General features: G+C 64.8%; 60 protein-coding genes. 31 read left to right on the top strand and 29 right to left on the bottom strand.

The window, feature by feature from the left end; genetic code table 11:
- Window positions 1-4 precede the first annotated feature (4 nt).
- The 3 genes from BSG08_RS03515 to ade all read left to right on the top strand — a co-directional run bounded on the left by BSG08_RS03515 (window position 5) and on the right by ade (window position 4,801).
- On the top strand, window positions 5-697 hold the full coding sequence (locus tag BSG08_RS03515) for a hypothetical protein (protein ID WP_093032174.1): 693 nt from the start codon (window positions 5-7) through the stop codon (window positions 695-697).
- Window positions 698-811: 114 nt separating this feature from the next.
- On the top strand, window positions 812-2,857 hold the full coding sequence (locus BSG08_RS03510; RefSeq protein WP_093032171.1) for an ASKHA domain-containing protein: 2,046 nt from the start codon (window positions 812-814) through the stop codon (window positions 2,855-2,857).
- A gap of 249 nt (window positions 2,858-3,106) precedes the next feature.
- The gene (gene ade, locus BSG08_RS03505; RefSeq protein ID WP_093032168.1) at window positions 3,107-4,801 is read left to right on the top strand and encodes an adenine deaminase; all 1,695 of its coding nucleotides are present in this window, start codon (window positions 3,107-3,109) and stop codon (window positions 4,799-4,801) included.
- Between the two features lie 266 nt (window positions 4,802-5,067).
- Here ade and BSG08_RS03500 read toward each other — a convergent pair whose 3' ends face one another.
- On the bottom strand, window positions 5,068-5,304 hold the full coding sequence (locus tag BSG08_RS03500) for an Lrp/AsnC ligand binding domain-containing protein (protein ID WP_093032165.1): 237 nt from the start codon (window positions 5,302-5,304) through the stop codon (window positions 5,068-5,070).
- A 39-nt stretch (window positions 5,305-5,343) separates the two neighbouring features.
- Window positions 5,344-5,781: a tellurite resistance TerB family protein gene (locus BSG08_RS03495; RefSeq protein WP_093033256.1), complete on the bottom strand. Its 438-nt coding sequence runs from the start codon at window positions 5,779-5,781 to the stop codon at window positions 5,344-5,346.
- Window positions 5,782-5,901: 120 nt separating this feature from the next.
- Here BSG08_RS03495 and BSG08_RS03490 point away from each other — a divergent pair, with 120 nt between their 5' ends.
- Window positions 5,902-7,476 carry a lysine--tRNA ligase gene (locus BSG08_RS03490; RefSeq protein WP_093032162.1) on the top strand — a complete coding sequence of 525 codons (1,575 nt, stop codon included), beginning with the start codon at window positions 5,902-5,904 and terminating at the stop codon, window positions 7,474-7,476.
- A 9-nt stretch (window positions 7,477-7,485) separates the two neighbouring features.
- On the opposite strand, the gene BSG08_RS03485 is transcribed toward BSG08_RS03490, so the two are convergent.
- Window positions 7,486-8,148, bottom strand: coding sequence for a DNA-3-methyladenine glycosylase I (locus BSG08_RS03485; RefSeq protein WP_093032159.1), 663 nt, complete (start codon window positions 8,146-8,148; stop codon window positions 7,486-7,488).
- A gap of 123 nt (window positions 8,149-8,271) precedes the next feature.
- On the opposite strand from BSG08_RS03485, the gene BSG08_RS03480 reads away from it, so the two are divergent.
- Window positions 8,272-8,673, top strand: coding sequence for a c-type cytochrome (locus BSG08_RS03480; protein ID WP_093033253.1), 402 nt, complete (start codon window positions 8,272-8,274; stop codon window positions 8,671-8,673).
- A 5-nt stretch (window positions 8,674-8,678) separates the two neighbouring features.
- Here the strand turns inward: BSG08_RS03480 and BSG08_RS03475 are convergent, their stop codons facing one another.
- The 6 genes from BSG08_RS03475 to parE all read right to left on the bottom strand — a co-directional run bounded on the left by BSG08_RS03475 (window position 8,679) and on the right by parE (window position 15,674).
- The gene (locus BSG08_RS03475) at window positions 8,679-9,527 is read right to left on the bottom strand and encodes an ABC transporter permease (protein ID WP_093032156.1); all 849 of its coding nucleotides are present in this window, start codon (window positions 9,525-9,527) and stop codon (window positions 8,679-8,681) included.
- Between the two features lie 13 nt (window positions 9,528-9,540).
- Window positions 9,541-10,398: an ABC transporter permease gene (locus tag BSG08_RS03470; protein ID WP_093032153.1), complete on the bottom strand. Its 858-nt coding sequence runs from the start codon at window positions 10,396-10,398 to the stop codon at window positions 9,541-9,543.
- Entirely contained in the window at window positions 10,398-11,501 is a 1,104-nt protein-coding gene (locus tag BSG08_RS03465; RefSeq protein ID WP_093032150.1) for an ABC transporter ATP-binding protein, read from the bottom strand. Before BSG08_RS03465 ends, BSG08_RS03470 begins: the two co-directional genes overlap by 1 nt.
- Window positions 11,502-11,573: 72 nt before the next feature.
- On the bottom strand, window positions 11,574-12,647 hold the full coding sequence (locus BSG08_RS03460; RefSeq protein ID WP_093033250.1) for an extracellular solute-binding protein: 1,074 nt from the start codon (window positions 12,645-12,647) through the stop codon (window positions 11,574-11,576).
- A gap of 521 nt (window positions 12,648-13,168) precedes the next feature.
- The gene (locus BSG08_RS03455; RefSeq protein ID WP_093032147.1) at window positions 13,169-13,726 is read right to left on the bottom strand and encodes a hypothetical protein; all 558 of its coding nucleotides are present in this window, start codon (window positions 13,724-13,726) and stop codon (window positions 13,169-13,171) included.
- Window positions 13,719-15,674, bottom strand: coding sequence for a DNA topoisomerase IV subunit B (gene parE, locus BSG08_RS03450; RefSeq protein WP_093032144.1), 1,956 nt, complete (start codon window positions 15,672-15,674; stop codon window positions 13,719-13,721). Before parE ends, BSG08_RS03455 begins: the two co-directional genes overlap by 8 nt.
- 178 nt (window positions 15,675-15,852) lie before the next feature.
- Between parE and BSG08_RS03445 the strand changes: the two genes are divergently transcribed.
- On the top strand, window positions 15,853-16,584 hold the full coding sequence (locus tag BSG08_RS03445) for a redoxin domain-containing protein (protein ID WP_093032140.1): 732 nt from the start codon (window positions 15,853-15,855) through the stop codon (window positions 16,582-16,584).
- A gap of 6 nt (window positions 16,585-16,590) precedes the next feature.
- Here the strand turns inward: BSG08_RS03445 and BSG08_RS03440 are convergent, their stop codons facing one another.
- From BSG08_RS03440 to BSG08_RS03425, 4 genes are read right to left on the bottom strand one after another with little or no spacing between them, the layout of a single operon-like run.
- Window positions 16,591-16,968 carry a type II toxin-antitoxin system death-on-curing family toxin gene (locus tag BSG08_RS03440; protein WP_093032138.1) on the bottom strand — a complete coding sequence of 126 codons (378 nt, stop codon included), beginning with the start codon at window positions 16,966-16,968 and terminating at the stop codon, window positions 16,591-16,593.
- Entirely contained in the window at window positions 16,965-17,213 is a 249-nt protein-coding gene (locus tag BSG08_RS03435; RefSeq protein WP_093032135.1) for a hypothetical protein, read from the bottom strand. The genes BSG08_RS03440 and BSG08_RS03435 overlap by 4 nt, the downstream gene beginning before the upstream one ends.
- A gap of 46 nt (window positions 17,214-17,259) precedes the next feature.
- Window positions 17,260-18,192, bottom strand: coding sequence for a glucokinase (locus tag BSG08_RS03430; RefSeq protein ID WP_093032132.1), 933 nt, complete (start codon window positions 18,190-18,192; stop codon window positions 17,260-17,262).
- Complete coding sequence (locus BSG08_RS03425; protein WP_093032129.1) at window positions 18,185-18,955, bottom strand: aldolase/citrate lyase family protein; 771 nt, start codon at window positions 18,953-18,955, stop codon at window positions 18,185-18,187. Before BSG08_RS03425 ends, BSG08_RS03430 begins: the two co-directional genes overlap by 8 nt.
- A 108-nt stretch (window positions 18,956-19,063) precedes the next feature.
- Here BSG08_RS03425 and BSG08_RS03420 point away from each other — a divergent pair, with 108 nt between their 5' ends.
- Window positions 19,064-19,963, top strand: a complete 900-nt coding sequence (locus BSG08_RS03420) for a DMT family transporter (RefSeq protein WP_093032126.1) — start codon at window positions 19,064-19,066, stop codon at window positions 19,961-19,963.
- Window positions 19,964-19,975: 12 nt separating this feature from the next.
- On the opposite strand, the gene BSG08_RS03415 is transcribed toward BSG08_RS03420, so the two are convergent.
- On the bottom strand, window positions 19,976-20,785 hold the full coding sequence (locus BSG08_RS03415; RefSeq protein ID WP_093032123.1) for a division plane positioning ATPase MipZ: 810 nt from the start codon (window positions 20,783-20,785) through the stop codon (window positions 19,976-19,978).
- A 189-nt stretch (window positions 20,786-20,974) separates the two neighbouring features.
- On the opposite strand from BSG08_RS03415, the gene BSG08_RS03410 reads away from it, so the two are divergent.
- Genes BSG08_RS03410 through BSG08_RS03400 form a run of 3 tightly spaced genes read left to right on the top strand, consistent with a single transcriptional unit; the run spans window position 20,975 to window position 23,895 of the window.
- On the top strand, window positions 20,975-21,601 hold the full coding sequence (locus BSG08_RS03410) for an acyl-homoserine-lactone synthase (RefSeq protein ID WP_093032120.1): 627 nt from the start codon (window positions 20,975-20,977) through the stop codon (window positions 21,599-21,601).
- A gap of 54 nt (window positions 21,602-21,655) precedes the next feature.
- Window positions 21,656-23,179 carry an AAA family ATPase gene (locus BSG08_RS03405; RefSeq protein WP_093032115.1) on the top strand — a complete coding sequence of 508 codons (1,524 nt, stop codon included), beginning with the start codon at window positions 21,656-21,658 and terminating at the stop codon, window positions 23,177-23,179.
- Complete coding sequence (locus tag BSG08_RS03400; RefSeq protein ID WP_093032112.1) at window positions 23,176-23,895, top strand: SDR family oxidoreductase; 720 nt, start codon at window positions 23,176-23,178, stop codon at window positions 23,893-23,895. The genes BSG08_RS03405 and BSG08_RS03400 overlap by 4 nt, the downstream gene beginning before the upstream one ends.
- 51 nt (window positions 23,896-23,946) lie before the next feature.
- Here the strand turns inward: BSG08_RS03400 and BSG08_RS03395 are convergent, their stop codons facing one another.
- From BSG08_RS03395 to greA, 8 genes are all read right to left on the bottom strand, one after another.
- Entirely contained in the window at window positions 23,947-24,702 is a 756-nt protein-coding gene (locus tag BSG08_RS03395; protein ID WP_175544678.1) for a TIGR02186 family protein, read from the bottom strand.
- A complete protein-coding gene (locus BSG08_RS03390) occupies window positions 24,702-25,616 on the bottom strand; it encodes a sulfite exporter TauE/SafE family protein (protein WP_093032106.1) in 915 nt (304 codons plus the stop codon). Before BSG08_RS03390 ends, BSG08_RS03395 begins: the two co-directional genes overlap by 1 nt.
- A 107-nt stretch (window positions 25,617-25,723) precedes the next feature.
- Window positions 25,724-26,140, bottom strand: a complete 417-nt coding sequence (locus BSG08_RS03385) for a GNAT family N-acetyltransferase (protein WP_093032103.1) — start codon at window positions 26,138-26,140, stop codon at window positions 25,724-25,726.
- The gene (gene tsaB, locus BSG08_RS03380) at window positions 26,130-26,711 is read right to left on the bottom strand and encodes a tRNA (adenosine(37)-N6)-threonylcarbamoyltransferase complex dimerization subunit type 1 TsaB (protein ID WP_093032100.1); all 582 of its coding nucleotides are present in this window, start codon (window positions 26,709-26,711) and stop codon (window positions 26,130-26,132) included. Before tsaB ends, BSG08_RS03385 begins: the two co-directional genes overlap by 11 nt.
- Entirely contained in the window at window positions 26,701-27,264 is a 564-nt protein-coding gene (locus BSG08_RS03375) for a NifU family protein (protein WP_093032096.1), read from the bottom strand. The genes tsaB and BSG08_RS03375 overlap by 11 nt, the downstream gene beginning before the upstream one ends.
- A gap of 90 nt (window positions 27,265-27,354) precedes the next feature.
- On the bottom strand, window positions 27,355-27,810 hold the full coding sequence (locus tag BSG08_RS03370) for a universal stress protein (RefSeq protein ID WP_093032093.1): 456 nt from the start codon (window positions 27,808-27,810) through the stop codon (window positions 27,355-27,357).
- Window positions 27,811-27,879: 69 nt separating this feature from the next.
- Window positions 27,880-28,884, bottom strand: coding sequence for a hypothetical protein (locus BSG08_RS03365; RefSeq protein ID WP_175544677.1), 1,005 nt, complete (start codon window positions 28,882-28,884; stop codon window positions 27,880-27,882).
- Window positions 28,885-28,897: 13 nt separating this feature from the next.
- Window positions 28,898-29,368, bottom strand: coding sequence for a transcription elongation factor GreA (gene greA / locus BSG08_RS03360; RefSeq protein ID WP_093032090.1), 471 nt, complete (start codon window positions 29,366-29,368; stop codon window positions 28,898-28,900).
- 276 nt (window positions 29,369-29,644) lie between these two features.
- Here greA and BSG08_RS03355 point away from each other — a divergent pair, with 276 nt between their 5' ends.
- The 3 genes from BSG08_RS03355 (at window position 29,645) to BSG08_RS03345 (ending at window position 33,932) form a co-directional block, all read left to right on the top strand.
- Window positions 29,645-31,294, top strand: coding sequence for an electron transfer flavoprotein-ubiquinone oxidoreductase (locus BSG08_RS03355; RefSeq protein ID WP_093033244.1), 1,650 nt, complete (start codon window positions 29,645-29,647; stop codon window positions 31,292-31,294).
- A 111-nt stretch (window positions 31,295-31,405) separates the two neighbouring features.
- Window positions 31,406-33,118, top strand: a complete 1,713-nt coding sequence (locus BSG08_RS03350; RefSeq protein ID WP_245770588.1) for a tetratricopeptide repeat protein — start codon at window positions 31,406-31,408, stop codon at window positions 33,116-33,118.
- The gene (locus BSG08_RS03345; RefSeq protein ID WP_175544700.1) at window positions 33,111-33,932 is read left to right on the top strand and encodes a 4-(cytidine 5'-diphospho)-2-C-methyl-D-erythritol kinase; all 822 of its coding nucleotides are present in this window, start codon (window positions 33,111-33,113) and stop codon (window positions 33,930-33,932) included. The genes BSG08_RS03350 and BSG08_RS03345 overlap by 8 nt, the downstream gene beginning before the upstream one ends.
- On the opposite strand, the gene BSG08_RS03340 is transcribed toward BSG08_RS03345, so the two are convergent.
- The gene (locus BSG08_RS03340) at window positions 33,925-34,926 is read right to left on the bottom strand and encodes a polyprenyl synthetase family protein (protein ID WP_093032084.1); all 1,002 of its coding nucleotides are present in this window, start codon (window positions 34,924-34,926) and stop codon (window positions 33,925-33,927) included. The two genes, BSG08_RS03345 and BSG08_RS03340, sit on opposite strands and share 8 nt — an antisense overlap.
- Before the next feature lie 55 nt (window positions 34,927-34,981).
- Between BSG08_RS03340 and BSG08_RS03335 the strand changes: the two genes are divergently transcribed.
- The 3 genes from BSG08_RS03335 (at window position 34,982) to BSG08_RS03325 (ending at window position 36,251) form a co-directional block, all read left to right on the top strand.
- A complete protein-coding gene (locus BSG08_RS03335; protein ID WP_093032082.1) occupies window positions 34,982-35,197 on the top strand; it encodes a putative signal transducing protein in 216 nt (71 codons plus the stop codon).
- Window positions 35,187-35,960: a tRNA1(Val) (adenine(37)-N6)-methyltransferase gene (locus BSG08_RS03330; RefSeq protein WP_245770587.1), complete on the top strand. Its 774-nt coding sequence runs from the start codon at window positions 35,187-35,189 to the stop codon at window positions 35,958-35,960. Before BSG08_RS03335 ends, BSG08_RS03330 begins: the two co-directional genes overlap by 11 nt.
- Window positions 35,961-36,080: 120 nt before the next feature.
- Window positions 36,081-36,251, top strand: a complete 171-nt coding sequence (locus tag BSG08_RS03325; RefSeq protein ID WP_093032076.1) for a YdcH family protein — start codon at window positions 36,081-36,083, stop codon at window positions 36,249-36,251.
- A 57-nt stretch (window positions 36,252-36,308) separates the two neighbouring features.
- Here the strand turns inward: BSG08_RS03325 and phbB are convergent, their stop codons facing one another.
- The 3 genes from phbB to BSG08_RS03310 form a co-directional block, all read right to left on the bottom strand.
- On the bottom strand, window positions 36,309-37,031 hold the full coding sequence (gene phbB / locus BSG08_RS03320) for an acetoacetyl-CoA reductase (protein WP_093032073.1): 723 nt from the start codon (window positions 37,029-37,031) through the stop codon (window positions 36,309-36,311).
- A gap of 175 nt (window positions 37,032-37,206) precedes the next feature.
- Entirely contained in the window at window positions 37,207-38,382 is a 1,176-nt protein-coding gene (locus BSG08_RS03315; protein ID WP_093032070.1) for an acetyl-CoA C-acetyltransferase, read from the bottom strand.
- Between the two features lie 138 nt (window positions 38,383-38,520).
- Window positions 38,521-39,357 (bottom strand): EAL domain-containing protein, encoded by an 837-nt coding sequence (locus BSG08_RS03310; protein ID WP_093032067.1) that lies wholly within the window; start codon window positions 39,355-39,357, stop codon window positions 38,521-38,523.
- A gap of 111 nt (window positions 39,358-39,468) precedes the next feature.
- On the opposite strand from BSG08_RS03310, the gene BSG08_RS03305 reads away from it, so the two are divergent.
- The 5 genes from BSG08_RS03305 (at window position 39,469) to BSG08_RS03285 (ending at window position 43,267) form a co-directional block, all read left to right on the top strand.
- Entirely contained in the window at window positions 39,469-40,056 is a 588-nt protein-coding gene (locus BSG08_RS03305; protein WP_093032064.1) for a DNA-3-methyladenine glycosylase I, read from the top strand.
- A gap of 66 nt (window positions 40,057-40,122) precedes the next feature.
- Entirely contained in the window at window positions 40,123-41,304 is a 1,182-nt protein-coding gene (rlmN, locus tag BSG08_RS03300; protein WP_093032061.1) for a dual-specificity RNA methyltransferase RlmN, read from the top strand.
- A 4-nt stretch (window positions 41,305-41,308) separates the two neighbouring features.
- Window positions 41,309-42,259, top strand: coding sequence for an amidoligase family protein (locus BSG08_RS03295; RefSeq protein ID WP_093032058.1), 951 nt, complete (start codon window positions 41,309-41,311; stop codon window positions 42,257-42,259).
- Entirely contained in the window at window positions 42,259-42,975 is a 717-nt protein-coding gene (locus BSG08_RS03290) for a gamma-glutamyl-gamma-aminobutyrate hydrolase family protein (RefSeq protein ID WP_093032056.1), read from the top strand. The genes BSG08_RS03295 and BSG08_RS03290 overlap by 1 nt, the downstream gene beginning before the upstream one ends.
- A gap of 103 nt (window positions 42,976-43,078) precedes the next feature.
- Window positions 43,079-43,267 (top strand): hypothetical protein, encoded by a 189-nt coding sequence (locus tag BSG08_RS03285; protein ID WP_093032053.1) that lies wholly within the window; start codon window positions 43,079-43,081, stop codon window positions 43,265-43,267.
- 1 nt (window position 43,268) lies between these two features.
- Here BSG08_RS03285 and BSG08_RS03280 read toward each other — a convergent pair whose 3' ends face one another.
- A complete protein-coding gene (locus BSG08_RS03280) occupies window positions 43,269-43,652 on the bottom strand; it encodes a winged helix-turn-helix transcriptional regulator (RefSeq protein WP_093032050.1) in 384 nt (127 codons plus the stop codon).
- Window positions 43,653-43,768: 116 nt separating this feature from the next.
- Between BSG08_RS03280 and BSG08_RS03275 the strand changes: the two genes are divergently transcribed.
- The 3 genes from BSG08_RS03275 to BSG08_RS03265 are packed head-to-tail and all read left to right on the top strand — an operon-like array spanning window position 43,769 to window position 44,970.
- The gene (locus BSG08_RS03275; RefSeq protein WP_093032047.1) at window positions 43,769-44,383 is read left to right on the top strand and encodes a glutathione binding-like protein; all 615 of its coding nucleotides are present in this window, start codon (window positions 43,769-43,771) and stop codon (window positions 44,381-44,383) included.
- Window positions 44,380-44,760, top strand: coding sequence for a nuclear transport factor 2 family protein (locus BSG08_RS03270; protein ID WP_093032045.1), 381 nt, complete (start codon window positions 44,380-44,382; stop codon window positions 44,758-44,760). The genes BSG08_RS03275 and BSG08_RS03270 overlap by 4 nt, the downstream gene beginning before the upstream one ends.
- A gap of 3 nt (window positions 44,761-44,763) precedes the next feature.
- Entirely contained in the window at window positions 44,764-44,970 is a 207-nt protein-coding gene (locus tag BSG08_RS03265) for a tautomerase family protein (protein ID WP_093032042.1), read from the top strand.
- Between the two features lie 402 nt (window positions 44,971-45,372).
- Here BSG08_RS03265 and BSG08_RS03260 read toward each other — a convergent pair whose 3' ends face one another.
- Together BSG08_RS03260 and rpsU are read right to left on the bottom strand one after the other, a co-directional pair.
- Window positions 45,373-46,002 carry a dioxygenase family protein gene (locus tag BSG08_RS03260; RefSeq protein ID WP_093032039.1) on the bottom strand — a complete coding sequence of 210 codons (630 nt, stop codon included), beginning with the start codon at window positions 46,000-46,002 and terminating at the stop codon, window positions 45,373-45,375.
- A 154-nt stretch (window positions 46,003-46,156) separates the two neighbouring features.
- A complete protein-coding gene (rpsU, locus tag BSG08_RS03255; RefSeq protein ID WP_008207378.1) occupies window positions 46,157-46,363 on the bottom strand; it encodes a 30S ribosomal protein S21 in 207 nt (68 codons plus the stop codon).
- A 107-nt stretch (window positions 46,364-46,470) separates the two neighbouring features.
- Here rpsU and BSG08_RS03250 point away from each other — a divergent pair, with 107 nt between their 5' ends.
- The 7 genes from BSG08_RS03250 (at window position 46,471) to BSG08_RS03220 (ending at window position 52,949) form a co-directional block, all read left to right on the top strand.
- On the top strand, window positions 46,471-47,163 hold the full coding sequence (locus tag BSG08_RS03250; RefSeq protein WP_093032036.1) for a COQ9 family protein: 693 nt from the start codon (window positions 46,471-46,473) through the stop codon (window positions 47,161-47,163).
- A gap of 13 nt (window positions 47,164-47,176) precedes the next feature.
- A complete protein-coding gene (locus BSG08_RS03245; protein WP_093032033.1) occupies window positions 47,177-48,160 on the top strand; it encodes an NAD(P)H-quinone oxidoreductase in 984 nt (327 codons plus the stop codon).
- A 10-nt stretch (window positions 48,161-48,170) separates the two neighbouring features.
- Window positions 48,171-49,283 (top strand): exo-alpha-sialidase, encoded by a 1,113-nt coding sequence (locus tag BSG08_RS03240; RefSeq protein ID WP_245770599.1) that lies wholly within the window; start codon window positions 48,171-48,173, stop codon window positions 49,281-49,283.
- On the top strand, window positions 49,280-49,828 hold the full coding sequence (locus tag BSG08_RS03235) for a hypothetical protein (RefSeq protein WP_139274529.1): 549 nt from the start codon (window positions 49,280-49,282) through the stop codon (window positions 49,826-49,828). The genes BSG08_RS03240 and BSG08_RS03235 overlap by 4 nt, the downstream gene beginning before the upstream one ends.
- Window positions 49,829-50,040: 212 nt before the next feature.
- On the top strand, window positions 50,041-50,799 hold the full coding sequence (locus BSG08_RS03230; protein WP_093032024.1) for a DUF1013 domain-containing protein: 759 nt from the start codon (window positions 50,041-50,043) through the stop codon (window positions 50,797-50,799).
- A gap of 265 nt (window positions 50,800-51,064) precedes the next feature.
- Window positions 51,065-52,237, top strand: a complete 1,173-nt coding sequence (locus BSG08_RS03225) for a type III PLP-dependent enzyme (RefSeq protein WP_093033241.1) — start codon at window positions 51,065-51,067, stop codon at window positions 52,235-52,237.
- 124 nt (window positions 52,238-52,361) lie between these two features.
- Window positions 52,362-52,949 (top strand): LysE family translocator, encoded by a 588-nt coding sequence (locus BSG08_RS03220; protein ID WP_093032021.1) that lies wholly within the window; start codon window positions 52,362-52,364, stop codon window positions 52,947-52,949.
- Window positions 52,950-53,041 lie beyond the last annotated feature (92 nt).

Below are 53,041 nucleotides of genomic sequence, written 5' to 3'. Positions count from 1 at the left end.
CGCCATGGATGAACGCACTCCCAGACATGCAACACTCACGCCCCCGCCCGTTCGGGTGGGCCTGTTGCGCACGCTCCTGCGTCTTGGGGCGGCCGTCGTTCTGGTGATTGCGTTGCATCATCTCTTTATCCGGGCCGAAGCCTGGATTGCCCAGAGCGCGTACAGCTGGGCGATGCCGGGGCTGATGCTGGCGGTGCTGGTGATCTATGCGCTGCTCATCGCCATTCCGTTCGTGCCGGGGGTCGAGATCGGTCTCGGCGTTCTGGCGGTGAGCGGGCCGGAAATGGCGCCGCTGGTCTGGCTGGCGACGGCCAGCGGTCTGACGCTGGCCTATATGGTTGGGTGCAAGGTGCCCTATCGCTGGCTGCACAGGTTTCTGCTGGATATGCACCTGACCGGGGCTTGCCGCTTGCTCGAACGGTTCGAGGGGATGCGCCCCGAAGAGCGGGCTGCGCTGATGCAGTCCCTGCTGCCCGCGCGGTATTTTGGCTGGGTCATCAGGTATCGCTACGTGAACATGGCGGTTCTGATCAACATTCCCGGCAACTCGCTGATTGGCGGGGGCGGGGGAATCGCGCTGCTCTCGGGTCTGTCTGGCATGTTCCGACCGGCCTGGACGATGCTGACCATCGCGGTTGCCACGGCACCCGTGCCGCTGGCGATCTGGCTGTTTGGCTGGGAAATTCCCTGGGGCTGAGGTCTGCGGCGCGCGCGATGCCGCGCGCGGGCGATTTTCTGACGGTTGCGGGCTGTCCCCTGTGCGCCTATGGCTTATGTTCCGCGCAGGCGCGTCAGAAGCAGGATACCCCGGATGTCGAACGATCCTCTTGTAGTTTTCACCCCTTCGGGCAAGCGCGGGCGCTTTCCCGTCGGCACGCCGGTCCTGACCGCCGCGCGGCAGCTGGGGGTCGATCTTGATTCGGTCTGCGGCGGACGCGGGATTTGCAGCAAGTGCCAGATCACGCCGGGCTATGGCGAGTTTTCCAAGCATGGCGTCACGGTGCGCGAGGATGCGCTGTCGGAATGGAACGCGGTCGAGGCGCGCTATGACGAGAAACGCGGGCTCAAGCCGGGCCGCCGTCTGGGCTGTCAGGCGCAGATCATGGGCGATGTGCTGATCGACGTGCCGCCCGAATCGCAGGTTCACAAGCAGGTGGTGCGTAAGGCGGCCTCGGCGCGGGTGATCGAGATGGACCCGGCGACGCGGCTGTATTTCGTCGAGGTGGACGAGCCCGACATGCACGAGCCGACGGGCGATTTCGAGCGGCTGGCGCGGGCGTTGCGCGAGCAGTGGGAAATCCCCGAGATCGCCGTCGATCTGAGCCTGCTGGCCAAGTTGCAGCCGGTGCTGCGCAAGGGCAAGTTTCAGGTCACGGTGGCGCTGCACAAGGGCCACCGCGACACCGTTGCGCGGGTGCTGGAGATATGGCCGGGGCTGCATGAGAGCGGGCTGTTCGGGCTGGCGATCGACCTTGGCAGCACGACCATTGCCGCGCATCTCACCGATCTGGAAACCGGCGAGGTCAAGGCATCATCGGGGATCATGAACCCGCAGATCCGCTTTGGCGAGGATCTGATGAGCCGGGTGAGCTATGCGATGATGAATCCCGGCGGCGACCGGGAAATGACCGCCGCCGTGCGCGATGCGATCAACACGCTGGCGGGCGAGATCGCCGGGGAGGCGGGGATCGACGCGGGCCTGATCGTCGAGACGGTGTTTGTCTGCAACCCGGTCATGCATCATCTGCTGTTGGGGATCGACCCGGTGGAACTGGGGCAGGCGCCGTTTGCGCTGGCCACGTCGGGCAGTCTGACGCTGGAGGCGCGGCAGCTGGATCTGGCCGCGATCAATCCGCGCGCGCGGGTCTATATCCTGCCGTGCATCGCGGGCCATGTGGGGGCGGATTGCGCCGCCGTCGCGCTGAGCGAGGAGCCGGGCAAATCCGAGGATCTGGCGCTGATCGTCGATGTGGGCACCAATGCCGAGATCCTGCTGGGTGACAAGACCCGCGTGCTGGCCTGTTCCTCGCCCACCGGCCCGGCCTTTGAGGGGGCGCAGATCAGTTCGGGGCAGCGTGCAGCGCCGGGTGCTATCGAGGCGATTCGCATCGATCCCGTGACCAAGGAGCCGCGATTCCGCGTGATCGGCTGTGACAAGTGGTCGGACGAGGACGGATTTGACGAAGAGGTTGGCGCGGGCGGCATCACCGGCATCTGCGGATCGGGGATCATCGAGGCGGTGGCGGAGCTGCGCATGGCGGGGCTGCTGGATGAGGGCGGGCTGATCGGATCGGCCGAGGCCACCGGCACCGCGCGGATGCAGGCCGAGGGGCGCACGCATGCCTATCTGGTCCATGACGGGACAGAGCATGGCGGCCCGCGCATCACCGTCACGCAGGGCGATATCCGGGCGATTCAGCTTGCCAAATCGGCGCTTTACGCGGGCGCGCGTCTGCTGATGGACGAGCGCGGGGTGGACAAGGTGGACCGGGTGGTTCTGGCGGGGGCGTTCGGCGCGCATATCTCGCCGCTGCATGCGATGGTGCTGGGGATGATCCCCGACGTGCCGCTGGACAAGGTCACATCGGCGGGCAATGCGGCGGGCACCGGCGCGCGCATCGCGCTGTGCAATGTCGCGGCGCGCGCCGAGATCGAGCGGGTGGTCGGGCAGATCACCAAGGTGGAAACCGCGATCGAGCCGAAATTCCAGGAGCATTTCGTCGCCGCCAACGCGATCCCGCACAAGACGGATCCGTTTCCGGAGTTGCGCAAGATCGTCAGCCTGCCAAGTCCGAGTTTCAACACCCACGGCGAGGGTGACGGCGAAGGCGGTCGGCGCAGGCGGCGGAGGGGGTGAGCGGGGCCTGACCGCGAGCGGTCCCTTGCGCGGAATCAGAGCGCGCCTTGGCGCGCTCCCGCGCAGCGCCCGTCCGCCCCCCGGGCGGGCGCTTCTGCAACGCTGCACACCCGTGCAATCGTTCAAATACTTGGCGCCATAAACTGCCACCCACAGCCGTTGCAGCGCCCACCCGCGGACGGGCACTGCGCGGGGCTTGCCCTTGCCCCGCCTGCGCGCGACACTCGGGGCGCAATCGGAGGGCGAGACATGGCGGATATGGAGCGGCGGATCGCGCAGGGGCGGGGCGATGTGCCGGCCGATCTGGTGTTGCGTGGCGGGCAGGTGTTCGACCTGATCACCGGGGCGATGATCGCGGGCGATGTGGCGATCTGTGGCGACACCATCGTCGGCATAGGCGCGGAGTATGAGGGGCGCGCGGTGAGTGATGTCGCGGGCCTGACTCTGGTGCCCGGATTCATCGATACGCATCTGCATATCGAAAGTTCACTGGTCACGCCGTTCGAGTTTGACCGTTGCGTGACGCCGCACGGCGTCACCACGGCGATCTGCGATCCGCATGAGATTGCCAATGTTCTGGGGCCGGAGGGCATCCGGTATTTTCAGGCCGCATCCGAGCATACGGTGATGGATATCAAGGTGCAGCTATCGTCTTGTGTGCCCTCGACGGACATGGAGACGTCGGGGGCCGAGATCGGGGCCGATGATCTGCGCGCGGTGATGGGGCACCCGTCCGGCATCGGGCTGGCCGAGGTGATGAACTATCCCGGTGTGATCCACCGCGATCCCGGCATGATGGCCAAGCTGGCGCTCTTTGAGGGCGGGCATATGGACGGGCATTGCCCGCAGCTTACGGGGCGTGACCTGAACGCCTATTGCGCGGCGGGCATCCGCACCGAGCATGAGGCGACCACGCCCGAGGAGGCGCTGGAAAAGCTGCAAAAGGGTATGCGGGTGCTGATCCGCGAGGGATCGGTCAGCAAGGATCTGCACGCGCTCGCGCCGCTGCTGACGGATGTGACCGCGCCCTATATGTGCCTGTGCACCGATGACCGCAACCCGCTGGATATCGCCGAAGAGGGGCATCTGGATCACATGATCCGGGAGTTGATCGCGATGGGCTGTCCGGTGCTGGCTGCCTATCGCGCGGCGTCGCTGTCGGGGGCCGAGGCGTTCGGGCTGAAGGATCGCGGGCTGATCGCGCCGGGGCGGCGGGCGGATATCGTGGCGGTGGGATCGCTGGCGGCCTGCGATGTGCGGCTGGTGTTCTGCGGCGGGGTGGTAGCGGATGACGCCGCCTTTGCCGCGCGGTGCGAGGTGGCGCCGGTGGGGCGGCATTCGGTCAGGGCGCCGAAGGTCACGCCGCAGGATTTCCGGCATGGCGGCAACCGGGCGGAGACCGATGTGATCGGGATCATCGAGGGCAAGATCCTGACCGAACATCTGCACGAGGATATCGTGCCGGTGGATGGCGACAAGCGGCCCGATGCGACCCGCGATCTGGCGCGCATCGCGGTGATCGAGCGGCACGGGCGAAACGGCAATATCGCCACCGGTTTCGTGCGCGGGTTCGGGATGCGGGCGGGGGCCATTGCCTCGACCGTGTGTCACGATCACCACAATATCGCCTGTGTCGGGGTGGATTACGCCGATATGGCGCTGGCCGCCAATCGGCTTGGTGAAATCGAGGGCGGTTTCGCGGTGGTGCGCGACGGCGCGGTGCTGGCCGAACTGCCGCTGCCGGTGGCGGGGCTGATGAGCCTTGAGCGGTTTGAGGTGGTGCGTGACCGGCTGGTCGATCTGCACGCGGCGGCGGTGTCGCTGGGCGTGGGGCTGCGCGAGCCGTTTTTGCAACTGGCGTTTCTGGCGCTGCCGGTCATTCCGGCGCTCAAGATCACCGACCGGGGGCTGGTCGATGTGACGCGGTTCGAGATCATCGGGTAGGGGGTGGGGTGATGCAAGCGGAGCGGGCTGGATTGATGCGGTCATTTGATCTGACACCCGCGCGAACAGCACCGAAGGTGCCGCGCGATCGCCAGACCGCCCCCCGGTCTGGCGATTTTGAGGTGTAGTGCAACGCTTGGGGGTTACACGGTCTTGGCCGACATAAAGCGGCAGTTCCCATCGTTGCGTCGCCAGCCCGCGGTCTGGCGATCGCGCGGCACTTCGACCAGAAGTCCGATGGCAGCATCATGCCCGGTTGGCCCGGTTCAGAACGCCTTGAAAGTCAGCGTCGTCTCGGTCCGCTCGATGCCGTCGATGTCGAGCAGGTTGTCGTTGATGTATTTGCCGATATCCTCGGTTTCGGGGATGTAGAGCTTGAGCAGCAGGTCGAAGGGGCCGGAGGTCGAATATAGCTCTGAATGGATCTCGCGCAGGGCGATGGCCTCGGCCACGCGATAGGAGTGGCCCGGCTTGCAGCGGATATTGATGAAGACGCAGCGCATGTGGGGCTCCTGTTGTCGTGGATCTTGGCAGAACGGGTGCTATTCCCCGTCCTGGATCGTCATGTGACGCGCGCGCGCGCCGCGTTCGATGGCGGCGGCGTGCAGGCGGTCGATATTCAGCTCATAGCGGATTTCCTCGAGCAGGCGCAATTCGCGGTCATTGAGTGAGCCGTCGGCGGCGGCCACGTCGCAGGCCATCGCATAGGCGGTCTCGTAGAGACGTTCGGGCAGGTTGGCGCGGATCAGGCCAAAGAGCGCATCGAGCCCGTCCTCGACGCTGAACAGATCAAAGACGGTCTCCGACATGACACGCAGTCGGTCGAGATCGTAATCGGCAAAGATCGGCAGGTTGTTGACCGTGCTCTCGATCTTGACCAGTTCGGCGGTGCGCATGTTCTCGTCCGACGCGGAGACGGCGATCATCACCGCCACAAGGCAATCCTGCGGGGTGAGCGGATGGGGGATCGGTTCGATCATCGGGGGCCTTTCGCGCCGGGCGGTGTTGCGGTGCAGAATATTGACTGTTCCGCCCCCCGGCAATAGGTAGCGGCGGTGCCTTGCCGGTGTTTCGGCATGGGAAAACCTGGAGACGGTGCGATGTCTGATCTGCGCGACGCTGCGATGCAGTCGAAAGCCTGGCCTTTTGAAGAGGCCCGGCGCGTGCTCAAGCGCTATGAAAAGGCACCACCCGCCAAGGGTCATGTGCTGTTCGAGACGGGTTACGGGCCGTCCGGCCTGCCGCATATCGGCACGTTCGGCGAGGTGGCGCGCACCACGATGATCAAGCGGGCGTTCGAGCTGATCAGCGATATCCCGACGCGGCTGATCTGTTTTTCGGACGATCTGGACGGGATGCGCAAGGTGCCGGGCAATGTGCCTAATCCCGACGCGCTGCGCGAGCATCTGCAAAAGCCGCTGACCTCGGTGCCCGACCCGTTCGGCAAGTTCGAGAGTTTCGGAGCGCATAACAACGCCATGCTGCGGCGTTTCCTCGATACCTTCGGGTTCGAGTATGAATTCATCAGCGCGACCGAGTTCTACCGCTCGGGGCAGTTCGACGAGGTGCTGCTGCGCGCCGCGCGCGAGTATGACAAGGTGATGGCGATCATGCTCAAGTCCCTGCGCGAGGAGCGGCAGCAGACCTATTCGATCTTTCTGCCGATCCATCCCGAAACGGGCCGGGTGCTTTACGTGCCGATGAAGGAGGTGAACGCCGAGGCGGGCACGATCACCTTTGACGACGAGGACGGGCGCGAATGGACCCTGCCGGTCACGGGTGGCAACGTCAAACTGCAATGGAAGCCCGATTTCGGCGCGCGCTGGGCGGCGCTGGGCGTGGATTTCGAGATGTATGGCAAGGATCACTCGACCAATACGCCGATTTATGACGGCATCTGCCGGGTGCTGGGAGCGCAGCCGCCAGAGCATTTCACCTATGAGCTGTTTCTTGATGAGAACGGGCAGAAGATTTCCAAAAGCTCCGGCAATGGTGTGTCGATCGACGAATGGCTGACCTATGCGGCGACCGAGAGCCTGTCCTATTTCATGTATCTCAAGCCCAAGACCGCCAAGCGGATGCATTTCGACGTGATCCCCAAGGCGGTGGACGAATATCACCAGCAGTTGCGCGCCTATCCCGGACAGACGCCGGAACAGCAGCTTGCCAATCCGGTCTGGCATATCCACGGCGGTGCGGTGCCCGAGAGCCGCATGGTGGTGCCGTTCTCGATGCTGCTCAATCTGGCGTCGGTCTCTGCGGCGCAGGACAAGGAGACGCTCTGGGGGTTCATCCGCCGCTACGCGCCCGAGGCCAGCGCCGGGACGCATCCCGATCTGGATGCGGCGGCGGGTTATGCGGTCCGGTATTACGAGGATTTCGTCGCCCCGGCCCGTGTTTACCGCGCGCCGACCGATCTGGAGCGTGAGGCGCTGACCGACCTGCGCGATCAACTGGCGGCTTATGACGGCCCGGTCGAGGACGAGGCGTTGCAGGCCATCGTCTATGCGGTGGGGCGTGACCGGTTCGATCCGCTGCGCGACTGGTTCAAGGCGCTTTACGAGGTGCTGCTGGGGGCCAGCCAGGGGCCGCGTTTCGGCGGGTTCATCGCGCTCTACGGTGTCACGGAAACCGTGGCGCTGATCGACAAGGGGCTTGCGGGCGAGCTGGGCTGAACCCCGCCGTCAGACCGACATCGCCAGAACCCGGCTGATCTCGGTCAGGGAGCGGCCGGATTGGGCGCGCCATGTGTTGAACGCGTCCTGCACGGCGCGCAGGGCGGATTTCGAGGTGGCGGGTTTGTCGATCACGCCCTCGACGATCAGCCGCGCGGTGACATCCCGCGACAGGATGAAACCGTCGCGCCGCATGAAGCGCATGGCGTAGGTGCCGGTATTGCCACCCAGGCGCGCGCCCTGCGTTTTCAGCAGGTCGAGCAGGCCGATGTAATCCGCGGAGGGCCAGCCGCCCAGCACCGCCCCCGCGCCGCCCCGGTCGCGCAGCGACAGCAGGAAGGCGGCATTGTCGCGCACGCTGGCGATCTTGGTCCCGTGGCGCACGATGCGGGTGTCGGTCAGCAGCGCATCGAATTTCGCATCGTCCATCATGGCGCAGCGTCCGACGTCGAACCCGTCAAAGGCCGCCTCGAAGCCGGGCCATTTGTTCTCGATGACCTTCCAGTTGAAGCCGGACTGGAAGATGCATTTCGCAATCGTGCTGAGCCACCTGTGATCGGGGATCCGCGCCAGATCGGTTGCGGGCAAGGGCGGTTCCAGCATCGCCTCCAATGCGGTCTCGCCGCCCTTGCGGTCGGCTGCGATCCGGAAGATTTCGTTGAAATGGCGCATGATTGTCTCCGTTCGGTCGGGCGGATTTTGACCGGACGTGAAGGGGATGGCAATGGCGAAACATTTGTGCCAGATCAAGGTCAGGGCAGCGGCGTGCCGTTAAGATCAGGGCAGGAGGACGTGATGAAATATCTGGGTGGAGTGATCCTGATGGCGGTCGTGGCGGCCTGTGTGCAGGCGGTGTCGATGCCCGATGCGGATGAGGGCGCGGCGATCTTTGCCGAAAACTGCGTGCAGTGTCATGGGGTTGGCGGGCGGGGCGACGGGCCCTGGGCCGCGGGACTGACGCCTGCGCCCAGCGATCTTGCGCAACTGTCGGTGGATGGCGCGTTTCCGCGGGCGCGGGTGTTGTCGGTGATCGACGGCTATGACCGCACCGGCCTGCCGGGGCACGAGATGCCGGAGTTTGGCGCGTTGCTCCGGGGTGAGACCGTGCCGATAGATGTGGGCGACGGGGTGCTGACGCCGACGCCGCGTCCGCTGGCGGCGCTGATGGCCTATCTGGAGAGTATCCAGGAAGGGTGAGGGCGCTATTTGCGCTGGAACGCGATCATCACCAGCGCCAGCAGCGACGAGCCCAGCATCAGGAGCAGCGAGACCGCGTTGAGCAGCGGGGTCGAGCCCTCTTTCAGCCGGTCGAACATGGCGATGGTCAGCGGCGCGTCCGAGCCGACCAGCATCAGCGTGGTGTTGAAATTCTCGAAGCTCATGAGAAACGCCACCACGAAGGCGCCGATCATCGCCGGCATGAGGTAGGGAATGGTGATCGTGCGGATCGCCGTCAGCCGGTCCGCCCCGAGATTCAGCGCCGCCTCTTCCAGCGTGCGGTCGAATTTCTGCAACCGGGCGGAAATCACCAGCGTGGCGATGGTGGTGATGAACGAGAACTGCCCGAGGATCACCAGCATCAGGCCGGGGCGCAGGGCGGTCACATCCCATTGCGCCGCGTCCCAGGCGATATTGGCCACGCGGCTGGAGAACACCAGGATCGAGATGCCCAGCACGATGCCCGGAATGACCAGCGGCAGCAGCATCAGCACATAGAGCAGGCCGCGCCCGCGAAACTGATAGCGGTTGAAGAGAAAGGCGTTGGTCGTGCCCACGGCAAGCGACAGCGCCGAAACCGCGATCCCGACAAAGGCAGAGGTGCCGATGGCGCGCAGGATGGGACGTTCGTGAAACACGCCGATCTGCGGGCGGGTATCGCCGAAAAACCAGTTCCAGGTGAAACCCTGCCACGGCAGCGAGGGAAACTGGCTGTCGTTGAAGGCAAAGACCGCCACCACCGTCAGCGGCAACGCCAGATAGACGAAGAAGGCGACGATATAGCCCGTGTAGATCAGGCGATAGGCGCGCGGCTGGGGCATCGAGGGGATCATTGGCGGCGCTCCCTCATCCCATGGTCTTTTCGAGCGTCTGGCCGGTGAGGCGCAGCATCGCCCAGACGATGACCGACGACAGGATCAGCAGCATGAAGCCGAAGGCCGCCCCCAGTTCCCAGTTGAAGCGCACGATGAACTGCGAATAGATCAGCTGGGTGAACCACAGGCTGTCCTTGCCTCCCAGCATGGTGGGGGTCAGGTAATTGCCGAGGCTCAGCATGAACACCACGATAGAGCCGGCGACGATGCCGGGCGTGGCGTGCGGGATGATGATCTCGCGCAGCACGCTCGGCCCTGATCCGCCCAGATCGTAGCCTGCCTCGATCACCGCGTCATCAAGGCTCTGCAATGTGGTCACAAGCGGCACCACCATGAACAGCATCGAGGTATAGACCAGCCCCACCATCATCGCCGCGTCGTTATACAGCATCTCGACCGGCCCCGAGGCGATGCCGAGATATTGCAGCAGCGACGAGATCACGCCGGTTTCGCGCAACAGGATCATCCAGCCGAATGTGCGCACCAGTTCCGACACCCAGAACGGCACGAGGCAGAGCAGAAAGAGTGCGGATTGCACGCGCCCGCGGGCGATCTTGGCGATGTAGAAGGACACCGGAAAGGCGATCAGCAGCGTGATCGCGGTGGCGAGGATCGACATGACGGCGGTGCGCATGAAGGTGCGCAAGTAAAGCGGTTCGCCAAAGAAGGTCAGGTAGTTGGCCGGGCTGGTTTCATACTGTGCCACGCCCACCCGCTCGCGTAGCGACAGCAGCGCCATGTCGATATGCGGGATGATGATCAGCAGGCTGAGCCACAGCAGGAGCGGCGTCAGCAGCAGGATGAAGCCGAGCCTTGCATGCGCCTGCATCACGCCGCCCCCGTCCGGGCAAAGCAGTTGCTTTGCGCGCCGGACCAGCCGATATGCACCGCGTCGCCGCGTCCCAGATCGGCGAATTCGCCGGATTGCGGCAGTGTGACCTCGATCTCCGGGCCGCCCTGATCCGATTGCACAAGGATGCGGCTGGCGGCACCGTTGAACAGCAGGCTGGTCACCCGCCCCGACAGCCGGTTGTCGAACTGCGCCAGATCGGCATCCTGCCGCGCCAGCCGGATCGCCTCGGGGCGGACATAGATTTCGGCGCGGTCGCCGGTGGCGAGCGGGCGGCCATGCGCGGTGGCCTGCATCAGAAGCCCCCCCTCGGTGCGCAGGCCCAGCGTGCCGCCCGATGCGGTCTCGACCCGGCCGGACCAGCGGTTGCTGTCGCCCACGAACCCGGCGACAAAGGCGGTTTCGGGCCGGTAATACAATTCCTGCGCGGTGCCCACCTGTTCGAAGCGCCCGGCGTTCATCACCGCGATCTGGTCGGACATCACCAGCGCCTCGGACTGGTCGTGGGTGATGTAGACAAAGGTCGTGTCGAACGCGGCCTGCAACGCCTTGAGCTCGATTTTCATATGTTCGCGCAGTTTCAGGTCGAGCGCGCCCAGCGGTTCGTCGAGCAGCAGCACATCGGGCTCCAGCACCATGCAGCGGGCGATCGCCACGCGCTGTTTCTGCCCACCGGACAGTTCCTCGACCTTGCGGGTGGCGATATCGGGCAGGCCGATGCGTTCCAGCACCTCGCCCACCTTGCGGGTGATCTCGGCCCTTGGCAGGCCCTTGCGGCGTAGGCCGTAGCCGATGTTGTCGGCGATGTTCATCATCGGGAAAAGCGCGAGATGCTGGAACACCATGTTCACCGGCCGCTTGTTGGGCGGCACGTCCAGCACCGAACGGCCCTTGATGCGGATATCGCCGCCCGAGGGGGCGAGAAAGCCCGCGATCATCCGCATGATCGTGGTCTTGCCACAGCCCGACGGTCCGAGGATCGAAAAGAACGACCCGGGCGGCACCGAAAATGACACATCGTCAACGGCCAGAGCCGCGCCGAACCGTTTGGTCAGGGCATCGCATTCCAGGTCGGGGGTCATGGGCTATCCGATTGATCCGTCAAAGAAAACGGCGCCCGCAGGGGGCGGGCGCCGGTTGGTGTCATTCAGGCTTCAATGCGCCTGAACGCGGTCGAGCACGCCGCCCTCGATGGCCTCAAGGCCAGCGGGCACGGGCGGATACCACTTGATGTTGTCAACCGCCTCTGGCGGGAAGCTGGCCTGATACTGCGCCTTGAGTTCGGCGGAGGCGTATTCATCCGCGCCCTTCGATGCGGTGAAGTTGCCGGCGGATTCCGTGATCTTGGCCGCGACGTCGGGGCGCATCACGTAGTTGATCCAGTCATAGGCGGCCTGATCGGCCTGTCCCTTGGCGGGCAGCACGAATGTGTCGATCCAGCCCAGCGCACCCGAGGCGGGCGCGACAAAGGTGATGTCGGGGTTGTCCGAGTTCAGTTTCCAGCCGCCGGTATCCCATGCCATCGAGGCCACCACCTCGCCCGAGCGGACGAGGTTCATCAGCTCGTCGCCGCCGCTCCAGTAGGTCTTGACGTTGGGTTTGCACTCTTTCAGCTTGGCCTCGACCTTGGCCATGATCTCGGAATAGGCGGCCTCGTCGCCATAGGCGGCGAAGGGGTCCATGCCCATGGCAAAGGCGAAACCGATCAGCGTCGGGCGTTTCAGGCGGTAGGATACCTTGCCCGCGACATCGGCGCTGCACAGATCGGTGTAATCCTTGACCGATCCGGCCTTGGCGGTATCGACCACAAGGCCGCTGGTGCCCCAGACATGCGGCACGCCGTAGACCTCGCCGCCGACGGTCGTGTTGGCCTTGGTCGCGGCCAGCATCGAGGCGATGAACTGGCTTTCGTCGATCTTGGACAGGTCCATCGGCTTGTAGATGCCGAATTCCTCTTGCGGGCCGGTGATGCGGTCCTGGCTGGGCTGGGCAAGGTCAAAGCCGCCGCCGCCGGTGGCGCGCAGCTTGGCGATCATTTCCTCGTTGTTGGAAAGCGTCACCTCGACCTTGTGGCCGGTTTCGGCCTCGAAGGCGGCGATCACATCTTCGGGGGCGTAACCGCCCCAGGTGAGCAGGCGCAGGGTCTCGGCGCTGGCCGACTGTGCAAGGCCCGCGACGCAGAGCGCGAGGGCCGAAGCGGTTAGTTTCAAGGTGTTGAGCGGTTTCATGGTCTTCCCTTCCGGACAGGTTGATTCTGGTGTTTTGCCGTTTTTTGCAGCAGCTTGCGGTTTTTTTCCCGTTTGGTCAATTTCAATGTTCGCGGGGCGCGCGCCGATGTTCGTTTCTGCGCGCATATGGGCGTATAGGGCAGGGATGTGAGGGTTTTGTGACGCGAGACGAAGCGTTTGGCGCAGGGGGGGGCCGGGCCGCGCGGTCGACGGGCCGCGGTCTGGCGATGGGGCGGTGGTAGTTGCCGCTTTATCCCGCCAAATCCGTAAGGCCCTGAAGCGTTGTGCTGCGCCTCAAAATCGCCAGGCCGGGGGGCGGCCCGGCGATCCGCGCGGCGGCGAAGCAAGCTGCGCCTTGGTTCCGCGCGGGGCAAAGTCCACACCGCGTCGTTAAGGCTCGTCATCCCCGCGAAGGCGGGGATCTCTTGCAACCTGTCGCGCGCTGTTATCCAGAGATTCCCGCCTTCGCGGGAATGACTTTGTTCATGGTGGGTTGGCATCCACCCTACGCTTGCTCAGTCCTACAGCCGGTCAAATTCAGATGGATCAGACAATGGCCATTTTGCAAAAAAGTCTTTTGGAAGAGCAGAGTTGCTGAGTCCAATATCTTTTCTCATAGCCCGATAAAGGCCTTCGACTGACCGCAACACATTTTTAGGGTCATTTTTTGTCTTTGAGATTGTTTGAAAATTTGAGACGGCCATAAGCACTTCTTCAGACCCCCAAAGCAAGCATTTTGATTTGAAGTCAATCATGCTTCTTGCCATGTCATCGTTGGCTGTCGCTTGATCCGCGAATTCTGGTTTTTGAGCCATCATTGCATTCTGAACAAGCTTGACGAAGTCGAAATAAATATCTGCTTTTGTTTGTCTATGGGCGTCTTCTATCGACACTAGTTTTAGCCTAGCTTGAGTAATAATAACGCCGGTTAAACCAATGAACGCCGATAAAACAGCGATCAGGAGCGGTATGTATTCACGCGGTTCAAGTTCAACGAAGGCGTGCCAGACCAAAGCAGTCACAAGCGAAAAAGCTAAAATCAAAAGAAACAAAATTCCACGCGTCATACCACTAAACATCCAACTCCTCCACGAACCGCGCGTTCTCGGAGATATACTGGAACCGCAGTTCCGGCTTTTTCCCCATCAGCCGCTCCACCAGGTCGCCGGTCTCGCCGGGTTCGTCCTCGTCGATGGTGACGCGGATGAGTTTGCGCGATGCCGGGTCCATCGTGGTTTCCTTGAGATCCTTGGCGTCCATCTCGCCCAGGCCCTTGAAGCGGCTGACGTCGATCTTGCCCTTGCCGCCGAGGCCCTTTTCCAGCCAGGCGTCACGTTCTGCCTCGTCCAGGCAGTAGACCCGTTTCGACCCCTGGGTCAGCCGGTAGAGCGGCGGGCAGGCCAGATAGAGGTGCCCCGCGTCGATCATCGGGCGCATCTGGGTGAAGAAGAACGTCATCAGCAGCGCCGCGATATGCGCGCCGTCCACGTCGGCGTCGGTCATGATGATGATCTTGTCATAGCGCAGGTCGTCGAGATTGAACCGCGACCCAAGGCTCACGCCAAGCGCCTGCGTGAGGTCATTGATTTCCTGATTGCTGCCCAGCTTGGACGAGGCGGCGCCCAGCACGTTGAGGATCTTGCCGCGCAGCGGCAAGAGCGCCTGCGTGCGCCGGTCGCGGCCCATCTTGGCGGAGCCGCCCGCGGAATCCCCCTCGACGATGAAGAGTTCCGTGCCCTCGCGGGTATTCGACGAACAATCCACCAGCTTGCCGGGCAGGCGCAGTTTCTTGGTGGCGGTCTTGCGCTGCGTCTCTTTTTCCTGCCGCCGCCGCAGCCGTTCCTCGGCCCGCAGCACCAGGAAATCGAGGATTGCGCCCGCCGATTTGGTATCCGCCGCCAGCCAGTTGTCGAAATGGTCGCGCACCGCCCCCTCGACCATGCGGGCGGCGTCGGTGGTGGCAAGGCGATCCTTGGTCTGGCCGACAAACTCGGGCTCGCGGATGAAACACGACACCAGCGCGCAGCCGCCTGCCAGCAGATCCTCGCGGGTGATCTGCGCGGCCTTGCGGTTGTTTGACAACTCGCCATAGGCCTTGATCCCCTTGAGGATCGCCGCCCAGAACCCGGCCTCATGGGTGCCGCCCTCGGGGGTGGGCACGGTGTTGCAATAGGACTGGATGAATCCGTCGCGCGCGGGCGTCCAGTTGATCGCCCATTCCACCTTGCCCGGCACGTTGTACTTGTCGCGAAAATCGACCGTGCCCGCAAAGGGGCGCTCGGCATAGGTGGTGGCGCCGCCCAGGGTCTCGCCCAGGTAATCCGCGAGGCCACCGGGGAATTTGAACGTGGCCTCCATCGGCGTGTCGCCCTCGGCGATCTCGGTCTTCCAGCGGATTTCGACGCCCGAGAACAGATAGGCCTTGGACCTTGCCATCCTGAACAACCGCGCGGGTTTCAGATGCAGCGAGCCGAATATCTCTGGGTCCGGGTGAAAGGTGACGGAGGTGCCACGGCGGTTGGGGGCGGCGCCGATCCTTTGCAGGGGACCGCGCGGCAGACCGCGCGAAAACTCCATCATGTAGAGTTCGCGGTTGCGCGCCACCTCGACCCGCAGGTGATCCGACAGCGCGTTGACCACCGAGGAGCCGACGCCGTGCAACCCGCCCGAGGTCTGGTAGCTGTCGCCAGAGAATTTCCCGCCCGCATTGAGCGTGCAGAAGATGATTTCAAGCGCGGTCTTGCTGGGGTTCTTGGGGTGCGGATCGACCGGGATGCCGCGCCCGTTGTCGCGGATGCTGACATGGCCGTTGGCGTGCAGTTCCACCTCGATCCATGTGGCGTGGCCCGCCACCGCCTCGTCCATCGAGTTGTCGATGATCTCGGCCACCATGTGATGCAGGGCGCGGTCGTCCTTGCCGCCGATATACATGCCGGGGCGCAGGCGGACATGTTCCATATCCTCGAGCACCTGAATGGACGAGGCGTCATAATCGGATTTCGGGGTGGGCGAGAGAAGATCGTTCATGCCGCTGCTCTTTGTTTTATGGGTTGGGCGGCAGTATGGCAGAGCGGGCCGGGCGGGGGAAGTGGCTGTGCGGTCGGGACGGGCGGGAAACCGGCGCGGCGCATGGGTTTCGTCATAATCCGGCCATTTTGCCGGGGAATAATAGCCTTTGGCTAAATCGAGAAACCGGAAACATCCAATGCAGGACATGATGAATACGGGCCGGGGCGACGACAACTGGATCGAGGTTCCCAAAGGTTACCGGACGGGCAAGGTCTGGTCGCCTCAGATCGGGGACATCTTTCCGAATTTCAGCGCCATGAGCACCAAGGGCGAGATGGCCTTTCACAATTGGGCGGAGGGGCGGTGGATCTATCTGTTCAGCCATCCGGCGGCCTTCACGCCGATCTGCACGACGGAACTGGCCTCGCTCGCGGAAATGCAGCCGGATTTCGAGCGCGCGGGCGTCGCGGTCGTGGGGCTGTCGGTCGGCATGCCGGACGATACCGCACGATGGGTCGAGGATGTGGAGCGAATCTTTGGGCTGAAGATCGTGTTTCCGGTCGTGTCCGACCCGGATGGGCGGCTGTCGCGCGCCATGGGGTTGATCCATCCCAAGAACGACAAGGACTGCACGATCCGCAAGAGTTTCATCATCGACCCGGCGCTGCGAGTGCGGATGATGCTGGATTATCCGGCCTTCGTCGGGCGGTCGAGCGAAGAGGTGCTGCGCGCGATCGAGGCGTTGCAGATGGCGGACCGGACCGGCCTTGCAGTGCCCGCGGACTGGCAGCCGGGGGATGATCTGCTGGCGCGACCGGGCGAGAATGACGATGCGGATCTGGATGCCCGCTATGGCGAGGGCTGGACGCGGTTGAGCCGTTATCTCAAGGTTGTTCACACCGATGCGGCGGAGCGATCCCGCGATTGATCGGGGTCAGCCCGCGCGGGCGCGCAGCCACTCGGCCACATCGCCCGCGTCGATCAGCCCTTGCGCAAGACGGATGATCTGCTGGCCGATTTCCTCGGTGCCATGAGAGACAGACACGCCATTCAGCTTCAGGCAGACAATCATTGCCCGATAGGCCGTGCGCTTGTTGGCATCGTTGAAACAATGGCCCTGTGCGATCGCCTCGGCATAGGCGGCGGCAAGGTCGAACACATCCTCGATCATCCCGTAGACCAGCCGGTTATCGACCCGCGCCAAGGCACCATCAAGAGACTTGTCACGCGCCTTGCCCGACAATTCCCCGGGGTTCAGGACAAGATCGTGAAGGGTCTCGACCTGTTCGGAATCCAGAAGCAGAAAGCTCATTTGTCTTTGAGATACTCAAGCACGGGCTGTGTCTGTGCGCGCGTCGCCTCGAATGCGGCCATCACCTCTTCCATCGTTGCATAGCGCGGCTCTTGCTGCAGCGTGGCCTCTTCGGGCACCAGGTAGCCGATACATTTCGAATTTTTCATGATCGCCACCGGCTTGCCGCCCGCCGCGTCGAGCACCTTTTGCGGTTCGCGCAGTTCGGTCATGGTGCAGATCTGGTTGGTGAGGAGGCGTTTCATGGGGTCTCTCCTTGAATGTGATTTTTAATATGCACTCTGATGCGTATTATTTCAAGTGCTGCCGCAGATAGCGCGCACAGCCCGAGAGGGCGGCGTGATCGTCTGTGATCAGGGTGAGCGGCATGGCCCGAAGGATCGGGGTGTAGGGGCCTTTTGCGGTGAAATGCTCTGCAAATCCAAGGGACAGAAGGTGTGAGGCGACCATGCGCGCCGCGCCGCCGATCAGAAAGACGCCGCCGGTGGTCATATGGGTGAGCGCCATATTGCCCGTTACAGTGCCCATTATTTTCGCGAACACCTCAAGCGTCGCGGTCGCATCGGCGTCGCCCGCCGCGTGGGCGGCGACGATCTGTGGCGGCGGCAGGCTGTGGCCGGTCCGCAGGCGGTACAGGCGGCTGAGACCGGGGCCGGAGAGCAGCGCCTCGTAGGGTTTGTGGGGGATTTCGGCGGCCAGCGCCGTAATGAGGGCGTTGGTGGTCTCGTCCAGATGCGGCAGGCTCGAATGCCCGGCCTCGGCGGGCGGCACGAAAAGGCGGGCGCCCATGCGATGCGCCACCGCGATGTTGCTGCCGGTGCCCAGTCCCATGACCATGCGCGGGCCGTCCGGTGCCGGGATGCCGGGAATGAGCGGGGTGAGGGTCTCCGCCGCGAGATCGTCGAGCGCCCAGGCCTGCGCCTGAAGGTCGTTGATCAGGTGGACCTCTGACGCGCCGGTGGCGCGGGCCAGCGTGGCGCTGTCGATGAACCAGTCGAGATTGGTCAGTTGCGCGGTGCCGTTCCTGACGGGTCCGGCGACCCCGGCGCAGAGGGCAGTGGGCCGCGCGCCCCACGTGTCGAGATAGGCGGCAAGCAGCGGGGCAAGGTCCGCAAAGCCGTCGTTGCGGAGGGTCTGCGCCGTTTCACGCAGCACACCGGCGGGTGTGGCAAGGGCAACCCGCGTGTTGGAGGCCCCGACATCGGCCAGAAGCCACTCAGCCATCGCGCCAGCGGGCGATGGTGGCGCGGGCGGTCTGGGCCAGCATCACCACGTCGATGCCGACCGCCAGAAACTGCGCGCCCCAGTCGCGGTAGGTCTGCGCGGTGTCGGGATCGAGCGCGAGGATGCCCGCCGCCTTGTCCGAGGCGGCGATGCGGTTGAGGGCAGACTTGATCGCCGCCTGCACAGGGGCGGCGCTGCTGTCGCCGAGATACCCCATGTCCGCCGCGAGGTCCGAGGGGCCGATGAATACCCCGTCTACGCCCTCGACCGTCAGGATATCGTCCAGCGCGTCAAGGCCGGCCCGCGTTTCGACCTGCACCAGCAGGCACATCTGCGCATTGGCGGTGGGGATGTAATCGGCAATGCCCGAGAACCGCGAGGCACGGGCCAGAGCCGCGCCCGAACCGCGCACGCCCTGGGGCGGATAGCGCATGGCGCGCACCAGATCGCGGGCCTGCCCGGCGCTCTCGACCATCGGGATGAGCAGCGTCTGCGCGCCCGCGTCGAGCACCTGCTTGATCGCCCAGACCTCGCCCATCGGCAGGCGCACCACGGGCTGGCTGTGTTTGCCGGTCAGCACCGCCAGTTGCGCCGAGATCGTGCGCAGATCGTTGGGCGCGTGTTCGGCGTCAATCACCAGCCAGTCGAAACCGGCGCTGGCCAGAACCTCTGTGGCGTAGGCGTCGGCAAAGCCCGCCCAGCAGCCATATTGCATGTCACCGCGCGCGAGGGCGGATTTGAACAGGTTTTCGGGGGCGGGCATGGCAGGTGTCCTTTGCTTGATCCGGGCGCAGCATAACCCGCGCCGGGGGCGGTTGGCGAGAGGCGGATGGGGTTTACTTCCCGGTGCTTTACCCGCAGAGATCGGGCCATGAGCGAGCATCTCAAAGGTCTGATCATAACCGCGCTTGGCGTGCTGTTCGTGGTGCCGGATTCGCTGTTTGTGCGGCTGATCGAGGGCGATCCGGCGTCGATCAGTTTCTGGCGCGGGATCACGGCAGGCAGCGTGATCCTGCTGGGCGTGCTGGCCATGCAGGGGCCGCGCGGGTTTTCAGAGGTGGTGCGCACGGGCAGGCCGGGGCTGATCTACACCGTCCTGATCGCGGCCACCGCCCCCGGCTTCGTGCTGGCGGTCAGTTGGACAAGCGTGGCGAACGTGGTCTTTATCCTGGCGTCGATGCCGGTCTTTGCCGCGATCTTCAGCCGGGTGTTTCTGGGCGAGGCGATCAGCCGGCGGATGGTGTGGACCATGCTGGGGGTGTTCGCGGGTCTGGGCATCATCGCCTGGGGGTCGGGCGAGACGCAGGGTGCGCACTGGAGCGGTGATCTGGTTGCCCTGGGCGTATCGGCCAGCTTTGCGGCCGCGATGACGGCGGCGCGGCAGTTGCGCGCGGTGTCGATGATCCCGGCGATTCCGGTGGCGTTCCTGGGGGCGTCGCTGGTGATCTGGCCGCTGGCGCAGCCGATGGCGGTCTGGGCGCAGAACTGGCCGCTCATCCTGGCGCATGGGGCGTTCATCAGCGTCTCGACTTGTCTGTTGACGCTGGGGCCGCGCTATATCTCTTCGGCGGAGGTGGCGCTGCTGATCCTGCTGGAATCGGTGCTGGCGCCGATTCTGGTCTGGGCCGTGATCGGCGAAGATCCCGGGTCATGGACGATTGTGGGCGGCGCCGTGGTGCTGGGTGCGCTCTTTGTGTCGAACATGGTGCTGATCCTGCGCCGCCGCGCCCCGCGCAACCCGCCGCAGCCGCGTGTGGGGCCGGCTGCGTAGGTTCGGCGGCGGTCAGAAACTGACCGTCACGCCGGGCAGGTTCAGGGATTTCATCAGGTCGCGCAGTTCCTGGCGGGCGGCGATGTTGGAGATGTTGAGCCCCTTGACCCCGATATCCTTGAGATCCAGCAGCGTCAGGCCGCGTGGAAACAGCTCGCGAAAGATCACCCGCTCGTTGAAGCCGGGCGCGATGCGAAAGCCGATGCGCTTGGACAGCGCCTCGATCGCGTCGCCCATTTTCTGTTTGTTGACCATCTGCTGCGCGCCCATGCGGTTGCGCACCACGACCCAGTCGATCGCGCGCAGACCGGCCTGCGCGCGCAACTGCCGGGCGTTCCAGACCATTTCGGAATAGACCGAGGGGCCAAGGATCTTGCGCCCGTCGCTGTCGATATGGGCCAGCAGGTCAAAGTCGATGAAACTGTCGTTGAGCGGGGTGATCAGCGTGTCGGCAAGGCTGTGCGCCACCTGGCTGAGGCGGGTATGCGAGCCGGGGCAGTCGATGACGATGAAATCGCTGTCGGGTTCCAGCGTGGCGACGGCGGCCGAGAGGCGGCGGTCATAGACGTTCTCGCCGGGGCGCAGTTGGTCGTTGGCAACCTCGGGCAGGTCGTGAAACCGCGGGCTGGGCAGGTCGAGGCCCGATTTCTGCATGAATTTGGCGCGGTTGTCGGCGTAGCGGCCAAAGGTGCGCTGGCGCAGGTCGAGATCGAGCGCGCTGGTCTTGTGGCCCATGCGGGCAAGGGCGGTGGCCACATGCATCGACACGGTGGATTTGCCTGCACCGCCCTTTTCATTGCCGACGACGATGATATGCGCCATGGTCACTTCCCCTCGGGTCGCGGAATGCCGCGTTGTTTTTGCGAGACACTATCGTTTGGCGCTGCAATAGGGAAGGACGGGACGGCTGGTCAAGCCACTTTGCTGTCAGGGTGTTGCAACGCACGCTGGTGCAAGCCCGGATTAACCGCGCTGTCCTAGCCCTGTGCCCCGGTTCATCAGGGGGCAGGCATGCTGCATTATGTTTTCGGAGAGGATTTGCACAGGTATCCGCGTCTGCGCGACACGATGTTTCGGGATCGCGAGGATCAGTTCAAGGCGCGGCTGGGCTGGGAAGTGCAAGTGACTGCTGCGGGCGAGGAGCGTGACGAATATGACGCGCTCAACCCGCTTTATGTCATCTGGCAGGGACCGGACGGGGCGCATGGCGGGTCGATGCGGCTGATGCCGACGACGGGCCGGGTGATGGTCAACGAGCATTTCGCGCATCTTCTGGCGGGTGCGCCGATCCGCGACCCCGGCATCTGGGAATGCACGCGGTTCTGTCTGGCGCGGGGGGCTGCACCCAATGTGGCGGGGGTGCTGATGCTGGGCGGTGGCGAGGTGATGCGGGGGCTGGCTATCCGGCAGTATGTGGGCGTCTTTGACGCGCGGATGGTGCGGATCTACCGGATGATCGGGGCCTCGCCCGAAATTCTGGGCGGCATGGGTCAGGGGCGCGACCGGATCAGCGTGGGGCTCTGGGGGTTCACCGATGCGGCGCGGGCGCGGGTGGCGCAGCGCGCGGGCATATCGGCGGACCTGTCGGAGTGGTGGTTCCGGCGGTCGCTCGGGGGCAGGGCCGTGCGCGCGGCGTGAGATTTCGGCGGCTTTCGCTGGCGCCTGCCGGGGCGCGGCGCTAGGGTCGCGCCCATGTCGGAAGCAGCACTCACATATTCCCCCGATCAGGCCGAGGCGCATGACCGTATCGCCGGGATGCTGCGCGAGGTGGGCGTCGATCTGGACGAGGGTTTGCTGATCCCGCCGCGCGAGGGCAAGTCGGCGGTGATGGCCGTGGTGGGCAAGGCCGGATCGGGCAAGACGCTGCTCCTGGCCGCGCTCTGTCGCGCGCTGGAGGAGGCGGGCGTCGATGTCGTCTCGGGCGATTACGAGGGGCGCAGGCGGCGCGACCGGCGCACGCTGGCGATCCTTGCGCCGACCAACAAGGCGGCGAGCGTGCTGCGGATGCGCGGGGTGCCCGCGACGACGATTCATCGCATCCTCTATACCCCGGTCTATCACCCGGAATACGAGAAGATCGCGGAGTGGCTGGCCGGGCAGGGCGAGCGGCCGGTGATCGAGGGGCTGACCGATCTGGCGCTGGACCGGGCGCTGGCGTTCTATCAGTCCAACAAGTCCATTCCCGGCGCGCTGGCGGCGGCGGGGCTGCGCGGATCGGATTTCATCACCGGCTGGCGGCGGCGCGAGGAACCGCTGGATATCGGGCTGATCGACGAGGCGAGCATGCTCGACGAGCAGCAGTTCGAGGATCTGCAGGAGATTTTCCCAACGCTGCTGCTGTTTGGCGATCCGGCGCAACTGCCGCCGGTGAAATCCACCGGCGGCATGGTATTCGACAGCCTGCCCGCGCCTGCGCGGCTGGAACTGAGCCGCATTCACCGGCAGGATGCGGACAATCCGATCCTTGATCTGGCGCATGCGCTGGCCGATCCGGCGCTGGAGTTCCAGCATTTCGAGGCGATGGTCGAGGATGCCGCCCGGCGCGACGAACGGGTCAGATGGGCCGAACGGGTCGAGGTGGATCTGATGGCGCGCTCGCCCGTCCTCGTCTGGCGCAACGCCACGCGCATCCGGCTGATCCATGCGTTTCGCGCGGTGCATGGCGCGCCCGAGACCGAATTGCTGCCCGGCGAGCCGCTGATCTGCGACGGGATCGAATTGCCACTCAAGCACCGCAAGAAGCGGCTTGATCTTGAGGCGCGCGGGCTGATCAAGGGGGCGCAGGTGGTCTATCTGGGACCGGGGCGCAGGCCCGGATTCTCCCGCTTGCATGTGATCGGGGCCGAGGATCCGCAGGTCAGCGCCGCCAGCATCGTCAAGATCGAAAAGCCGGATGAGGCAGAGCCGTTCATCCCGTTTGCCGCCAACATGGGGGCGACATTCCTGCACGGGGCGGCGGTGACGATCCACAAGGCGCAGGGCAGCCAGTGGCGCGATGTGCAGGTCTTTGCGCCCGACATCTATGCCGCCGCCCGCATGGGGCGCACCGAAGCGGGCCAGCCGCTGTGGAAGCGGCTGGCCTATGTGGCGATCACGCGGGCCGAAGAGCGGCTGCACTGGGTGGTGCGCAACCGGCTGTCCAAGCCGACCGCGCCGCTGACGGTCGAGGATTTGCGCGGCGCGCCCGTGCCGCTGGAACTGGAGGGAGAGGAATGAAAACGGTTCTGATCACCGGCGCGAGTGCCGGGATAGGTGCGGCCTGCGCGCGGGCGTTTCTGGATGCGGGCTGGCAGGTGGGGCTGATGGCGCGGCGGCGCGAGGCGCTGGAGGCGGTGGCCGGTGGCCATGACAATGCGGTGATCCTGCCGGGAGATGTCACCGATCCCGGCGATGTGGTGCGGGTTTTCGAGGATTTCATCGCCCGTGCCGGGCGGCTTGACGTGCTGTTCAACAACGCCGGCAGCTTTGGCCGCGCGGGGCTGATCGACGAGTTGTCGTTCGACGAATGGCGCAGGGTGGTGGATGTGAACCTGCACGGCATGTTCCTCTGCGCCCGCGCGGCATTCGCGCAGATGCGCAACCAGACACCGATGGGCGGGCGGATCATCAACAACGGCTCGATCTCTGCCCATGCGCCGCGCGAGGGGTCGGTCGCCTATACCACGACCAAACATGCCATAACCGGCCTGACCAGAACGCTCAGCCTCGATGGCAGGCCCTATGACATCGCCTGCGGGCAGATCGACATCGGCAATGCGCGCACCGAGTTGCTGCAGGGGATCATTGCCGCGAACCCCGAGAATCCGCCGCCCACGATGGATGTTGCGCATGTGGGGCGGGCGGTGCTGCACATGGCCGGGCTGCCGCCCGAGGCCAATGTGCAGTTCATGACGCTGATGGCGACCAAGATGCCCTATATCGGGCGGGGATGAGGTTGCCACCCGCCCAATTGCGAGTCCCCGGCATGGCGACCGCGCGGCCTCTCACCCTCGCCGCAGCACCTGGAACGCTGCCGAGGCAAGCCAGCCCGCAGCGATGGCGATGGCGAGCGACATCAGCCCGTACAGCATCGGTTGTTCGCGCGAGAGGCTGAACAGCCAGCGTTCCAGCCCGACCTTGCGCACGTCAATGGTGGTCTGGAACTGCGAGACGACGCGGCCTTCGCGGGTGAGAAAGATGCGCGTGGCATAGGTGCCTTCGGTCAGGTTGGCGGGCAGGCGGATCGCGGTGCGAAAGAGTGTCTGCTGATCCAGAACGACCGCGCCCTCGCGCATCTGGTAGGCACCCTGATCGCGGCGGATGCGGATGAGGGCGTCGGTAAAGCGCTCGGCGTCCTCGGCCATGGTGGCGGCGCCCACCGAGCGGATCGCGCGCGGGATCGAGACGCGGTGGCGCAGATCCTCGGTATTTGACAGCACGGTGTCGAGCGGGCCGGTGGTGGCCACGGCGTAAAAGCTGGGCGCGGCGTCGAGCGCGACCATTTCGGTGTTCACCCAGATGCCAAGGCGGCGGTCCTTGCGGCGCACCGTTACCGGCAGCGAGGGGCCGGATACGGTGATCACCACGTCGAGCGGGATCTCGGGGATCGTCGTCTCGCGTTTGACAGCGCCGAAGATCAGGATGTCCGAGCCCTCGAACGTGGCGGTGATCGCCACCTTGTCGCTGGAGAGGCCCAGCACCACCTCTTCGGCGCGCAGGGGCAGTGCCGCGAGGCAGAAGAGGAGGGCGAGGCGCAGCATCAGTGTCCCCCCGCCGTGCCGATCGAGTAAAGTTCCGACGGCATCAGCAGCAGGTCGAGCGCCAGCTTGCCGCAGACCACAAGCACCATCAGCGCCAGCAGGATGCGCAGTTGTTCGGCCTTCATTCTGGTGCCGATCTGCGCGCCGATCTGCGCGCCGATCACGCCGCCCACGAGCAGCAGCACGGCGAGCGCCACATCCACCGTGAAGTTGGTGGTGGCGTGCAGCATGGTGGTAAAGCCGGTGACAAAGATGATCTGAAACAGCGAGGTTCCGACCACCACCTTGGTTGGCATGCCCAGAAGATAGATCATCGCCGGAACCATGATGAAACCGCCGCCCACCCCCATGATCGCGGCGAGAATACCAACGCTGATGCCCACCAGGACGGGCGGGATCACCGAGATATAGAGCCCCGAGGTGCGAAAGCGCATCTTGAACGGCAGGCCGTGGACCCAGCCGTGTTTCTTGCGCTGCGGCGGCGCGCCGCGCCGGGTTCTGCGGATGGCGCGCAGGCTTTCAAAGAACATCATGCCGCCGATGATGCCGAGAAAGACCACATAGCAGAGCTTGACCAGCAGGTCGACCTGGCCCAGCGCCTTGAGATAGTTGAAGATCACCACGCCCACCGCCGCGCCGATCAGCCCGCCGATGAGCAGCACGGTGCCCATCCTGAGATCGACGGTCTTGCGCCTGAGATGCGCCAGCACGCCGGAAAAGGATGAGGCGACGATCTGGTTGGCCTCGGTAGCGACGGCAACGGCGGGGGGAATGCCGATGAAGAACAGCAGCGGCGTCATCAGAAAGCCGCCGCCCACGCCGAACATGCCCGAGAGGATTCCGACAATCCCGCCCAGCCCGAGCAGCAGGAAGGCGTTGACCGAAACCTCGGCTATGGGGAGGTAAATCTGCATGGCAATTCCTAGCCCCATGTCAGGTGGCAATGCAAGGGCGTGGAGCCGGGGAACGGCGCAGGTCTGATGAAATTTCCCGATCTGGCCTTATGCGTTGCGCGTTCGCGTCAGGTGAGGGGCTTGTGCAGGATCAAGGCATCGGTCGCGGAACCGCAGGTGCGGGTGTAATAGGCGGCGCGGCGGGCGGTCTGCGCATAGCCCGCGGCGTGGTAGAGCGCGAGGGCTGGCGCATTGTCGGCGGCGACCTCTAGAAAGGCGGATCTGGCGCCGCGTTGGCGCGCCTCGGTCTCGAAGGCGGCAAGGCAGGCGCGCGCGAGGCCGCGGCGCCGATGCGCGGGATCGGTTGCGAGCGTCAACAGCTCCGCCTCGTCCGCGATGGCGCGGCCAAGGGCAAAGGCGCGACGGTCGCCGGTGGCAAAGCTGAGGGGGCTGTCGAGCAGGGACTTGAATTCTGCGGTGGACCATGCGCGCGCCTGACCCTCAAAGGCGCGGGCATGGGTGCGGGCCATGTCCTCAGGCGTCATCGAGGATCACGGGCGGCAGATCGCGCGCGGGTGCTGCATCGGCGGGCCGGATGTAGAGCGGCGCAGGCGGCGGGCTGTCCGCCGGGGCGGTGACGGCGAGGCGGGCGATGGTTTCGGCCAGGGTGGCGGGCACGGGCGGCAGGCTGTGGCCGGTGATCCCGGCCAACGGCACGAGATCCGGCGCGGCGCCGGGGCGCTGGACATATACCTGATCGCGCGGGGCGGGCACGGCAGGCAGGCAGGCGGGACCGTTGAGGGCGCGGATGGCATCGAGCGTGCTGATGCCGATGGCCGGGATGCCCAGCGCCAGCGCCAGCCCGCGCGCCGCCGCCACCGAGATGCGGATGCCGGTGAAGTTGCCCGGCCCGATGCCGACGCCGATGCGCGTCAGGTCGGACCATGTGGCCCCGCCTGCCGCAAGCACCTCCTCCAGCAGTGGCATCAGCCGCTCGGCCTGACCGCGCCCCATATCTTCGGCGTGCGAGACCAGAACCCGGTCGCCCGACAGCAAAGCGGCCGCGCAATGCGCGGCCGATGTGTCAAAGCCGAGGGTCAGCCGGTCAGAGGCCAACCGGGCGCACCTCTGTCACCTCGGGGATGTAGTGGCGCAGCAGGTTCTCGATCCCCATCTTGAGCGTGATGGTGGATGACGGACAGCCCGCGCAGGCACCCTGCATGTGCAGATAGACCACGCCCCGGTCAAAGCCGTGGAACGTGATGTCGCCGCCGTCCTGCGCCACGGCGGGGCGCACGCGAGTGTCGAGCAGTTCCTTGATCTGGCCGACGATCTCGGAATCCTCGCCGCTGTGGTCAGCATGTCCCGATGCGGTCTGTGCCTCGCCCAGCATCACCGGCTGACCGGATTGGTAATGCTCCATGATGGCGCCCAGAATGGCGGGTTTGATGTGGTCCCATTCGATCGCTTCGGCCTTGGTCACGGTGACGAAATCATTGCCGAAGAACACGCCGGAGACGCCCGGAACCTTGAAAATCCGCTCGGCCAGCGGCGATTTCTCGGCGCCGTCGGAGGTCGGGAAATCGGCGGTGCCCATTTCCAGCACGGTCTGGCCCGGCAGGAATTTAAGCGTGGCGGGGTTGGGGGTGGATTCGGTTTGGATGAACATGGCGGGACCTTTCGTGTCTGGCCAAGATATGCGCCCGGCTGCGGCCCGAGTCAAGGTTTGGAACGATTCTAAGGTTGCGGGTCGGTCGGGTCAGGTGATCGCCTCAAGCCGTTCCTTGCTGAGATCGCCGGGCACGATGGTGATCGGGATTGGCAGGCTGCCGGCGGTCCTGGACAGTTGCGTGACCAGCGGGCCGGGTCCCTTCTTGCCGGTGGCGGCGCCCAGCACCAGCACGCCGATGGCCGGATCGTCGCGCACCTGCGCGATGATCTCGTCCGCCGGTTCGCCTTCGCGGATCACCAGTTCGGGGTCGATGCCCTGCTTGTCGCGCATCCATTTGGCAAAAACCTCGAAATGGGCCTGGATACGCTCGCGCTGTTCCTCGCGCATCAGGTCGCCGACGCCGATCCAGTGGTTGAATTCCTCGGGCGGGATCACCGCGAGGATTTCCACGCCCGCCCCGGTATGAGCGGCGCGCATGGCGGCAAAGCGCATCGCATTGAGACATTCGCGGCTGTCATCCAGCACGACGAGAAACTTACGCATGATCAGGTCTCCTCAGGCGCGCATCATGGCGTGGAATTCGGTGGGGGGCAACAGAAGTGATCGCGGCCCTCAGTCGAAGGTGCCCGCGACCCGGCCCAGCAGCATGAAGGCGCGGGCGGTGCGGGTTTCCGACAGTTCGGAGATTTCGGCGTCGCTCGCGGTTTCGGCGAACTGGGTGAACATCCGGTCGAAAAGCCGCAGGAAATGATGCGCGGCGTCGCGGAAAATCCCGTCCTGTTTCATCCGCGCCGCGGTCAGCGCCAGGCAGGCGCGGTCATGGATGCCGCCGAGCGCGGCCACGGCGCGCCCGCGTTCGCCCGCGGCAAAGCGCCGCCAGAGTTCGGGGCGGGCCATGTCGGGGCGCAGATCGTCCATGTAGATGCCGTCATGCGACAAGAGCGTCAGCACATCCTGCGCCGCGCGGATGAGTTGCGCGGTGGGCCGGTCCCTGAGCGCGCGGCGCAGCGCGGCGAACCCGGCCTTGTCCTCGGGGTTCTCGGGAAAATTCACCGCGCGGATGAAATCGGCGCGTTCCAGCGGGGGCTGGATGTCCTCGACGGTGGTGCCAAGCGGCAGGGCGACCTGATCGTTTGCGTCGTCCGGCGCAGGCGCGGGGGGCAGCACCGGGCGCGGTTCGGGCTGGCCGACGCGCACCGACGAGAATATGGCGAGCGCGGTTTCCGTCTTGCGCTGGGCGGCGGCGATTTCGTCGAGTTTCTGGCTGACGGTCTTGTCCGAGGCGGGCGCGAGCATCTGGCTCTGGGCGAGATAGGCCTGGCGGACAGCGTTGATCGCGGAGTGAAGGCGCTGGCTTTCTTCGCGCATGACGCGGCTGGCGCGGGCGGCGATGGCGCCGACCCAGATCAGCGCCACCGGCATGAAGACGGCCAGAAGCATGATCACGAGGTTCAGCGCACCACCCTCTCCGTTGCCGGGGGTGGCGAACAGAAGAAACAGCGCGGCGCCGATCAGCCACAGAATCGAAAGCACCAGGGCGATCATTTCGATCACGGTGATCCCGGTCCCGTCCCGGGCCGTCGGGACAACAGGGGCAAAGCGTTTGCGAGGGGACATGGTCAGGCGCCTGTCAGATATACGCAACCTTTACCACTTCGTAGGATCGTTCGCCACCGGGCGTGCGCACCTCGACACTGTCGCCCGCCTCCTTGCCGATCAGGGCGCGCGCGATGGGTGATTTTATATTCAACAGGCCCTTTTCGATACTGGCCTCGTGTTCGCCGACGATCTGATAGGTTTTTTCCTCGTCTGTATCCTCATCCACCAGCGTGACGGTCGCGCCGAACTTGATCGGACCCGAGAGTTTGCGCGGGTCGATCACCTCGGCCAGGCTGAGGATGCCTTCGATTTCCTTGATGCGGCCCTCGATGAAGGACTGCTTTTCCTTGGCGGAATGGTATTCTGCGTTCTCGCTGAGATCGCCGTGCTCGCGTGCTTCGGCGATGGCGCGGATGATCGCAGGCCGTTCGACCGATTTGAGGTGTTTCAATTCCACCTCGAGCGCGGCGTGGCCGCCGGCGGTCATCGGGATTTTTTCCATTCCAGTCGTCCATTGTCAGAAGCGGGGCCGCATGATGCAGGCCCCGTCGTTGTGGTTGCTCAATTTGCGTCAGATTGCCCGAAGGCCGCGCACGATTGCAATAGGTGATCCGACCGGGCGGCGGATTTGGGCGCGCAAGCGTGGTAGATTGCCGGTTTCCGGCGGTTTTAACGTCGTGTTTCAATTGACGCCTGACGCGCGGGCGCGATAGTCACACTCGCAACCTTGATTATGCGGCGGTGCAGGTCCGCGGCGCCAGGAAAAAGGATGAGGCCGATGACGGATGTGACGCGCGAAACGATGGAATACGATGTCGTGATCGTCGGGGCTGGCCCGGCGGGGCTGTCGGCGGCGATCCGGCTCAAGCAGCTGGATCCCGATTGTGCGGTCGTGGTGCTGGAGAAGGGCTCCGAGGTCGGCGCGCATATCCTGTCGGGCGCGGTGCTGGATCCCTGCGGTCTTGACGCGCTGATCCCGGACTGGAAGGAAAAGGGCGCGCCGCTCAACACGCCGGTGACCGAGGACAATTTCTACATGCTGGGCGAGGCGGGAAAGGTCCGCGTGCCCAACTGGCCGATGCCGCCGCTGATGAACAACCACGGCAATTACATCGTCAGCATGGGCAATGTCTGTCGCTGGATGGCCGAACAGGCCGAGGCGCTGGGGGTCGAGATTTTTCCCGGCATGTCCTGTTCCGAGATCGTCTATGGCGAGAATGGCGAGGTCAGGGGTGTCGTCGCCGGTGAGTTCGGCAAGAATGAGGATGGCACGCCAGGGCCGAACTATGAGCCGGGGATGGAACTGCACGGCAAGTATGTATTTCTTGGCGAGGGCGTGCGCGGGTCGCTCGCCAAGGAGGTGATCGCCAGATACGACCTGAGCGCCGGGAAAGAGCCGCAGAAATTCGGCCTTGGCATGAAGGAAATATGGGAGATCGACCCCGCCCAGCACCGTGAGGGCACCGTCACGCATACGATGGGCTGGCCGCTGGGCAGGAACGCGGGCGGCGGATCGTTCATCTATCATCTTGAGAACAATCAGGTTTACGTGGGATTCGTGGTTCACCTGAATTACAAGAATCCACATCTCTTTCCCTACATGGAATTCCAGCGGTTCAAGCATCACCCGATGGTGGCCGACCTGCTGAAGGGCGGCAAGCGTGTGGCTTACGGCGCGCGGGCGATTTCCGAGGGTGGCTATCAGTCGATGCCCAAGATGGTGGCGCCGGGCGTGGCGCTGCTGGGCTGTTCGGTGGGCATGGTCAACGTGCCGCGCATCAAGGGCAACCACAATGCGATGCTGTCGGGCAAGGCGGCGGCAGAGGCGGCCCATGCGGCATTGGCGGCAGGGCGCGCCAGCGACGAGTTGAGCGATTACGAGACAGAGGTGCGAACCGGCGCGATCGGCAAGGATCTGAAAAAGGTGCGCAACGTCAAGCCGCTCTGGTCGAAATACGGGCTACTGGCTTCGTTGGGGCTGGGCGGGTTCGACATGTGGACCAATACGTTCGGCTTCAGCCTGCTGGGCACCCTGCGTCATGGCAAGACCGATGCCGAGGCCACGGAACCGGCCAGCCAACACAAGCCCATCGACTATCCCAAGCCTGACGGCAAGCTGAGTTTCGACCGGCTGACCAATGTCAGTTTCTCGATGACCAATCACGAGGAAAGCCAGCCCGCGCATCTGCATCTCAAGGATGCCAGCGTGCCGATTGGCGTGAATCTGCCGAAATATGACGAGCCTGCGCAGCGCTATTGCCCGGCGGGCGTCTACGAGGTGGTGCGCGAAGAGGGCAAGGAACCGCGGTTTGTCATCAATTTCCAGAACTGCGTGCATTGCAAGACCTGCGATATCAAGGATCCCAGCCAGAATATCAACTGGGTGACGCCGCAGGGCGGTGACGGGCCGAACTATCCGAACATGTAACCATCGCGTGATATTTGTGGTGCGGCGCGGCGAATACGTCGCGCCGCATTGCCTTGGCGGGGCGGGCATATTACCTTTGCCTGAATCTCCGGCGACAAGAGGCAGATCATCGTGAACACCAGAATCCTCTCGGCCCTTGCATTGGCGACCCTGTTGCAGGGCGTGCCCCTGACGGTGATGGCGCAAGAGCCGTCAGGCGCCTATCTTGCGGCCCGGCAGGCGCGGTATGCCGGCGATTTTGCCGCCGCCGCGCAATATTACGCGCAGGCGCTGGCCGAGGATCCGTCAAACCCCGCCATTCTGGAAGATGCGACGATTGCCTATCTGGCGCTCGGGCAACTGGATCGCGCGGTGAGCGTGGCCCGCAAGATCGAGGCGGATGGCCTCGAGTCTCAGGTGGCGCGCATGGCGCTGGTGGCGCAGGAGGCGCGCGACGCAGAGTGGGACGCGCTGATGGCGCGGGTACAGGACGGGCGCGGCGCGGGGGCTCTGGCCGATGGGCTGTTGGCCGCCTGGGCCTCGCTTGGCAAGGGCGACATGACTGCGGCGCTGGAGCACTTTGACGCGGTTGCCGAAGAGCGTGGCCTGCGCAGTTTCGCGATCTACCACAAGGCGCTGGCGCTGGCATCGGTCGGCGATTTCGAGGGCGCCGACAAGGTGTTCAGCGGCGAGGCGGACGGCCCGTTGCAGCGCACCCGGCGTGGGGTGATCGCCTGGGCGCAGGTTCTCAGCCAGATTGACGCGCAGGAACGCGCGGTCACGGTGATAGATGATACGTTCGGTGGCAATCCGGATCCGGAAATCGTGGCATTGCGCGCGGCGCTCGCCGCCGGGGAACGCGCGCCTTTTGACCTGGTGACAGGTGCTGCGGATGGTGTGGCCGAGGTGTTCTATTCGCTCGGTCAGGCGCTGAGGCAGGAGGCCAATGACGATCTGATCCTGCTCTACACCCGGCTTGCCGAAATGATAAAGCCCGATCACATCGACGCCGTGCTGATGAGCGCCGAACTGTTGGAGCGGATGGAGCGCCATGACCTGGCGACCGAAGCCTACAAGAAGGTTCCGCGCGAACATCCCTCTTATTACCTTGCCGAACTGGGCCGCAGCGATGTTCTGCGCCGTCAGAACAAGCCCGATGCCGCCGCCGAGGTGCTGGAGCAACTGGCGCAGACCCATCCCGATCTGCCGCAGGTGCATGTTGCCCTGGGCGATCTCTACCGGGGAACCGAGGAGTTTGCAGCGGCGGTGACCGCCTATGACCGGGCCGTGGTGCTTTATGATGCCAAGGGCGATGAGCAGTGGTTCGTGCTCTATGCCCGCGCGATCAGCCATGAGCGGCTGGACAACTGGGAAAAGGCCGAGGCCGATTTCCGCCGTGCGCTGGAGCTGAACCCGGATCATCCGCAGGTGCTCAATTACCTCGGCTACACGATGGTGGAAAAGCGGATAAACCTTGACGAGGCGCTGGAGATGATCGAGCGCGCGGTCGCAGCCGAACCCACGAGCGGCTATATCGTGGACAGCCTGGGATGGGTTCTCTACCGGCTGGGACGCTATGACGAGGCGATCGGGCATATGGAGCGTGCCGCCGAACTGATGCCCACCGATCCGGTGGTCAACGATCATCTCGGCGATGTGCTCTGGGCTGTGGGTCGTCGTGTCGAGGCGCGGTTCCAGTGGAAACGCGCGCTCTCGCTGAACGAAAGCGAGCCCTCGTCCGATCTGGAGCCAGAACGCATCCGCCGCAAGCTGGTTGTGGGGCTGGATCAGGTGCTCGACGAGGAGGGTGCCGCGCCGCTTCAGGTCGTCAATGACGGTGGTTGAGGCGTTCGCGCCGGCCAAGATAAACCTGACACTGCATGTCACTGGACGGCGGGCGGATGGCTATCATCTGCTCGATTCGCTGGTGGTGTTCGCGGATGTCGGCGACCGGGTGTCGGTCCGCCTCGCCGGGGTGAGCCGACTGCGGGTCACCGGACCAATGGCGGCGGGCGTTCCGGTCGGGCCGGACAACCTGGTGCTGCGGGCGGTGGCGCTGACCGGGACCACGGCCGAGATCAGCCTTGAGAAACATCTGCCTGCGGCCGCCGGTATCGGCGGCGGGTCGAGCGACGCGGCCGCCACGCTGCGGGCGCTGGCGCGGATGCGCGGGCAGCCGGTGCCGGAGGGGGTGCTGACCCTCGGGGCGGATGTGCCGGTCTGCATGCTGGCGCGCGCGGCGCGGATGTGCGGCATCGGCGAAGAGGTGAGCGCGGTGGCGGGCCTGCCGCTGCTGCATGCGGTGCTGATCAACCCGCGCGTGCCGGTGCCGACCCCGGCGGTGTTCCGGCGGCTGACCTGTCGGGACAATCCGCCGATGCCGGACGAGTTGCCGGCATGGGCGGGCGCCGGTGATCTGGTGCGATGGCTGGCGGAGCAGCGCAACGATCTGCAAGACCCCGCTATCGCCGAGCAGCCGGTGATTGCGCAGGTGATCGAGCGGTTGGGCGTCACGCCCGGCTGTCAGCTGGCGCGGATGTCGGGATCGGGGGCGACCTGTTTCGGGCTCTATGATGACGCCGAAACGGCAAGCTCTGCGGCCAGCCGTCTTGCCGCGGAATTTCCCGGTTGGTGGATTCGGTCGGCGCGGCTCAGCTGATCCGTGCCACCACGTAATCGGCCAGATCGAACAGCATGCGCCGCACCGGGTGATCGGGCAGGTGGTCGAGCGCCGTCTTGGCGCGGGTGGTCCAGCCGAGCGCCTCTGCCCGCGTCCGATCGAGCGCGCCATGCGCGTGCAGCAGTTGCAGCGCGTGTTCCAGATCGCCCGACTGCTGATCGCCCTTTTCAATCGTGCGCGACCAGAATGCGCGCTCGGTGGCGTTCGCTGCCGCCACCGCCTTGATCACGGGCAGGGTGAGTTTGCGTTCGCGGAAATCGTCGCCCACGTTCTTGCCGGTGGCGCGGGCGTCGCCCTGGTAGTCCAGCAGATCGTCGACGATCTGAAAGGCGATGCCCAGCGCGTCGCCGTACTCAAAGAGCGCCCCGACCTGATCCTCGGGGGCGCCCGCGATCACGCCGCCCACCTCGGTTGCGGCGGAAAACAGCGCCGCCGTCTTGCCGCGCACCACTTGCAGATAGATATCCTCGGTCGTGGCCAGATCGCGCGCGGCGGTCAGTTGCAGCACCTCGCCCTCGGCAATCGTGGCCGAGGCGTTGGCGAGGATATCGAGCACCCTGAGCGAGCCGGTTTCGACCATGAGTTGAAAGGCGCGGGCAAAGAGATAGTCGCCCACCAGCACGCTGGACTTGTTGTCCCACAGCAGGTTGGCGGTGGGCCGTCCGCGGCGCTGCGCGCTCTCGTCCACCACGTCGTCATGCAGGAGTGTGGCGGTGTGGATGAATTCCACCGTCGCCGCGAGATGCACGTCAAAATCGCCGGTGTAGCCGCACAGATCCGCGGTCGCGAGCGTCAGCATCGGGCGCAGGCGTTTGCCGCCCGCCTCGACCAGATGCGCCGTGACCTGGGGGATGCGGGGGGCGTGGCGCGAGGCCATGCGCGCCCGGATGAGGATGTTCACCGCCTCCAGTTTCGCCGCGAGATGCGCGGCCAACTGTTCATGCGGTTTGATAACAGCCTCGTGCAATCCCATCACATCCCCACCCCGGCACTCGACAAATCGCGTCCGGTGCCCTTATGTCATCCCCATGAAACAGCTTTTGCGCACCAATGATCCCGCGTCCATCGCATTTGCCCAGGCCCTGCTTCAGGGCGAGGGTATAGACTGCTTTGAATTGGACGTAAACATGAGCATCCTCGAAGGGTCCATCGGCATATTCCCGCGTCGCCTGATGGTCGCGGATGACGATTATTACGATGCCCGAGAGACGCTGCGCGACAATGGATTCTCGCTTGAGGACTGACCCGTTCGGACAGGACGAGCTGAGCCGGGATGCGTTCCTGGGTGGGCGTCTGGTGGTCGCGCAACCCAGAGCGGGCTATCGCGCCGGGATTGATCCGGTGCTGCTGGCCGCGAGCGTGCCGGCAGGGCCGGGCGACAGCCTGCTCGATCTGGGCTGCGGTGCGGGTGTTGCGGGGCTGTGCGTCGCGGCGCGGGTGTCGGGGCTGCGCCTGACCGGGCTGGAGGTGCAGCCGGCCTATGCCGATCTTGCGCGGCAGAACGGCGCGCAGAACGGTGTCGCGTTCGAGGTGGTGACCGGCGACCTGACCGCGATGCCCGAGGTTCTGCGCCAGAGACAGTTCGATCATGTGATCGCCAACCCGCCCTATTTCGACCGCCGCGCCAGCACCGCCGCGCAGGATCCGGGGCGTGAGCGGGCGATGGGCGAGGCGGCGCCGCTCTCGGATTGGGTGGCGGCGGCGGCGCGGCGCGCATCGCCCAAGGGCACGGTGACATTCATCCAGCGGGCCGAGCGGTTGCCTGATCTGCTGGCGGCCATGGCGGCGCATCTGGGATCGCTGGAGGTGCTGCCGCTGATTCCCCGGCGCGGCCGCGCGGCGCGGCTGGTGTTGATCCGGGGGCGCAAGGGAGGGCGCGCCGCCTTGCGCCTGCTGGACGGCTGGTTGCTGCATGCGGGTGCCGCGCATGAGCGCGATGGCGAAAATTACACCGTTGCGACCGCTCTGGTGCTCAGAGAGGCGGCAGCTCTGCCCCTGGCGCGCTGATTTCCTAAAATCCGATCGGAAAACTCCCGCTTATCTCGCATCTGCAGCGTGACAGGATTGTAAAAATATGCTGCACTTCCCATGTTGATTAGAGACATCCAGACAGAGAGGAGACTGCTAATGAGCTTGAGTTCGCATATCGAGGAACTGAAGAGGAAACATCACGCGCTCTCGGAAAAGGTGGAAGAGGCGCAGCGCGCACCGGGAAGCAGCACGCTGGAAATCGCGGAACTCAAGAAGCAGAAATTGAAGATCAAGGAAGAGATCGAGCGCCTGTCGGTCAACGCCTGACAGCAGCGCCAGACGGACCAGGGGCCGGTCGATTGACCGGCCCATTTTCGTGGTGCGTCAGACAAAGAATTGCGCGCCGTTGGCCGAGATCGTGGAGCCGTTGATAAAGCTGGCGTCGTCGGACACGAGAAAGGTCACGCAGCGCGCGATTTCCTCGGGCTCGCCCAGACGACCGGCGGGGATCATGCCGATGATCGATTCGCGCACCTTTTCCGGCACGGCCATGACCATTTCGGTGGCGATATAGCCGGGGCAGACCGCGTTGGCGGTGATGCCTTTGGCGGCCCCTTCCTGGGCCAGCGATTTGACGATGCCCAGATCACCGGCCTTGGTGGCGGCATAGTTGACCTGCGCGAATTGCCCCTTTTGCCCGTTGATCGAGGAGATCACGACGATCCGGCCGAAGCCGCGCTCGCGCATGCCGGGCCAGACCGGGTGAACGGTGTTGAACACGCCGGTGAGGTTGGTGTCGATCACCTCTTTCCACTGCTGCGGTGTCATCTTGTGGAACGGTGCGTCGCGGGTGATGCCGGCATTGGCGACAACGATGTCGATGGGGCCAAGATCGGCCTCGACCTGCGCGATACCCTCCTTGGAACTGTCGTAATCGGCCACGTTCCATTTATAGGTCTTGATGCCGGTTTCCCTGGTGAATTTGGCGGCGGCCTCATCATTGCCGGCATAGGTGGCGGCGACGGTATATCCCTTGGCCTTGAGCGCCTTGGAAATGGCGGCCCCGATTCCGCGTGATCCTCCGGTGACGAGTGCAGTTCGTGCCATGGTATCCTCCAATCTGGCTAATGTCTTGATAACTTGGTTACTGTTTTGTGTGATGATGCGCAATAATATTACGTGAGAAGGTTTCCGCGCTGCCGACATGTCGTAGGGACGTCAGAAAAAGGGGTGCCGTTGCGGGCACCCCTGATGATCGTCTACCCGGTCATCACGCCGCCGCTCAGGGGCGCTCGACGCACATGGCAACGCCCATGCCGCCGCCGATGCAGAGCGTGGCAAGGCCGCGTTTCGCGCCCCGGCGTTTCATTTCGAAGAGCAGCGTGTTGAGCACCCGTGCGCCGCTTGCGCCGATCGGATGACCGATGGCGATGGCGCCGCCGTTCACGTTGACGATGGCCGGATCCCAGCCCATGTCCTTGTTGACCGCGCAGGCCTGCGCGGCAAAGGCCTCGTTCGCCTCGACCAGATCGAGATCCTCGACGCGCCAGCCCGCCTTTGCCAGCGCCTTGCGGCTGGCATGGATCGGACCCACGCCCATGATCGACGGGTCAAGCCCGGCGGTGGCATAAGAGGCGATGCGCGCCAGCGGCTCGATGCCGCGTTTCTCGGCCTCGTCGGCGCTCATCAGGAGCGTGCCCGCGGCGCCGTCATTCAGGCCAGAGGCGTTTGCCGCAGTGACCGACCCGTCCCTGGTAAAGGCGGGGCGCAGTTTCTGCATCGCCTCGATGGTGGCGCCGTGGCGGATATATTCGTCCTTGTCGACGATGATGTCGCCCTTGCGGGTCTTGACGGTAAAGGCGATCACCTCGTCGTCGAACTTGCCCGCCTTCTGCGCGGCTTCGGCCTTGTTCTGGCTGGCGACGGCGAATTCGTCCTGCTGCTCGCGGCTGATCTGCCATTTCTCGGCCACGTTCTCGGCGGTCTGGCCCATGTGATAGCCGTTGAACGCATCCCACAGACCGTCGCGGATCATCGTGTCGATATACATCATATCGCCCATCTTGTGCCCGGCGCGTAGATGCGCGGCATGGGGGGCGAGGGTCATGTTTTCCTGCCCGCCGGCGCAGACGATGGCGGCATCCCCGAGCTGGATGTGCTGGGCGCCGAGCGCCACGGCGCGCAGGCCCGAGCCGCAGACCTGGTTGATGCTCCACGCCGCCGATTCGATGGGCAGGCCCGCATTGACATGCGCCTGACGGGCGGGGTTCTGGCCCTGGGCCGCGGTCAGCACCTGGCCAAGGATGGTTTCGGACACTTCGGATTTGTCGATCCCGGCGCGGGCGACGACCGCCTCAAGCACCGCCGCGCCCAGATCATGCGCGGGCGTATTGGAAAACGCCCCGCCGAAAGAGCCGACCGCGGTGCGCGCCGCGGATGCAATTACTACATTGGTCATGTGTATCCTCCACCAGGGTGTTTCATGGCGCGGGATGGATGAGGTGCGCATGTTCCATGCGAATCCCGTCATGTTCCCCGCCGTTCCATCGTGTCTTATCGTATGTGTCGCGGTGCGACAACGGGCGGAGTGTCACATTCATGCGCTGGCGTGCGCCAGCGTGTTGTCGAGCCAGGGCGGCCGCACGGTCGGCGCGCCAAAGTAATAGCCCTGCAGGCAGTCGATCCCGAGCGCGGCGAGATAGGCGGCATCCTCGGGTTTCTCGACGCTTTCGGCGACGGTGATCATGTCGAACTGGCGTCCGATCGCGAGAAGTGCGGCGGTCAGCACCTGGTTGTCGGCGTCGGTGGCCACGCCGCGAATGAACTGTCCGTCGATCTTGACGATGTCAAAGAAGAAATCCCTGAGAAACCGGAAGGACGTGTAGCCCGCCCCGAAATCATCGAGGGCAAAGCTGATGCCCTGACGCTGCAATTCCTTCATGAAGCCGGTGACGATTTCGGGCACCAGCATGGCCGAGTTTTCGGTGATTTCGAGGATCAGCCGTTCGGCGATGGTCGGATCCTGCGCGAGGCCGCGTTTGAGGATGCGCAGCCAGCGCGCATAGCCGATGGAGCGGGCCGACATGTTGATCGCAAGGCGCAGGTCGGGATAGTCCGACAGGGTTTTCAGCCCCTTTTCCAGCGCCAGGCAGTCGATGATGCGCCCGGTTTCGGTCACCTCGACGATATTGATGAAGTCGCGCGCCGGGATCACCCGCCCGGTTTCGTCCAGAACGCGGATCAGCCCCTCGTAAAAGGCGGGCCTGTCCTGCTGACCGGCGGGCACGACCGCCTGATAGGCGAGCATGACCTGTTTGTGTTCCACCGCCTGCCTGACCATGTCGACCACCGACCGGTCGCGTGCCGAGACGGCGAAGGACAGCGGGTTGTCCTGTCCGGCCGGGATATCGGCCCATTTGCGGTTCTGCCCCATGCACACCTCCAGACTGGCGAGTTTTCAGGTTCCGTCAAATCCGTTAAGCATTGCTTAAAGCGCTGATTTGAAACATATTTGCGGAAACGGTCGGAGCCGGGGGAAACGTCGATGGACAGATGCGGTTGGGTCGGGTCGGATCCGCTCTACGAGGCCTATCACGATCACGAATGGGGGGTGCCGGAACATGACAGCCGCGCGCTGTGGGAAAAGCTGGTTCTCGACGGGTTTCAGGCCGGGCTGAGCTGGATCACCATCCTGCGCAAGCGCGACAGTTTTCGCGCGGCTTTCCAAGGGTTTGATCCGCATGTGATCGCAGGCTGGGGGGCGGATGACGTGACCCGCCTGCTGGCCGATCCCGGCATCATCCGCCACCGTGGCAAGATCGAGGCCACCATCGGCAATGCCCGTGCCTGGCAGGCGGTCGAGGCCGAGGGGGGCTTTGACCGCTACCTGTGGAATTTCGTGGATGGCAGGCCGATCCTGAACCGTTGGAAGAGCCTGGCGGAGGTGCCCGCGCAGACCGATCTTTCCCTAAAAATTTCAAAGGATTTGAAGAAAAGGGGGTTCAAGTTCTGTGGGCCTACCATCGTCTATGCCTTCATGCAGGCGGTGGGCATGGTCAACGATCATCTGGTGACCTGCCCCTGTCATGCGAAGGTTGCGAAAATGGGACAGGCTGCGCGCCCCGGCGCATAGATGTTTTGGATTCGCCGCGCGAATCCTATATGGGGATGCATTCCATACCCGAACCGCGACAGGCCCATGACCAACACCGCCCCGATCACACAGGATGTGCTGACCATCCCCCGCAAGCTGCCCGAGGGGCCCGTGAACCTTGTCGGGCTGACGCGCGAGCGGCTGCGCGAGGTGCTGATCGCGCACGGCACGCCGGAAAAGCAGGCAAAGATGCGCGTGAACCAGATCTGGCAATGGATCTACCAATGGGGCGTGCGCGATTTCCACGCCATGACCAATCTGGCGAAATCCTATCGCGCGGAACTGGCTGATAAATTCGTGATCGAGATCCCCGAGGTGGTGAGCAAGCAGGTCAGCGCCGACGGTACGCGCAAGTATCTGGTGCGTATCGCGGGCGGGCATGAGGTCGAGGTGGTCTATATCCCCGAGACGGATCGCGGCACGCTGTGCATTTCCTCTCAGGTCGGCTGCACGCTGACCTGTTCGTTCTGCCATACCGGGACGCAGAAACTGGTGCGCAACCTGACGGCGGGCGAGATCATCGGTCAGGTGATGCTGGCGCGCGACGATCTGAACGAGTGGCCCAAACCGGGCGAGGCGGCGGGCGAGCGCCCGCGCCTGATCAGCAATATCGTGCTGATGGGGATGGGCGAGCCGCTTTACAATTTCGAGAACGTGCGGGATGCGATGAAGATCGCGATGGATGGCGAGGGGATTTCGCTGAGCCGTCGGCGGATCACGCTCAGCACTTCTGGCGTGGTGCCCGAGATCGCGCGGACGGCAGAGGAAATCGGCTGTCTGCTGGCGGTGTCGTTTCATGCCACCACCGACGAGGTGCGCGACAAGCTGGTGCCGATCAACAAGCGCTGGAACATCGAGACGCTGCTGGGCGCGCTGCGCGATTATCCGCGCCTGTCGAATTCCGAGCGGATCACCTTTGAATACGTGATGCTCAAGGATGTGAATGACAGCGATGCCGATGCCCGTCGTCTGGTGCAGCTGATCCGGGGTATTCCGGCCAAGATCAACCTTATCCCGTTCAACGAATGGCCCGGCGCGCCGCATCAGCGCAGCGACTGGGACCGGATCGAGCGCTTTGCCGACATCATCTACAAGGCCGGTTACGCCAGCCCGATCCGCACCCCGCGCGGCGAGGATATCATGGCGGCCTGCGGACAGCTGAAATCCGCCACCGAACGCGCCCGCAAGTCACGTGCCGAGATCGAGGCCGAGACAAGGCTTGGCTGAGCCGATGACGGAATTCGTATCCCTGCCGCAGCCGTTCAACGCCGCTGGCGAACCGCGCCGTGTGGGGGTCGAGATCGAACTGGGCGGCTTGTCCGAGGCCGAGGTCGCGCGTCAGTGCGTCGACGTGCTGGGCGGGCGGGCGGAACAGGTGGACAGCCATGTCTGGAGCGTCGAAGGCAGCCGGATCGGCAAGCTCGAAGTCTATCTCGACATCTTCCTGCGCAACGCGCAAAAGACCAAGCTGCGCGATCTGGCGCTCGATCTGGGGCGCGAGGTGATCCCGGTCGAGATCGTGACCGAGCCTTTGGACATGGCCGGGCTTGCGCGGCTCGACGGTCTGCGCGCCGCCCTGCGCGATGCGGGCGCGCTGGGCAGCGGGGCGGGCTGGTTCTTTGGCTTTGGCCTGCATCTGAACATAGAGATCGCGAGCGACGGGGACGCCGATATCCTGCGTCCGCTGCTGGCCTATGCGCTGATCGAGGACTGGTTGCGCAGCGCCCATCCAATCGACGAGGCGCGCCGCCTTCTGCCGTTCACCGATCCCTATCCCACCGAATTCGTGCGCGCGCTGATTCGGGTGGGGCAGGGGGTCAGCCTCGACCGGGTGATTGACCTCTATCTGGAGCATACGCCAAGCCGCAACCGGGGGCTGGACATGCTGCCGGTCTTTGCGCATTTCCGGCCCGGACGCATCGCGGCGGCGATTTCCGACAAGACCTCGGCGCGGCCCACCTTTCATTTCCGACTGCCCGATTGCCGCATCGACGAGGACGGCTGGTCCATCGCCGACGAGTGGCGGCGCTGGCTGGTGGTGGAGCGGGTGGCTGGAGACAAGACTCTTCTGACCCGGCTGGCGCAGGCGTGGGAGGACGATCACGGGCTGGTCACGCTGTCGCGGCAGGGCTGGGCATCGCGCTGTGGCCGTATCCTGCGAAGCGCGGGGATGGGGATCTGATGCAGTCCCCAAGACCGCTCATCGGGGTTACCGTCTCGCGGCGGTCGGGCTGGCGGATATTTCCGCTGGTGGCGTTCAATGTCTGGATGGCGGGCGGGCGGGCGCTGCGTTGGCAGGCGGGGCGCGAGGCCGATATCGACAGCGTTGACGGAATCATCATCGGCGGCGGCGACGATATCTCGCCCGATCTCTATGGCGGGCGGATCGTCACCTCGGCGCGGCTCGATCCTGGCCGTGATGCGCTGGAACGCGGGCTGGTGCTGGCGGCGTTCGAGCGGTCCAAGCCGGTGCTGGGCATCTGCCGGGGCAGCCAGATGCTGAACATCGCGCTTGGCGGGACGCTGCATCAGGACGCCTATGCCACCTATGCGGCCAGCAACCACATGCGCACCGTGCTGCCGCGCAAGACGGTCTGTATCGAGCCGGGCACGCGGCTGGCCGGGCTGGCCGGTGCGGGGCCGATGAAGGTGAACGCGCTGCACACGCAGGCGGTGGACCGGCTGGGCGCCGGGCTGCGCGCGGCGGCGCATGACACCGGCGGCATGGTGCAGGCCATCGAGCGGGTCGAGGAGCCGTTTGCCCTGGGCGTGCAATGGCACCCCGAACACCTGTTCTATGCGCGTCGGCAGATGGGGATATTCCGGGCGCTGATCGCCGCCGCAAAGGCTCGGCGCGAGCATGTCGCGCAATTGCCGGGCATCGACGCACTACGCTGAGGTCTTCGCAGAATTCCCCGATACCGCCACAATCCGGCACGATTGACGCCATATCGTTCAACTAACCGTGATTGAATGGTTAACTGTAACAGGGTTGGAAACGATGAACCTGCACCACACAGAGAACACGACCGCGATTCGCGATTTCGTTCTGCGCGAGCGCGTGCTGGCGGTTTCAGAGCGCGAATGGCTGCACCGGCTGCGTGGCTATGGCTATGGGATCCGCGACACGGCGGAGGGACGGTTCGTCACCTCGCTGTCGCAGGGCGCGCCGATCTGTCGGCTGGGCTGACTCAGGCTTCGGCCCCGACCGGATCTTCGTGATGCTGAGCGGCGCGGACAGTCTTGAGCCGGTGGCCGACATCGACGATCGCCTCAAGCGCCGGGATCAGTTCGGACCCGAGCGGGGTGAGCTGATATTCGACCGAGGGCGGCGAGGTGGGCATGACCCGGCGCAGGATCACGCCGCGCGCCTCCAACTCGCTGAGGCGGGTCGAGAGCACCTTGGCGGTGATCGGCGGAATATCGACGCGCAATTCGCTGAACCGGCGCGGACCGGCGCGCAGGGACCAGATGACATTCGCGGCCCATGCCCCGGCGATCACCGCCATGCATTCGGTCAGCATGCAGGGCTCCGGCGGTTTCGGGCTGTCGTTGCGGCGCATTTTCAGAGGCATCTCGGGTTACCTGGTTTCTTCCGGGAAATCTGAAAATCAGGTATCTTTCGGATACTACATTGTCAAAGGAAATCATTTCACACAGATACCGGGCACCCAATCAAAGGAGTCTGTAAATGCATCTCTATTACAAACCCGGGGCCTGCTCGATGGCCGCTCATATCATCCTGAACGAAGTTGGCGCAGAGCACACCCGCGAGAGCGTCGATACCGAAAAGGGTCTGACCGAATCCGGCCATGATTATTCCAAGGTCAATCCGCGCGGTTATGTGCCCGCGCTGCGTCTGGCAAGCGGCGATGTGATCACCGAAAACGCCGCCGTGCTGCAATATCTTGGCGATCAGTTCCCCGAACATGCGCTGGTGCCCGCTGTCGGCACGATGGAGCGCGTGCGGTTGCAGGAGGTTCTCAGCTTTCTGTCTTCCGAGCTGCACCGGGCATTCAGCCCGTTCTTTTCGGGGCGCGAGATGTCGGACGAGCAAAAGACAGCCGCGACAGCGCATCTCGATCGCAGGATCGGCCAGTTCGAGGCGATGCTGTCGGAAACCGGCCCCTATATTTTCGGGGATCGTCTGTCGGTGGTGGATATCTATGCTTTCGTGATCCTGAACTGGACGAACTTTATCGGGGTGTCGCTGGCTGACCGGCCGGTTCTGGTGGCTTTCATGGACCGGATCGCGGCGCGCAAGGCCGTTGTGCAGACGCTGCAAGAAGAGGGTCTGGCGGCATGAGCGACAAGTTCGCAGAAGTGCGCGAGGTTCTGCACACTTATTTTGATGCGCTCTACACCTGTGATCTCGCTCTTTTCGAGGCGGTGTTTCATCCGCGTGCGCTCTATGCCACGGCGGATGAGGCCCCGGCGCTGTTCCGGTCGATGGAGGAATACTTTCCCGTCATCGCCAAGCGCGTGTCGCCACAGTCCCGGGGCGAGCCGCGCCGGGATGTGATCGACAGTATCGAGTTTGCCGGGGACAATACCGCCCTCGCCAAGGTCCGCTGTTCGATCGGCGAGCGCGATTTCCTCGATTTCCTGACGCTGGTGCGGGAAAACGGGCGCTGGCAGATCGCCGCCAAGATCTTTCACATCAAACCGAAGAGCGAGGGCTGAGACATGCCGTATGTCAATATCCAGGTCACCCGCGAAGGCGTGACACCCGCGCAGAAGGCCGAACTGATCAAACGGTCCACCGACATGCTGGTCGAGGTGCTGGGCAAGAACCCGGCCACCACCTTTGTCGTGATCGAAGAGGTCGAGATGGAGAACTGGGGTGTCGGCGGCCTGCCGGTCGCGGACTATCGAAAGTCTCTGAAAGGCTAGCGCAACAAGGTCGGGGCCCGCATGGTGCGGGCCCTGAGATTGGTGACAAACCCGCCGCTGTTTCCGACAGGGGACCGGCGCGTCAGACGTCAGCAGCGCTGATCCTGCCTGCGCGCTCCCGGACCTGGAGCGTTCGGTGCCCCCGGCCCTGACCTTTTGGCCCCGATCTTTGGCACCTGCCCGCCATGACATGTCATATATGACATGTCATCCGGGAGAGGTCACACCCCCCGACCGTTCCCGGCAGCGCATCAGGCGTGCGCCACCCGAGTCCTGTCTAGCCCCATCCGGGGTTCGGGATCGGTCAGTGTATCCCGCCCCGGCCTTTGTCAGCAGTCCGGGGGCCCGCATGGTGCGGGCCCTGACGGTTCTGCCTCGGGCATCGTGCGTGTCGGCGTGGCGTCAGATCACAAGATCGACTTCCGTGCGCAGGCCCTCATCAGTCTCCCTGAACCGCATTTCCACGGCCTGCCGTTCCGCTGCGGACAGCCGCCGGAAAATACCGTCCCTGAGGTTTCGTGGGTCGCCCGCGATATAGAGCTGGGTTGTAAGTTCCCGGCGGTTCGTCAGGATCTTGACGTGAACATGCGGCGTCCGGCCCGGATAGGGCACCGGGGCAATCGTGCGAAAGCGATAGCGCCCCTCGTCGTCGGTGATGTCATGCCCAAAGCCCTGGAAGGCCATGTCGCGCGGGCGACCGCCCCGGTCGGCCGTATGCATGTAGCGGCCGTTCACGTCGCATTGCCAGATTTCGACCCTTGCCCCCGGCACGGGTTTGCCGTTCCGGTCAAGCACCCGGCCGGTCAGCCGGAGGATCTGTCCGCCGGCCTCGCGGACCGCCCCGGCGACCCGGACGAGATCATTGTCCACATCGTCGAACCGCATCGGGCGGGTGGGGTAGAACGGGCCTTCGGTCTGCGGCGGTGTCGGGGTCACGGCATGGGCGGGCCGCGCCATCAGGCCGATGCCGACAAGGCCGGAAAGGTAACCCAGAAACCGGCGGCGGGGTGTCTGCTGCGGATCGTTCGCCATTGGTCCGAGCCTCCTCTTGCCACGCCCCGAGGGTAGCATCCCGGCCCGGCATGGCATTGCAAACTTTCGTGAGCCATGGCCCGAAAACGACAAACCCCCGAAGCATCCGCCCGGGGGTCGTCAATCGTGCCGCAAAAAACTGCGCGGAGCGCTCTCAGAGCATGCCTTCGCGCTGCGCTTTCTTGCGTGCCAGTTTCCGGGCACGGCGAATCGCCTCGGCCTTCTCGCGCGCTTTCTTCTCGGAGGGTTTTTCGAAATGCTGCTTGAGCTTCATTTCACGAAAAACGCCTTCGCGCTGCAGTTTTTTCTTCAGGGCGCGGAGCGCCTGATCGACATTGTTGTCGCGAACACTAACCTGCATGTGGTGTCACCACCTTCCTAAGTTAAAGTTGCAAGAGATTGCAGGAAGTGGCCGTATAGCAAAGCGCCCCGGATTTGTCTAGGCTGCGCGGCAGAGAGGAAATGCCGATGTCCGATCCCGATCTGATGACCCGTTTGCTGGCGGCGGCCAAGCCGCATGTGCCGTTCGACGGCTGGAGCGAGGCGACGTTGCGCGCCGCCGCGGACGACGCCGGTATAGCGCCCGGGCTGGTGGCGGCGGTCTGTCCGCGGGGGGCTGTCGATCTGGCGCTGGCCTATCACGAAGAGGGTGATCGGACGATGCTTGCGCGGTTGCAGGAGACCGATCTGGGCGCCCTGCGCTTTCGCGACCGGGTGGCCTTTGCCGTGCGCGCGCGGCTGGAGGCGGTCGAGGATCGCGAACTGGTGCGGCGCGGGATGACGTTGTTTTCGCTGCCGCCCTATGCCGCCGACGGGGCGCGGGCGGTCTGGCGCACATGTGATTGTATCTGGACCGCATTGGGGGATACATCGGACGATGTGAACTGGTACACCAAGCGCGCGACGCTGTCGGCGGTTTACGGCGCGACCGTGCTTTACTGGCTGGGCGACGGCAGTGAGGGCCATGCGCGCACATGGGCCTTTCTGGATCGCCGGATCGAGGATGTGATGCAGATCGAAAAGCTCAAGGCGCAGGCGCGCGACAACCGGATGCTGGCGGGGTTGATGGCGGGGCCGTTCAGCGGCGTGCTGAGCCGTATCCGCGCGCCGCAGGGCGCGCAGCACACAGGCATGCCGGGGCGCTGGAACGGGCCGAAATAGGGTAGGAAACGATATGAACGAAACGATGCGGGCGGTCGAGATCACAAAGGCCGGTGGCCCCGAGGTGTTGCAACCCGCGACGCGGCCCGTGCCCGCGCCGCGCACGGGCGAGGTGGTGATCCGGCTGGCCTGGGCCGGGGTGAACCGGCCTGACGCGCTGCAGCGGGCCGGACTCTATGCGCCGCCGCCGACCGCCTCGGATCTGCCGGGGCTGGAGGGCGCGGGCGAGATCGTGGCCTGCGGGGCGGGAGTCAGCGAATGGCAGGTGGGCGACCGGGTCTGCGCCCTGCTGCCCGGTGGCGGTTACGCGGAATACGTGGCCACCCCTGCCGCGCACTGCCTGCCCGTGCCCGCTGGCATGGGGCTGAAAGAGGCGGCCTGCCTGCCCGAGACCTTCTTTACCGTCTGGTCGAACGTGTTTCAGCGCGGCGCGCTGAAGGCCGGCGAGCGGTTTCTGGTGCATGGCGGATCGAGCGGCATCGGCACCACGGCCATTCAACTGGCGCATGTCTTTGGCGCGCGGGTCTTTGCCACCGCCGGGTCGGACGCGAAATGCAGGGTTTGCGAGCGGCTGGGGGCTGAGCGCGCCATCAATTACCGTGAGGCGGATTTCGTCGAGGCGATCCTTGCCGAAGGCGGCGCCGATCTGATTCTCGACATGGTTGGCGGCGATTACCTGCCGCGCAACGTCAGGGCGCTGGCGGACGACGGGCGGCTGGTGCAGATCGCGTTCCTGCAAGGGCCCAAGGTCGAGCTGAATTTCGCGCAGGTGATGGTGCGGCGGCTGACGATCACCGGCAGCACCCTACGCCCGCAGAGCGATCTGGCCAAGGCGCGGATTGCGGACGCCCTGCGCGCGCATGTCTGGCCGTTGCTCGACGCGGGCCGGATCGCGCCGGTGATGGATTCCGAATTTCCCCTGACCGAGGCCGCCGCCGCCCATGCGCGGCTGGAATCGAGCGGACATATCGGCAAGATCGTTCTGAAGGTGGGCTGATTTGGGCGCGGTGTCTCTGGCGATCCTCGCATTGGCGGCGCTCAGCCTTGGTCTGAGCGTGGTGGCGATCCGGCGCGACGTGCCGCCGGACTGGCGATTCGCGATGCCCGCGCCGCTGGCGGCGGACGGCGTGCCACGCTTTGAGACATTGCTGGATCATCGCGTGACCGAGGGACAGGCGCATTCGCCAGCCATTGTCACGCGGGACGGCGGGTTTGACGTGATCTGGTTTCAGGGATCGGCCGAGGCGCAGCCGGACGTGGATATTCACGGCGCCCGGATGCGGTGGCGGGACGAGGGCTGGCAGGTATCGCAGCCTGGCAGGATTCTGACGCGCGACGCGCTGTCAGAAGCGTTCGCGCCGGGGCAACTGGTGGTGACGCTGGGCAATACCATCGAGAACGAGGCCGCGCCGGGGCATCTGTTCACCACGCCGGTTTCGCTGGGCGGCTGGGCGATGGCGGCGGTCGCGGATGTCGAGATGGGCGCGCAGGGTCCGGTCAGCGCGCGCAAGCTCAACCTCTCGCCGCTGCTCAACCGTTCCTTTCTGGTGAAATCGCCGATGCTGGCCTATGCGGATGGCAGCCACGCCCTGCCCGCCTATTTCGAGATGGGGCCGACCTATGGCGCGCTGGTGCGGTTCGATGCGGCGGGCAGGGTGCGCGATCAGCGGCGCATCGGCGCGCGCGGCGCCAAGGTCATTCAGCCGATGATCGTGCCGCTCGACGTGCGGCGCGCGGTGGCCTTCCTGCGCGATTTCGACCGCAGCAATGTCTTGTGGATCAGCCGGACAACAGATGGCGGCCAGAGCTGGTCCGAGGCGGAGCGCAGTGCCATCGCCAACCCGAGCGCGTCGGTGGCGGTTCTCAACCTGGGCGACGGGCAGCTTCTGATGGCGGGCAATGACGATCCCGAGGCCCCGGCGGCGCTGATCCTGTCGGTCAGCGCGGATGAGGGTGCGACATGGCGCGCGGTGCATCGCTTCGAGGGCGAGGGCGAGGGCGCGCTGCGCTATCCGATGCTGCGGCGCGCGGGCGAGGATATCGTGCTGGTCTATTCCACCGGCAACAAGCGGGGGATCGTGGCGCATCTGTTCACCGCGGCATGGGTGGCGGCGCGATGACCGGGGTTCTGGACTGGCTGGCGCTGGCGATCGTGCTGGGCTGGGCGGGGTTTGCGCTGGGCGGGTCCGTGACCGCGCCGCCGGTGGCGACCGCGGTGGCGCTTGGGATGGTGGGGCTGGTGCTTCTCGCGCGCGGCTGGCTGCCGGTAGCGGGGGCGATGGCGCTGCTCTCGCCCCTGGGTGTCATGCTGCCCGCGCTGGCGCTGCGGCATTTGGCGGCGGGGTGGGGCGTGCCGGTGCTGCCCTTTGGCACGGCGGAACTGGTGCTGTTTCTGCTAGCCTATCTGGTATTTCTCGCCTCGGCGATGGGGGTGGTGCCGGCCGATCTCTACCGGCTGGGCTATGCGCCTGTGCCGGTGGCGGCGATGGTGCTGGCAGTCTGCGCCTACGGGTTCTGGTCGGGCAGTCTGTTTCTGCCGCTGGTGGCGGTGCTGGGTCAGGCGCTCTGGGTCATGGGCTGGGGCAGCAGCAACTGGTTCGATCACGTGTTGCACGCGGTTCTGGTGCCGGTGGTGATCGTGGTGCTGGTGCTGCGGGCGCTGTGACGCGCGGCGCGGGCGGGATTCGGGTATTTTTGCCAAGAAGAAACAAGGGCTGTGCGTGAACCCGAGAGCGGGCCTGCATTCTTTGCACTTTCATTTTGCCGTGCAGGCGATTATATGACACCCAAGTTCCCCGACAATGGAAACCCGTTCCGGCCCGCCCGGAACCGCCCTTTCAGGCGACGGGGAAGTTTTGGGTAAAGGAGACCTGAGAGATGTCAAAGCCGATCATGGCCAAGGCCACCGCCGTCTGGCTGGTGGATAACACGACACTGAGTTTCAAGCAGATCGCCGATTTCTGCGGCATGCATGAGCTGGAGGTGCAGGGTATTGCCGATGGCGATGTGGCCGCCGGCGTCAAGGGATTCGACCCGATCGCCAACAACCAGCTGAGCGCGGAAGAGATCGAGAAGGCACAGGCCGATCCGCTGCACAAGCTGCAGCTCAAGCATTATGCCGCGGCCCAGGGCGAGGAAAAGCGGCGCGGGCCGCGCTACACCCCGCTCAGCAAGCGTCAGGACCGGCCCAATGCGATCCTGTGGCTGGTGAAATTCCATCCTGAACTGGCCGACAGCCAGATCGCCAGGCTGGTCGGAACGACCAAGCCCACCATCCAGTCGATTCGCGAGCGCACGCATTGGAACATTTCCAGCATGCAGCCCATCGACCCGGTCGCGTTGGGCCTGTGCAAGCAGTCCGAACTGGATGCCGCCGTGCAGGTCGCGGCGGTCAAGAAGGCCAAGGAAGGTGCGGCGCTGAGCGATGACGAGCGGCGCAAGCTGCTCAGCACCGAGCAGAGTCTGGGCGCTGGGGCGGAGCCGCGCATTCCCACCGCGATCGAGGGGCTGCAGAGTTTCACTCTGGGGCAGGATTACCACCCGCAGGAGCGTGAGAAGGAATACGACGCCGACAGTTTCTTCAACCTGCCGGATGCCGATGACGACGAGGATGACGACGACGACGCCAGCCGCTGAGCACCGCCACGCGGTGGCCATGGAACAAGGGCCCGGAAGCGATTTCCGGGCCTATTTCGTGGCCGGTGTGACGCGGGCGCAAAATATTTCCGCGCGACATGAAAAAATTGTTGCGCGGTGCCGGGTGCGGTTTTAAATGCGCGATCATAGACGCCAACGCACGCGCCTCTGGCCGGCAGTCAAATGCCTAGTGTTTACGTAGCGACGGTAACGTCTCCTGTTATGAACTGGTCGGGTGAAAGCCCGGGTCTGATCGGAGATGACCATGAACGCCTACGTGAACCCCCTTGCGGGCGGTGATGCCGTTTTCGCACCTTCGCCCATCGTCGATTTCATCCGCAGCCGCGATTTTGATCGACCGACGCTGGTGTTGCACCGCGACACCGTGGCGCGGCAGTATCGCGCGCTGAAATCCGGCCTTGGCCGGGCCGATATCCATTACGCGGTCAAGGCCAATCCGGCGCGCGAGATCATCGAGGTTCTGGTGGCCGAAGGCAGCCGGTTCGACGCCGCATCGCGCGGGGAAATCGAGCTGTGTCTCAGCCTTGGCGCGCATCCCGAGCATATCTCGTTCGGCAATACCGTGAAGCGCGCCAGCGACATCGCCTTTGCGCATCAGGCGGGGATCACGCTCTTTGCCGCCGACAGCGAGATGGAACTGGAAAAGATCGCGCTGCATGCGCCGGGCGCTCAGGTCTATATTCGCCTTCTGGTGGGGGCGACCGGGGCCGACTGGCCGCTGAGCCGCAAATTCGGCTGCGCGCCGGAGCGTGCGGTGGGGCTGATGGATCACGCCGTGGCGCTGGGTCTCGATCCCGTGGGCCTGTCGTTCCACGTCGGCAGCCAGACGCGCCGCGCCGAAATGTGGCGCGAGACGCTGGATCAGGTGTCCGCTGTCTGGGCGGGCGCGTGCGCTGCGGGTCATGCGCTGACGCTCATCAATATAGGTGGCGGGTTTCCCGCCTTTTACGGCGAAGAGATCGAGGCGCCGCAGGTCTATGCCGCGCAGGTCATGGCGATGGTCGAGCCGCGCTTTCCGGGCGCCTTGCGGATCATGGCCGAGCCGGGCCGTGGCATGGTTGCCGAGGCGGGCATGATCGCTGCCGAGGTGCTGCTGGTCAGCCGCAAATCCGATGAGGATCTGTGCCGCTGGGTCTATCTCGACATCGGGCGGTTCTCCGGGCTGGCCGAGACGGAGGGCGAGGCGATCCGCTATCAGTTCCTGACCGAGCGCGCGCATGAAGGCACCGGCCCCTGCATTCTGGCGGGTCCGTCGTGCGACAGCGCAGATGTCCTCTACGAAAAGCGCCCGGTGGCGCTGCCCGTCGGGTTGCAGGCGGGCGACCGGATCATCATCCGCAACTGCGGGGCCTATACGTCGAGCTATTCCTCGGTAGGTTTCAACGGCTTTCCGCCGCTCGATGTCGTGGTGATCTGACATCGCGCGGGTGGATTGACGCAGGGCCCGGAAAACACTCCGGGCCCTGCGCGTTTGCGCATGAAGCGGGTCGCGGGCGGGCGGGATGCGGGCAAGACTGGCGCAAAAAGGAAAGCCCCGCGCCATGACCGAGACAACGATTGCCCTGCTGATCTTTCTGATGCCGCTTGCCTATAGTCCGGGGCCGGGAAACATGATCTTTGCCGCGATGGGCGCGCGGGCGGGGCTGGCCGCGACATGGCCTGCGAGTGCGGGCTATCATCTGGCGACATGGGCGGTGACGCTGGCGATCGGGCTGGGGTTCAGCGCGGCGCTGACGGCGCTGCCGGGGATCGCGCGGGCGATGCAGCTGATCGGGGCCGCCTATGTGCTGTGGCTGGCGGCGGGCCTGTGGCGTGCGGGCGCGATCCGGTCCGGGACGGAAACGACGCCGTTGATGGGGTTCGGCGGCGGTGCCGTGCTGCTGCTGTTCAACCCCAAGGCCTATGTCATCATCGCGCTGATGTTCACGCAGTTTGCCGAGGCGCCGGGGCTGGGCGTGATTGGCGTGGCGACGGTGTTCACGCTCAACAACATGCTGGCCTTTGTTCTCTGGGCGGCATTGGGCGCCCAACTGGCGCGGCTCTGGTCCAGCCCGGCGCAGGCGCGGTGGATGGGGCGCGGGCTGGCGGCGATGCTGGGGGCGGTGGCGATCTGGATGGCGGTGATCTAAAGCGGTTTGCATTTAATCTGAGGCATATCCTGCAGCTTTAAGGAAGTTCCAGCATTCGAGCGGGTCGAATAGCTCGCAGATGTCGCCGAGCG

Source organism: Roseovarius azorensis, from assembly GCF_900109455.1.
GTDB classification, from domain to species: Bacteria; Pseudomonadota; Alphaproteobacteria; order Rhodobacterales; family Rhodobacteraceae; genus Roseovarius; species Roseovarius azorensis.
This window is presented reverse-complemented; position numbering and strand designations above follow the sequence as displayed.

What these genes read in the sequence shown, in the direction of transcription:
- BSG08_RS03430 (WP_093032132.1), bottom strand. Translation starts at nt 18,192, where the DNA reads ATGGCTGAGTGGCTTCTGGCCGATGTCGGGGCCTCCAACACGCGGGTT.
- BSG08_RS03340 (WP_093032084.1), bottom strand. Translation starts at nt 34,926, where the DNA reads ATGGGATTGCACGAGGCTGTTATCAAACCGCATGAACAGTTGGCCGCG.
- BSG08_RS03260 (WP_093032039.1), bottom strand. Translation starts at nt 46,002, where the DNA reads ATGGCGAACGATCCGCAGCAGACACCCCGCCGCCGGTTTCTGGGTTAC.
- BSG08_RS03295 (WP_093032058.1), top strand. Translation starts at nt 41,309, where the DNA reads ATGACGGAATTCGTATCCCTGCCGCAGCCGTTCAACGCCGCTGGCGAA.
- BSG08_RS03275 (WP_093032047.1), top strand. Translation starts at nt 43,769, where the DNA reads ATGCATCTCTATTACAAACCCGGGGCCTGCTCGATGGCCGCTCATATC.
- BSG08_RS03410 (WP_093032120.1), top strand. Translation starts at nt 20,975, where the DNA reads ATGCTGCATTATGTTTTCGGAGAGGATTTGCACAGGTATCCGCGTCTG.
- BSG08_RS03480 (WP_093033253.1), top strand. Translation starts at nt 8,272, where the DNA reads ATGAAATATCTGGGTGGAGTGATCCTGATGGCGGTCGTGGCGGCCTGT.
- BSG08_RS03365 (WP_175544677.1), bottom strand. Translation starts at nt 28,884, where the DNA reads ATGTCCCCTCGCAAACGCTTTGCCCCTGTTGTCCCGACGGCCCGGGAC.
- BSG08_RS03355 (WP_093033244.1), top strand. Translation starts at nt 29,645, where the DNA reads ATGACGGATGTGACGCGCGAAACGATGGAATACGATGTCGTGATCGTC.
- BSG08_RS03485 (WP_093032159.1), bottom strand. Translation starts at nt 8,148, where the DNA reads ATGCGCCATTTCAACGAAATCTTCCGGATCGCAGCCGACCGCAAGGGC.
- BSG08_RS03470 (WP_093032153.1), bottom strand. Translation starts at nt 10,398, where the DNA reads ATGCAGGCGCATGCAAGGCTCGGCTTCATCCTGCTGCTGACGCCGCTC.
- phbB (WP_093032073.1), bottom strand. Translation starts at nt 37,031, where the DNA reads ATGGCACGAACTGCACTCGTCACCGGAGGATCACGCGGAATCGGGGCC.
- BSG08_RS03310 (WP_093032067.1), bottom strand. Translation starts at nt 39,357, where the DNA reads ATGGGGCAGAACCGCAAATGGGCCGATATCCCGGCCGGACAGGACAAC.
- BSG08_RS03230 (WP_093032024.1), top strand. Translation starts at nt 50,041, where the DNA reads ATGTCAAAGCCGATCATGGCCAAGGCCACCGCCGTCTGGCTGGTGGAT.
- BSG08_RS03375 (WP_093032096.1), bottom strand. Translation starts at nt 27,264, where the DNA reads ATGTTCATCCAAACCGAATCCACCCCCAACCCCGCCACGCTTAAATTC.
- BSG08_RS03220 (WP_093032021.1), top strand. Translation starts at nt 52,362, where the DNA reads ATGACCGAGACAACGATTGCCCTGCTGATCTTTCTGATGCCGCTTGCC.
- BSG08_RS03415 (WP_093032123.1), bottom strand. Translation starts at nt 20,785, where the DNA reads ATGGCGCATATCATCGTCGTCGGCAATGAAAAGGGCGGTGCAGGCAAA.
- BSG08_RS03440 (WP_093032138.1), bottom strand. Translation starts at nt 16,968, where the DNA reads ATGAGCTTTCTGCTTCTGGATTCCGAACAGGTCGAGACCCTTCACGAT.
- BSG08_RS03315 (WP_093032070.1), bottom strand. Translation starts at nt 38,382, where the DNA reads ATGACCAATGTAGTAATTGCATCCGCGGCGCGCACCGCGGTCGGCTCT.
- BSG08_RS03245 (WP_093032033.1), top strand. Translation starts at nt 47,177, where the DNA reads ATGAACGAAACGATGCGGGCGGTCGAGATCACAAAGGCCGGTGGCCCC.
- BSG08_RS03495 (WP_093033256.1), bottom strand. Translation starts at nt 5,781, where the DNA reads ATGATCGAACCGATCCCCCATCCGCTCACCCCGCAGGATTGCCTTGTG.
- BSG08_RS03250 (WP_093032036.1), top strand. Translation starts at nt 46,471, where the DNA reads ATGTCCGATCCCGATCTGATGACCCGTTTGCTGGCGGCGGCCAAGCCG.
- BSG08_RS03405 (WP_093032115.1), top strand. Translation starts at nt 21,656, where the DNA reads ATGTCGGAAGCAGCACTCACATATTCCCCCGATCAGGCCGAGGCGCAT.
- BSG08_RS03325 (WP_093032076.1), top strand. Translation starts at nt 36,081, where the DNA reads ATGAGCTTGAGTTCGCATATCGAGGAACTGAAGAGGAAACATCACGCG.
- BSG08_RS03395 (WP_175544678.1), bottom strand. Translation starts at nt 24,702, where the DNA reads ATGCTGCGCCTCGCCCTCCTCTTCTGCCTCGCGGCACTGCCCCTGCGC.
- parE (WP_093032144.1), bottom strand. Translation starts at nt 15,674, where the DNA reads ATGAACGATCTTCTCTCGCCCACCCCGAAATCCGATTATGACGCCTCG.
- BSG08_RS03270 (WP_093032045.1), top strand. Translation starts at nt 44,380, where the DNA reads ATGAGCGACAAGTTCGCAGAAGTGCGCGAGGTTCTGCACACTTATTTT.
- BSG08_RS03235 (WP_139274529.1), top strand. Translation starts at nt 49,280, where the DNA reads ATGACCGGGGTTCTGGACTGGCTGGCGCTGGCGATCGTGCTGGGCTGG.
- BSG08_RS03435 (WP_093032135.1), bottom strand. Translation starts at nt 17,213, where the DNA reads ATGAAACGCCTCCTCACCAACCAGATCTGCACCATGACCGAACTGCGC.
- BSG08_RS03465 (WP_093032150.1), bottom strand. Translation starts at nt 11,501, where the DNA reads ATGACCCCCGACCTGGAATGCGATGCCCTGACCAAACGGTTCGGCGCG.
- BSG08_RS03335 (WP_093032082.1), top strand. Translation starts at nt 34,982, where the DNA reads ATGAAACAGCTTTTGCGCACCAATGATCCCGCGTCCATCGCATTTGCC.
- BSG08_RS03370 (WP_093032093.1), bottom strand. Translation starts at nt 27,810, where the DNA reads ATGCGTAAGTTTCTCGTCGTGCTGGATGACAGCCGCGAATGTCTCAAT.
- BSG08_RS03225 (WP_093033241.1), top strand. Translation starts at nt 51,065, where the DNA reads ATGAACGCCTACGTGAACCCCCTTGCGGGCGGTGATGCCGTTTTCGCA.
- BSG08_RS03290 (WP_093032056.1), top strand. Translation starts at nt 42,259, where the DNA reads ATGCAGTCCCCAAGACCGCTCATCGGGGTTACCGTCTCGCGGCGGTCG.
- BSG08_RS03390 (WP_093032106.1), bottom strand. Translation starts at nt 25,616, where the DNA reads ATGCAGATTTACCTCCCCATAGCCGAGGTTTCGGTCAACGCCTTCCTG.
- BSG08_RS03475 (WP_093032156.1), bottom strand. Translation starts at nt 9,527, where the DNA reads ATGATCCCCTCGATGCCCCAGCCGCGCGCCTATCGCCTGATCTACACG.
- BSG08_RS03515 (WP_093032174.1), top strand. Translation starts at nt 5, where the DNA reads ATGGATGAACGCACTCCCAGACATGCAACACTCACGCCCCCGCCCGTT.
- BSG08_RS03460 (WP_093033250.1), bottom strand. Translation starts at nt 12,647, where the DNA reads ATGAAACCGCTCAACACCTTGAAACTAACCGCTTCGGCCCTCGCGCTC.
- BSG08_RS03500 (WP_093032165.1), bottom strand. Translation starts at nt 5,304, where the DNA reads ATGCGCTGCGTCTTCATCAATATCCGCTGCAAGCCGGGCCACTCCTAT.
- rpsU (WP_008207378.1), bottom strand. Translation starts at nt 46,363, where the DNA reads ATGCAGGTTAGTGTTCGCGACAACAATGTCGATCAGGCGCTCCGCGCC.
- BSG08_RS03510 (WP_093032171.1), top strand. Translation starts at nt 812, where the DNA reads ATGTCGAACGATCCTCTTGTAGTTTTCACCCCTTCGGGCAAGCGCGGG.
- rlmN (WP_093032061.1), top strand. Translation starts at nt 40,123, where the DNA reads ATGACCAACACCGCCCCGATCACACAGGATGTGCTGACCATCCCCCGC.
- BSG08_RS03490 (WP_093032162.1), top strand. Translation starts at nt 5,902, where the DNA reads ATGTCTGATCTGCGCGACGCTGCGATGCAGTCGAAAGCCTGGCCTTTT.
- BSG08_RS03400 (WP_093032112.1), top strand. Translation starts at nt 23,176, where the DNA reads ATGAAAACGGTTCTGATCACCGGCGCGAGTGCCGGGATAGGTGCGGCC.
- BSG08_RS03280 (WP_093032050.1), bottom strand. Translation starts at nt 43,652, where the DNA reads ATGCCTCTGAAAATGCGCCGCAACGACAGCCCGAAACCGCCGGAGCCC.
- ade (WP_093032168.1), top strand. Translation starts at nt 3,107, where the DNA reads ATGGCGGATATGGAGCGGCGGATCGCGCAGGGGCGGGGCGATGTGCCG.
- BSG08_RS03385 (WP_093032103.1), bottom strand. Translation starts at nt 26,140, where the DNA reads ATGACGCCTGAGGACATGGCCCGCACCCATGCCCGCGCCTTTGAGGGT.
- greA (WP_093032090.1), bottom strand. Translation starts at nt 29,368, where the DNA reads ATGGAAAAAATCCCGATGACCGCCGGCGGCCACGCCGCGCTCGAGGTG.
- BSG08_RS03305 (WP_093032064.1), top strand. Translation starts at nt 39,469, where the DNA reads ATGGACAGATGCGGTTGGGTCGGGTCGGATCCGCTCTACGAGGCCTAT.
- BSG08_RS03455 (WP_093032147.1), bottom strand. Translation starts at nt 13,726, where the DNA reads ATGTTTAGTGGTATGACGCGTGGAATTTTGTTTCTTTTGATTTTAGCT.
- BSG08_RS03425 (WP_093032129.1), bottom strand. Translation starts at nt 18,955, where the DNA reads ATGCCCGCCCCCGAAAACCTGTTCAAATCCGCCCTCGCGCGCGGTGAC.
- BSG08_RS03420 (WP_093032126.1), top strand. Translation starts at nt 19,064, where the DNA reads ATGAGCGAGCATCTCAAAGGTCTGATCATAACCGCGCTTGGCGTGCTG.
- BSG08_RS03445 (WP_093032140.1), top strand. Translation starts at nt 15,853, where the DNA reads ATGCAGGACATGATGAATACGGGCCGGGGCGACGACAACTGGATCGAG.
- BSG08_RS03265 (WP_093032042.1), top strand. Translation starts at nt 44,764, where the DNA reads ATGCCGTATGTCAATATCCAGGTCACCCGCGAAGGCGTGACACCCGCG.
- BSG08_RS03285 (WP_093032053.1), top strand. Translation starts at nt 43,079, where the DNA reads ATGAACCTGCACCACACAGAGAACACGACCGCGATTCGCGATTTCGTT.